Source organism: Nocardia seriolae NBRC 15557 (assembly GCF_007990715.1).
GTDB lineage: Bacteria > Actinomycetota > Actinomycetes > Mycobacteriales > Mycobacteriaceae > Nocardia > Nocardia seriolae.
Genome location: NZ_BJWY01000063.1, coordinates 1 through 40785, shown reverse-complemented (window position 1 = coordinate 40785; position 40785 = coordinate 1). Strand labels below are relative to the sequence as shown.

General features: G+C 68.1%; 38 protein-coding genes and 2 pseudogenes. 16 read left to right on the top strand and 24 right to left on the bottom strand.

Going from position 1 to position 40785, the window contains the following annotated elements:
* Positions 1 to 153 precede the first annotated feature (153 nt).
* A complete protein-coding gene (locus tag NS2_RS19695; RefSeq protein WP_081986041.1) occupies positions 154 to 411 on the top strand; it encodes a hypothetical protein in 258 nt (85 codons plus the stop codon).
* A 412-nt stretch (positions 412 to 823) separates the two neighbouring features.
* Here NS2_RS19695 and NS2_RS19690 read toward each other — a convergent pair whose 3' ends face one another.
* The 8 genes and pseudogenes from NS2_RS19690 to NS2_RS36145 all read right to left on the bottom strand — a co-directional run bounded on the left by NS2_RS19690 (position 824) and on the right by NS2_RS36145 (position 7703).
* Positions 824 to 1474, bottom strand: coding sequence for a sigma 54 modulation/S30EA ribosomal C-terminal domain-containing protein (locus NS2_RS19690; protein ID WP_143837492.1), 651 nt, complete (start codon positions 1472 to 1474; stop codon positions 824 to 826).
* A gap of 485 nt (positions 1475 to 1959) precedes the next feature.
* Positions 1960 to 2868 (bottom strand): universal stress protein, encoded by a 909-nt coding sequence (locus NS2_RS19685; protein WP_033088905.1) that lies wholly within the window; start codon positions 2866 to 2868, stop codon positions 1960 to 1962.
* 232 nt (positions 2869 to 3100) lie between these two features.
* On the bottom strand, positions 3101 to 3523 hold the full coding sequence (locus NS2_RS19680; RefSeq protein WP_033088904.1) for a CBS domain-containing protein: 423 nt from the start codon (positions 3521 to 3523) through the stop codon (positions 3101 to 3103).
* Positions 3524 to 3562: 39 nt separating this feature from the next.
* Positions 3563 to 4261 (bottom strand): annotated as a pseudogene (locus NS2_RS19675) (dienelactone hydrolase family protein); the annotation flags it as partial.
* 80 nt (positions 4262 to 4341) lie between these two features.
* Positions 4342 to 5490 (bottom strand): CBS domain-containing protein, encoded by a 1149-nt coding sequence (locus NS2_RS19670; RefSeq protein WP_158660808.1) that lies wholly within the window; start codon positions 5488 to 5490, stop codon positions 4342 to 4344.
* Positions 5491 to 5620: 130 nt separating this feature from the next.
* Complete coding sequence (locus NS2_RS19665) at positions 5621 to 6121, bottom strand: hypothetical protein (RefSeq protein ID WP_071344098.1); 501 nt, start codon at positions 6119 to 6121, stop codon at positions 5621 to 5623.
* Between the two features lie 178 nt (positions 6122 to 6299).
* The gene (locus NS2_RS19660) at positions 6300 to 6971 is read right to left on the bottom strand and encodes a hypothetical protein (protein ID WP_033088902.1); all 672 of its coding nucleotides are present in this window, start codon (positions 6969 to 6971) and stop codon (positions 6300 to 6302) included.
* A gap of 354 nt (positions 6972 to 7325) precedes the next feature.
* Entirely contained in the window at positions 7326 to 7703 is a 378-nt protein-coding gene (locus NS2_RS36145) for a hypothetical protein (RefSeq protein ID WP_155239490.1), read from the bottom strand.
* 212 nt (positions 7704 to 7915) lie between these two features.
* On the opposite strand from NS2_RS36145, the gene NS2_RS36140 reads away from it, so the two are divergent.
* The 6 genes from NS2_RS36140 (at position 7916) to NS2_RS19630 (ending at position 13985) form a co-directional block, all read left to right on the top strand.
* A complete protein-coding gene (locus tag NS2_RS36140; protein WP_155239489.1) occupies positions 7916 to 8062 on the top strand; it encodes a hypothetical protein in 147 nt (48 codons plus the stop codon).
* Between the two features lie 68 nt (positions 8063 to 8130).
* Positions 8131 to 10749, top strand: coding sequence for a cation-translocating P-type ATPase (locus tag NS2_RS19650; RefSeq protein WP_045438122.1), 2619 nt, complete (start codon positions 8131 to 8133; stop codon positions 10747 to 10749).
* Positions 10750 to 10883: 134 nt separating this feature from the next.
* Positions 10884 to 11597 carry a CBS domain-containing protein gene (locus NS2_RS19645; RefSeq protein WP_033088900.1) on the top strand — a complete coding sequence of 238 codons (714 nt, stop codon included), beginning with the start codon at positions 10884 to 10886 and terminating at the stop codon, positions 11595 to 11597.
* A gap of 41 nt (positions 11598 to 11638) precedes the next feature.
* The gene (locus NS2_RS19640) at positions 11639 to 12217 is read left to right on the top strand and encodes a nitroreductase/quinone reductase family protein (RefSeq protein ID WP_052086634.1); all 579 of its coding nucleotides are present in this window, start codon (positions 11639 to 11641) and stop codon (positions 12215 to 12217) included.
* 113 nt (positions 12218 to 12330) lie between these two features.
* The gene (locus NS2_RS19635; protein ID WP_147207241.1) at positions 12331 to 13242 is read left to right on the top strand and encodes an ABC transporter ATP-binding protein; all 912 of its coding nucleotides are present in this window, start codon (positions 12331 to 12333) and stop codon (positions 13240 to 13242) included.
* Complete coding sequence (locus NS2_RS19630; protein ID WP_033088898.1) at positions 13239 to 13985, top strand: ABC transporter permease; 747 nt, start codon at positions 13239 to 13241, stop codon at positions 13983 to 13985. Before NS2_RS19635 ends, NS2_RS19630 begins: the two co-directional genes overlap by 4 nt.
* 560 nt (positions 13986 to 14545) lie before the next feature.
* On the opposite strand, the gene NS2_RS19625 is transcribed toward NS2_RS19630, so the two are convergent.
* A complete protein-coding gene (locus NS2_RS19625) occupies positions 14546 to 15301 on the bottom strand; it encodes a PNPOx family protein (protein ID WP_147207240.1) in 756 nt (251 codons plus the stop codon).
* A 274-nt stretch (positions 15302 to 15575) separates the two neighbouring features.
* Here NS2_RS19625 and NS2_RS19620 point away from each other — a divergent pair, with 274 nt between their 5' ends.
* Positions 15576 to 16130, top strand: a complete 555-nt coding sequence (locus NS2_RS19620; RefSeq protein WP_033088896.1) for a flavodoxin domain-containing protein — start codon at positions 15576 to 15578, stop codon at positions 16128 to 16130.
* 100 nt (positions 16131 to 16230) lie between these two features.
* A complete protein-coding gene (locus NS2_RS19615; protein WP_096490598.1) occupies positions 16231 to 18246 on the top strand; it encodes an erythromycin esterase family protein in 2016 nt (671 codons plus the stop codon).
* A gap of 101 nt (positions 18247 to 18347) precedes the next feature.
* On the opposite strand, the gene NS2_RS19610 is transcribed toward NS2_RS19615, so the two are convergent.
* Positions 18348 to 19019, bottom strand: coding sequence for a universal stress protein (locus NS2_RS19610; RefSeq protein ID WP_052086632.1), 672 nt, complete (start codon positions 19017 to 19019; stop codon positions 18348 to 18350).
* Positions 19020 to 19536: 517 nt separating this feature from the next.
* Between NS2_RS19610 and NS2_RS19605 the strand changes: the two genes are divergently transcribed.
* Positions 19537 to 19872, top strand: a complete 336-nt coding sequence (locus NS2_RS19605; protein ID WP_143161303.1) for a hypothetical protein — start codon at positions 19537 to 19539, stop codon at positions 19870 to 19872.
* 64 nt (positions 19873 to 19936) lie between these two features.
* Here NS2_RS19605 and NS2_RS19600 read toward each other — a convergent pair whose 3' ends face one another.
* Positions 19937 to 21031 carry an AraC family transcriptional regulator gene (locus NS2_RS19600; protein ID WP_052086631.1) on the bottom strand — a complete coding sequence of 365 codons (1095 nt, stop codon included), beginning with the start codon at positions 21029 to 21031 and terminating at the stop codon, positions 19937 to 19939.
* 382 nt (positions 21032 to 21413) lie between these two features.
* Between NS2_RS19600 and NS2_RS19595 the strand changes: the two genes are divergently transcribed.
* Positions 21414 to 25226, top strand: coding sequence for an NACHT and WD repeat domain-containing protein (locus NS2_RS19595; protein WP_096490599.1), 3813 nt, complete (start codon positions 21414 to 21416; stop codon positions 25224 to 25226).
* Positions 25227 to 25289: 63 nt separating this feature from the next.
* Here the strand turns inward: NS2_RS19595 and NS2_RS37645 are convergent, their stop codons facing one another.
* Together NS2_RS37645 and NS2_RS37640 are read right to left on the bottom strand one after the other, a co-directional pair.
* The gene (locus NS2_RS37645; RefSeq protein ID WP_063865015.1) at positions 25290 to 25577 is read right to left on the bottom strand and encodes a DUF308 domain-containing protein; all 288 of its coding nucleotides are present in this window, start codon (positions 25575 to 25577) and stop codon (positions 25290 to 25292) included.
* A gap of 9 nt (positions 25578 to 25586) precedes the next feature.
* Entirely contained in the window at positions 25587 to 25949 is a 363-nt protein-coding gene (locus tag NS2_RS37640; protein ID WP_063865013.1) for a DUF308 domain-containing protein, read from the bottom strand.
* A 431-nt stretch (positions 25950 to 26380) separates the two neighbouring features.
* Here NS2_RS37640 and NS2_RS19585 point away from each other — a divergent pair, with 431 nt between their 5' ends.
* Together NS2_RS19585 and NS2_RS19580 are read left to right on the top strand one after the other, a co-directional pair.
* A complete protein-coding gene (locus tag NS2_RS19585; RefSeq protein ID WP_052086630.1) occupies positions 26381 to 27805 on the top strand; it encodes a carboxylesterase/lipase family protein in 1425 nt (474 codons plus the stop codon).
* A 109-nt stretch (positions 27806 to 27914) separates the two neighbouring features.
* Positions 27915 to 28679 (top strand): SDR family oxidoreductase, encoded by a 765-nt coding sequence (locus tag NS2_RS19580; protein ID WP_033088892.1) that lies wholly within the window; start codon positions 27915 to 27917, stop codon positions 28677 to 28679.
* Positions 28680 to 28757: 78 nt separating this feature from the next.
* Here the strand turns inward: NS2_RS19580 and NS2_RS19575 are convergent, their stop codons facing one another.
* Positions 28758 to 29738, bottom strand: coding sequence for a hypothetical protein (locus tag NS2_RS19575; protein WP_143837494.1), 981 nt, complete (start codon positions 29736 to 29738; stop codon positions 28758 to 28760).
* Positions 29739 to 29830: 92 nt separating this feature from the next.
* Between NS2_RS19575 and NS2_RS19570 the strand changes: the two genes are divergently transcribed.
* Positions 29831 to 30940 (top strand): lycopene cyclase family protein, encoded by a 1110-nt coding sequence (locus NS2_RS19570; protein WP_036552737.1) that lies wholly within the window; start codon positions 29831 to 29833, stop codon positions 30938 to 30940.
* Positions 30941 to 30981: 41 nt separating this feature from the next.
* Here NS2_RS19570 and NS2_RS19565 read toward each other — a convergent pair whose 3' ends face one another.
* Together NS2_RS19565 and NS2_RS19560 are read right to left on the bottom strand one after the other, a co-directional pair.
* Positions 30982 to 31182, bottom strand: a complete 201-nt coding sequence (locus NS2_RS19565) for a DUF397 domain-containing protein (RefSeq protein WP_033088890.1) — start codon at positions 31180 to 31182, stop codon at positions 30982 to 30984.
* On the bottom strand, positions 31172 to 32077 hold the full coding sequence (locus NS2_RS19560) for a helix-turn-helix domain-containing protein (protein ID WP_033088889.1): 906 nt from the start codon (positions 32075 to 32077) through the stop codon (positions 31172 to 31174). Before NS2_RS19560 ends, NS2_RS19565 begins: the two co-directional genes overlap by 11 nt.
* A gap of 373 nt (positions 32078 to 32450) precedes the next feature.
* Between NS2_RS19560 and NS2_RS19550 the strand changes: the two genes are divergently transcribed.
* Both NS2_RS19550 and NS2_RS19545 read left to right on the top strand, forming a co-directional pair.
* A complete protein-coding gene (locus NS2_RS19550; protein WP_033088887.1) occupies positions 32451 to 32744 on the top strand; it encodes a hypothetical protein in 294 nt (97 codons plus the stop codon).
* Positions 32745 to 32918: 174 nt separating this feature from the next.
* Positions 32919 to 33275 (top strand): hypothetical protein, encoded by a 357-nt coding sequence (locus tag NS2_RS19545; RefSeq protein ID WP_045438114.1) that lies wholly within the window; start codon positions 32919 to 32921, stop codon positions 33273 to 33275.
* 60 nt (positions 33276 to 33335) lie between these two features.
* Here NS2_RS19545 and NS2_RS36815 read toward each other — a convergent pair.
* The 8 genes and pseudogenes from NS2_RS36815 to uraD all read right to left on the bottom strand — a co-directional run bounded on the left by NS2_RS36815 (position 33336) and on the right by uraD (position 40742).
* Positions 33336 to 34663 (bottom strand): annotated as a pseudogene (locus NS2_RS36815) (glycerate kinase).
* Positions 34582 to 35226: an NAD(P)-dependent oxidoreductase gene (locus NS2_RS36810; protein ID WP_211724326.1), complete on the bottom strand. Its 645-nt coding sequence runs from the start codon at positions 35224 to 35226 to the stop codon at positions 34582 to 34584. Before NS2_RS36810 ends, NS2_RS36815 begins: the two are co-directional and overlap by 82 nt.
* On the bottom strand, positions 35223 to 36020 hold the full coding sequence (locus NS2_RS19530) for a hydroxypyruvate isomerase family protein (RefSeq protein ID WP_033088885.1): 798 nt from the start codon (positions 36018 to 36020) through the stop codon (positions 35223 to 35225). Before NS2_RS19530 ends, NS2_RS36810 begins: the two co-directional genes overlap by 4 nt.
* Positions 36017 to 36400 carry an allophanate hydrolase-related protein gene (locus tag NS2_RS19525; protein ID WP_033088884.1) on the bottom strand — a complete coding sequence of 128 codons (384 nt, stop codon included), beginning with the start codon at positions 36398 to 36400 and terminating at the stop codon, positions 36017 to 36019. The genes NS2_RS19530 and NS2_RS19525 overlap by 4 nt, the downstream gene beginning before the upstream one ends.
* A gap of 114 nt (positions 36401 to 36514) precedes the next feature.
* On the bottom strand, positions 36515 to 37126 hold the full coding sequence (locus NS2_RS19520) for an XdhC family protein (protein WP_052086627.1): 612 nt from the start codon (positions 37124 to 37126) through the stop codon (positions 36515 to 36517).
* 4 nt (positions 37127 to 37130) lie between these two features.
* Positions 37131 to 38567 carry an NCS2 family permease gene (locus tag NS2_RS19515; protein ID WP_033088883.1) on the bottom strand — a complete coding sequence of 479 codons (1437 nt, stop codon included), beginning with the start codon at positions 38565 to 38567 and terminating at the stop codon, positions 37131 to 37133.
* 295 nt (positions 38568 to 38862) lie between these two features.
* On the bottom strand, positions 38863 to 40215 hold the full coding sequence (locus NS2_RS19510) for an 8-oxoguanine deaminase (RefSeq protein ID WP_033088882.1): 1353 nt from the start codon (positions 40213 to 40215) through the stop codon (positions 38863 to 38865).
* An 11-nt stretch (positions 40216 to 40226) separates the two neighbouring features.
* Positions 40227 to 40742 carry a 2-oxo-4-hydroxy-4-carboxy-5-ureidoimidazoline decarboxylase gene (uraD, locus tag NS2_RS19505; RefSeq protein ID WP_045438112.1) on the bottom strand — a complete coding sequence of 172 codons (516 nt, stop codon included), beginning with the start codon at positions 40740 to 40742 and terminating at the stop codon, positions 40227 to 40229.
* Positions 40743 to 40785: the final 43 nt, after the last annotated feature.

The following is a 40785-nucleotide window of genomic DNA, read 5'->3' as shown; positions in this document are numbered from 1 at the left end:
AGTACTAGGAGCCCGATTCCAATGATCAAATGGTCCGGCCGCATCATCGCCTTCATCGGCGCCGGCCACCTCATCACCGGATTACTGCTCAGCCAAGCCTATTTCGGCGACTGGCTGTCCCTGCGACTGTGGGGCCACTAGCAGGAGGACGCCATGCCCGCCCGCGCCTTCTGGTCCAACCCCGCCGGTTTCGGCCTCCCCCTCTTCATCATCGGCCTTCTCATCCTGTGGCTGAACCACCGCGCCATCGTTCCCCCGCCGTTCCTGGCATGGACGGTACTCATCTGGAGCGCCATCCTCGCCTTCATCGCCGAGCCCACCCCCGCGCCGGTCCTGCTGGCCGCCGCGGCCATGCTCCTGCGAGGCATCCACCTCGCCGCCCCACAGTCGCAGCCAGGCCGGAACGCATAAGGCCACCACTGCGCGAAAAGCAAACTCTTCGGGATCGTTCAGCGTTTGCCGACGGACTACCCCGGCGATCACCAGCCTCGCCCGGAGGAGGAGCCGATGAATACGTCTACCCCTGCGGTGAATTCAGCTCCGGCGCGCCGCATGTTCGCATGTATTGCCGCAGTGGCCATTGCCGCGGCTGTCACTTCCCCATGTTCGAGCTCGGAAAGCAACCTCGGCAACGGTGCCGTGCTATGGGACATCGCAGAAAAGGCTTGCGAACAAGCGTTTCCGGCGACGTGTACCGAACGCTCGGCATCGTTGGTTTCCTACCGTCAAGGCTTACGCGGGCGGCTTCGTACGGGCATTCAATCACGCGGCCCGCAACCGTGTCCTGTCGGCACACCCCGTGGTTGATCCCCGGGCGAAGCGCTCACCCTCTCGCGGCCGGGACGATCAGGGCGAGCTCGCCGTCGTAACGCCGGTACAGCAATCTGCCGCGGCCGTCGTGGCGATCGGTGAAGAACAGGAACGGCAGGCCGCGCCCGCACAAGCGTGCCACCGCGTCGGTCTCGCTCAGGGTCCGGGTCTGGGCCGGGGTGATCGACAACGCGGGCATGGCGTCGGTGCGCGGCCGATCGGTGAGGTACTGGCGAGCCAGCCGCACTCCGATCGGCCCGATCCAGCAGACCATCGCGTCTTCCCCGGTCTCGCGGTCGGTGAAAACGAAAGCGTCGTAGTCCATTTCATCCATGAGTGCGACCGCCCGCACCGGATCACACGTCACCAGCGCGGCGGTCTCGCGGCGCACGATCGGAGTGTGCGCGCTCTCGTAGGCCAGTGCACCGGCCCGCGGCGGATCGGCCCGCCATCGCGGTGCCGCACCCACGGTGAGGCGATCGAGTCTGCGGTCGAGACGATCGCACGCGAGCCCCCACGCCAGCGAACTCGGGCCGACGATCTGGGTGCGCATCGACATCCGTTCCATCCCCAGGTTCACCTGCACCAGGACCGGACCGCTCGGACTGCGCAAACGACTCAGCCGCACCACCGCATCGGCCTCCAGTCCGCGCCTCCGCAACATGCCGGTCACCGCCCTCGGCACCCGTTCGACAGCCTAGTCGGGAACACCCCCGCGCACCACCACACGCACACCATTTACCCCGGGAATCCTCGCGCAGCCCACCATCCAGCACCTCGAATCATCGGTTCGACCGGGTCGGCCGAGGTCCCCGAATCCCATCACCGCAACACTCGAGCAAAAAGAGGAAGAAGTCCTCTAAATTCCTGAACCGCAGGTCACTGGCCATTCGAATGGCCGACACCCAGCGGCGCATTCGCGAACTCGACGTCCGATGGCGGGTGCGGGATCCCGGCCGACAACATCGGCACGCGGCTACGCTGACACCGGGTCGGTCGCGGCGGCCACCACCACGGCCGCGGAGACCAGCCGGTGCGGATCGTCGTGATGCCGGGATTCCCACGGGCCGACTGCGGTCGATCGGCACCGGCTGAAGGGCGAAAGGCCCACCGGCGCACGGCCTCAGGACGGCGCCGGGGATTCGGGACTCACGACGACCGGACGACCAGCACCGGGCAGTGCGCCGAATGCAACATCGTGGTGCTCACCGAGCCCAGCACCATGCCCGCGAAACCACCGCGGCCGTGGCTGCCGACCACCACCAGTTGCGCGTCCTCGGCGAGTTCGAGCAGTGCTCGCGCCGGGGTGTCGCTGGCCACGACCTGCCTGACGACGACCTCGGGATAGCGTTTCCGGTACTCCGACAAGGCCGCGCCGAGCAGCTTGTCCTCGGTCGCGCGAATGGCTTCCCAGCCCATGACCGGGAGGTCGAAACCGCTGCTGTCGCTCCAGGAGTGCACGGCGATCAGATCGGCCTTCCGCAGCGCGGCTTCCTCGAAGGCCAGCTCGATCGCGGGAACGCTATTGGCGGTGCGGTCCACCCCGACCACAATCGGCTTGCCGTCCGCCGCGGCCTCGGGATCGCCGTGCACCACCACGACCGGACAGTGCGCGTGCCGGGCGAGCGCGATACTGACCGACCCCAGAATCGCGCGGCGGACCGCGCCCAGGCCGCGGCTGCCCACCACGACCAGGCGAGCGTGGCTCGATCGATCGATCAACGCCGGCGCGATCAGCTCGAAGATCAGCTCGGTGGTGATCGGCAGCGTATCCCCCGGCACCGTCAGTCGCGCCATCCGTTCGGCATCGGCCAGCACCTGCGTCGCCTGCTCCCGCACGGCCCGCTGATCCGCCTCCGACAGCTCCGGCACGGGTCCCATCCCGATTGTGAGCGCGTAGGAGACCACGATGTGCAGTGGACAGCCCCGCGCGGCCGCCTCGGTCGCCGCCCACGCCACCGCCTGGTAGGAAATCTCGGATCCATCGGCCCCGACCAGGATCGGCGGATTCACCGAACCGGCTCCCGATTCCGTTGCGGGAACAGCTGTGTCTGACATGACGCCTCCTGAAACGGTTGTTTTCCCGAGCATCCCGTACCGCTGCCGCGCCCCACAGAGACCAAGGTCATCCACTTCGAACACGAATCGGTGCGCAGCGCCGTCCGGGGTGAGCTGTTTCCTCAGCAGATGCGCTCAGGCTTCCGTCGTCGCGCGCGACGACGGTCGATGATTACGCAGGCCGAGGCCCAGCTGTGCGGCGCCCCGTCGAAGGCAATCTCATCGGACGTCGCTATGTCCAAGGCGCGCAGACCCCTTCGACGAATTCCCCGACGGTCTGCTCGGGCATTCGGCGCGCGATGTCGCCCTCGGTGATGATGCCGACCAATCGCCCGTCCTCGAGTACCGGTAGCCGCCGAATCCGGCTACGCCGCATGATGGCGAGGACATCATCGATGTCGCGGTCCGGGCCGACCGTGACGAGACCGCCCTGGGCCAGGGCGCCCGCGGTGACACCGGCCGGATCCTGTTCGGCGGCAATACATCTCACGATGATGTCGCGATCGGTAAGGATGCCGATCGGTCTGTCCTGGGAATCACAAACCGGCAGCGCGCCTACGTCCAGATCGCGCATGCGGCGAGCCGCTTGGGCCAGTGTCTCGGTATCGGTGATGGTTTCGACACCCGCATGCATGACATCGCGTGCCGTGGTCATTGCGCAGTCCTCTCGAAATCGTTCTCGCCCCCGCCCGCGTCAAGAGCCGATGACATCCACATCCCCTCCGGCGAACGGCGGTCGCGGACCGGATCGGTGGGAGGTGGTCTCGGGACGCAACCGGGCGGTGAACCAGTCTCGGGCGAGTTCGGCCGCCATCGTCAGCGTGCCCGGCTCCTCGAACAGGTGGGTCGCGCCCGGCACCACGGAGAGCACCACCTCGCACGACATCAGCTGTGCCGCGAGGCGATTCAACTCGAGCACCACGTGATCGTGTCCGCCGACGATCAGCAACGTGGGCGCGCGCACCAGCGACAGCGCCTGCCGGGCAAGGTCCGGTCGCCCGCCACGCGAGACCACCGCGGCGATCTCGACCCGCGGATCGGTGGCGGCACGCAGAGCGGCCGCCGCTCCGGTGCTGGCCCCGAAGTACCCGATGCTCAGACCCTCCGCCCGGGGCTGCCCGGCGAGCCACACGGTGACGTCTGCGAGCCGCCGCGACAGCAGATCGATGTCGAAGACGTTGCGGCGGTTCGGTTCTTCCTCCGGGGTGAGCAGATCGAACAGGAGTGTGCCCAGCCCGGCGCGCTGCAGCACCTCGGCGACGTAGCGGTTGCGGGGGCTGTGGCGGCTGCTGCCGCTGCCGTGCGCGAACACCACCAGTCCGACCGGATCCTCCGGTACGACCAGCCGCCCGGCCAACTGGGCGTCCTCGGTTCGTACGTGGACCTCGTCGTCGCATTGCAGCGCAACTGCGGGTAACGAGGCGACCCGGGTGGCGGCCGACCGATGGCGGATGTCATCGCGATCGTGAGACCTCATGGCTGAAACTCCTCATTCGGCTGCCTCCAGGGTCGTCCCCTGTCGGAGGAAACAGCAGATCCGGTGGTCGTCGGCGGGAAAGGTTGGTCCCCCGCTCGCATACAGATCTCCCCGACGAGCCGACCCACGGCCGACGCGGGAAGATGCCGGGCGAGATCGGCCTCGGTGATGATGCCGATCAACCGGTTGTTCTCGCTGACGGGCAGGCGCCGAACCCGGTACTCCCGCATGATGTTCAACGCCTCGGCGATGTTCCCCCCGGAGGGGACGGTCCGCAGGTGGGCAGTCATGATCGAACCGACCCGGGTGTGATGGGGGTCCGCTCCGACCGCGAGGCAACCGACGAGGAGGTCGCGGTCGGTGACCATGCCGACGGCGTCACCGAAGGCGTCGACCACCGGGAGCGCACCGATATCCGAATCACGCATGCGCACAGCCGCTTGCGCCACCGACGCGGACTCCGAGATGGTCTCGACACCATCGTGCATGATGCCGCGGGCGGTGTCCGCGGTGATCTCGTTGTGCACGTCGATCACGCCGTCCACCGCACCGGTCAGCGCGGTGATGACGTCGACCGTGCCCTGACCCTCCACGGTGCCCCGCAGGGTCGCGATCCCCTCGCGCACGACGACGGTCGCGTCGGACCGGGTGAGCCACATCCCCTTTTCCAGTACCTCACGACGGATTTCGTCGGCCATCTCGGCATCCGGACGCCCGTACACCGACAGCAGATCCTTGCGGCTGACGATGCCGGCCAGCACCCCGTCGTCCCCGATCACGGGCGCCCGATTCACCCCGTGCCGGGCGAGAGTCGCCGCCGCCATCGCCAATCCGGCATTCGGCGACACCGTCACCGCCGGCGCGGACATCAACTCGGCAGCGGTCCGCGCCGCCTGCCCGGGTCGCACCGCCTTGCGCAGCAGCCGAGTCCACCTCGACGAACGGTTCGCCCGGCCCGCCCGGGCCCGCGACCGCAGCAGGTCGGATTCGCTGACCACACCCACCACGCGCCCGTCGGCGTCCAGCACCGGCGCACCGCTGATCCGATGCGCCGCGAGAATGCGCACGATCTCGGGCAGCGGCGTATCGGCCCGCACCGCGACCACCTCGCGGGTCATGACATCGGCAATGGTCTTGTGCCTCATCGACATTCCCTCCGTATGGACGGACACACATTCGATGCCCGATCGCCCGGGTGGACCAAGCCTGGCACATCGAGGGGCGTCTTCACGGAGGCCAAGACCCTCGACGCCCGAGGACGAAGGTCCTCTCCTGTCAGCGCGCCTCCGAGCGGCGAATCCGCAGGATCAGCCACCCGACGACGAACCCGACCAGCAGTGCGCCTGCGCACGACAGCACGACCTGCTGCCGCGTGACGCCATTGTTGTGAGCCGGTTCCGCATCGGAGGTGCTCGCGCGCACCGAGCCGGGCACCAGCGCGGTCACGATCACATGTGCCGGTTTCGGATCGCCCTCCCGCGCTTCGATCCCGGCGCTCCCGTAGCCGAGCCGCCAGGTGTGACAGCCCTCCAGGACCGACTGCACCCGCCCCGGTCCGAGCCGAATCCACGGCGGGCGCAACTCGATCCGGATCACGTGACCGACCCCGTCGGCAACCGGTGGATCGTCCCAGTCGGTGGGGATCACCAGTTCACCGTTCCCGGCCAACAGCCCCATCATCGGCACCACCGCGCCACCGTCGACGGAGACATCGGCCACGCACGCCACGGCCGACTCCGATTCGTCCCACCGATTGTCCATGTCGAACCCCTGCATTCGTACGACCTACACCCAATCAATCTGGTGCCCTACATAATTCGAGTCGCACACCATCCCGCGCCAGAGTCCTTCGGCAGTCGGCGGCAGCCGATGGACTCCCGGCCTGCCACCCGAATGCGAATGGCCGACCGCACGGTCGCCACGGTCGGGACATCGGATGTCCCCGCGGTCACTGTCACCGCGGGTGGTGGCTGATCGCGCGATCGGCGACCCGCCTGATCATCACGATGCAGGCCGGAACGAGCCAGATCACGAAGGTCGGGTACAGCGCGTAGCTCAGCCACCCGGCCGGTGCGAGCGGACCGCCGGCGGCGATGGTGCCCCACCACAGCAGCAGTTGCGCCGCGGCCGCCACGATCGCGATCCAGCCGAGCCAGACCGGGAAGGCGCGATGACGCAGCGTCACCACGGCGACGGCGGCGAGCATCACCGCCAAAGGCAGCGCCGCGATGGTGAAGACCGCGTTCATCGTGGCGATCAGGGCCGGTTCCGCGCCGTACCGGTCCGCTTGGGCCAGACCGACCTGAAACGCCTGGGCGATCATATTGATTGCGACCCAGGTGATTCCGGCACCGAACGCGACGTTCGCCATGTGGCCGGCGTCGCCTTCGGCTTCGGCCTGGTAAGCGTGCAAGGCGGCGAGAAACCACAGGTAGAGCGCCGCGGCCGCCAGGAACAGCATGCTCTGGGTCAACAGCGCATCGTGATTCTCGGTGTAGTGGTCGATCACGGTGGCCTTGGCGTCATCCGGGCTGACGGGACCGCGCTCGAATATCACCGCCACCGCCCCGACCACGGCTGCGGCCAGACCGCTCGCCGCACCCCACCGCTCCCAGCTCGTCCGCATCCTCGTTCGCCCGATCTCGGTTCCGGCGACGGATCGATCGCGGATCGAATCCGCACCTGCGTCGAACCCGCTTGGGCCACAATGGCAAATGAGCCCCCGGCGAGTCACCTGTAGTAGCAATCATGCAATCCGCACAAGGCAATGGGATAGAGCCGAACGGCACCTGACCACCGTCCGGCTTCCGCGAGTGCGAGCTCCATCGGCATCGTCGAGCACCGCCACCATCCGCTTCCCGCATCCACCGAGAGGGCGATGGGACGAGCCGTCGGGCCTCCTGATCAACGACTTGCGACTCTTCTTCCGGGATCCGATTGTCGCGAGACTGGTCCGAGCCGACCTTCCCGCAATCACCCATCATCTTCGGGAGTATCGATGCTCAATCCAGCCGAACTCAGCCCATCCGAAAGGCAACTCGCCGCCCGCCGGGCCCTCGACGATCTCGGACCCGACCGCGACGACCACACGCTCGTGCGGGTGCGCTGCGGTCGAAGCCACCATGTCGCGGCGGTTTTCGACACCGCTGCCGGCGCCGTATACGAATCCGCGATCGGACCCCACGCGCACGGCCGCCGCGACTACATCGACGAGGCACACCGCGCCGACCGACGCCACATCCAGTATGTCGATCTGCTCGACGGTGACCGCTACACCGACGATCTGCTTCCGGCCCATTGCGAATGCGGCGGTCACGAACTCTCGCGTCGCCAACTGCGCGACGCCATCGACACGCATCAGCGCACGATCCACCTCAGCTGACCGCCCGGCCACTCTGCCGTGCCGACCGCTGCCTGCTCGATGGAACCGAGTTGGATTGCCGCACGACCGGAACCGGAGGCTTATCATCCTCGCGGCTGCGGCCCTCTCCACGAGAGGGGGCGAACGTCCCTCGGATCGGGGCCTTCATCGCCTCTCGCCGGCCTCACTGGCCGAAGACAATGGCCGATATGAGCACAGTCGCAGTGGTTGTCATCGTCATCTCGGGGGTGGCGGGCGCGGCGGGACTGTGCGCGGGCGCATTGCTGATCGCCATCAGATGGACTCGCGCCCACCCCGACCGGCAGGCCCGGCGCGGACGCAGAGCCGGACTGTGATGTACACCGGTGCCTCCCCGGGCCCGGGCGATCACCCGGCGGCGGAGTCCGCTGCCCGCGCCACGGCGATGTCCGGGCGGACCGGCCGCGGACTCACCACCGCGGAGGCGGAACGCAGGCGAAAGGCCGAGGGACCCAACGTCCTTCCGGTGCGACGCCCGGTGCCCGCGTGGCGGCGGCTCGCGGCGGAGATGGTGCACTTCTTCGCGCTGTTGTTCTGGCTCGCGGGAGCGCTGGCGTTCGTGGCCGGGATGCCACAGCTGGGTATCGCGGTATTCGTGGTGGTCGTCCTCAACGCGGCGTTCGCCTTCGCGCAGGAACAGCGCGCCGAGCACGCCGCCGAGCGGTTGCGCACCTTGCTGCCACGCCAGGCCACCGTGCTGCGCGACGGAAACGCCGTATCGGTGCCCGCGGAGCAGCTGGTCGTCGGCGATGTGGTCCTGCTCGACCAGGGCGACCGCGTGTCCGCGGATCTGCGACTGGATCGAGTGCATGCGCTGGCCGTGGACACCTCGGCCCTCACCGGGGAGAGCGTGCCCGAACACCCCGGTCCCGGCGAGAGCGTGTATGCCGGTTGCTTCGTCGTCGAGGGCGAAGCCGAGGCCACCGTCACCGCGATCGCGCAGCGGACCCGGCTGGCCGGCATCGCCGCGCTCACTCAGGCCCAACGCGCTCCGGCGACCCCGCTGCGCCGTGAACTGGACCGGGTCTCACGCATCATCGCCGCCGTGGCAGTCACCGTCGGTGTCGTGTTCTTCGGCGTCGCGCTGCTCGACGGCGCCCCGGCCTCGAACGGATTCCTGTTCGCGATCGGCGTCACCGTGGCCGTGGTGCCGTGCGGTCTGCTGCCGACGGTCACGCTGTCGCTGGCCATGGGCGCGCAACGAATGGCCGAGCGCCAAGCGCTGGTTCGGCATCTGGAAGCGGTGGAGACGCTCGGCTCGACCACCTTCATCTGCACCGACAAGACCGGCACGCTGACCCGCAACGAGATGTCGGTGACCGAGGTGTGGCTGCCCGCCGGCACGGCGACCATCACCGGCGACGGCTACTGCCCCACCGGCACGATCACCTGTGCGCCGCAGGTGAGCCCGGCCGCGGTACGCGAGTTGGCGCAGGCGGCGCGCTGCTGCTCGTCGGGTCGGGCCGTGCGGCGCGACGGCGGCTGGGTCGCCCAGGGCGACCCCATGGAAGCGGCCCTGGACGCCTTCGCCGCGCGCGCCGGCGCAGGTGACCTGGACGCGGCGTCCGAACTCGTCCGCTTCCCCTTCGATGCCCGACGCCGGCGCATGTCGGTCGTTCGCGGTGACACGGTCTTCGTGAAGGGCGCACCGGACGCGATCCTGCCGCTGTGCGGACCGCAACCCGAGGCCGACGAGGCCGTACACCGGCTGGCGGGTCGCGGCCTGCGGGTGCTCGCCGTCGCCACCCGTCCGGTCGGGGCCGCCCTACCGGCGGATGCCGCACAGGCCGAGAGCGATCTGCGGCTGCTCGGGTTCGTCGCGCTGGAGGATCCGCCGCGCCATGGGGCGGCCGCCGCACTGGGCGCCTGCCGCCGCGCCGGTATCCGGGTCGCGATGGTGACCGGTGACCATCCGGAGACCGCACGGGCCATCGCTCGCGAGGTGGGTTTGAGCACGCCGGACACCGCCGTGCTGACCAGCCGCGAACTGCCCGATGACGCAACGGCATTGGGCGAGCTGCTGGATCGCGAGACGGTGGTCGTCGCCCGCGTGACTCCGGAGGACAAGCTCCGGATCGCGCAGGCGCTGCAGGCACGCGGCCACGTCGTCGCGATGACCGGCGACGGCGTCAACGACGCCCCTGCGCTGCGCGAGGCGGCGATCGGTGTCGCCATGGGCAGATCCGGAACCGATGTCGCGCGTGAGGCGGCCGATCTGGTGTTGCTCGACGATGATTTCGGCACCATCGTGGCCGCCGTCGAACAGGGCCGGGCGACCTTCGCCAACATTCGCCGATTCCTGACGTACCACTTGACCGACAACGTCGCCGAGCTCGCCCCGTTCGTCGTCTGGGCCCTGTCCGGCGGCAGCTTCCCGCTGGCCATCGGCGTGCTGCAGGTGCTGGCCCTCGACATCGGCACCGACGTGCTGCCCGCGCTCGCGCTCGGTGCCGAGCCGCCCGCCTCGCACGTCCTCGAACGCCCGCCGGCCCGCGGTCACCTGCTCGACCGCAAACTGTTCGGCCGCGCGTTCGGCATCCTCGGGCCCGTCGAGGCCGTGACGAGCCTGATGGTCTTCGTGGTGGCGTTCCTGGCCGCAGGCTGGCGGCCGGGAAACCCCTTTCCCCACGGAGCCGCACTCACCGCGGCATCGGGCGCCGCGTTCACCGCGATCGTCTTCGGACAGGTCGCCAATGCCCTGGCCTGCCGGAGCACCGTCCGCTTCGCCTGGCGAATGCCGTTGCGAACCAACCGATTGCTGATCTGGGCGATCGCCGCCGAGCTGGTCATGCTCGCCGGATTCCTCTATGTCCCGCCCCTGGCTCACCTGCTCGGCCATACCGGCCCGACCACCGTCGGCGCCCTCACCGCCCTGCTGGCCATCCCCGCTGTCCTGCTGGCCGACACCGCTCTGAAGCGCTTCACAGCCGGTGCCCAACAGCTCGCGGCGGGTCGTCGGCCAGGCCGCTTCCTCGACGGTGCGGTCGGCATTGCGGACCGGTGACATTCGCCTCTCGCCAAGGCCGGCCGCACGCTGGCACAGTTCACGACGAGAGGAGGCCATCGCGGTCGTGGACAGCGAGGGCGGTGGTCGTCGGTCAGTTATGCGATTCCATCCCCACCGATAGGTGACATGCCATGAAACACAAGCGCGTCGCCGATGTCATGACCCGTGATGTGGTCACCGTACGGACGGATACGCCGTTCCGGGCGGTAGCCCGCATCCTCGCCGAGCGGAACATCAGCGGCGTACCCGTACTCGATACGGACGGCCATCTCGTCGGCGTGGTCACCGAGACCGACCTGCTCGGCCGTCAGGCCCGTGCGGGCGGTGCCCCCGGGCCGTCATTGTGGCAACTGTTGCGCCGCAAGGGTTTCGCCCGGAGCACCGCGGCCCGCACCGCTGCTGATCTGATGAGCGCATCCGTGGTGACCGTGGGCATGGGCGACCGGCTGACCTCGGCCGCCGCGACACTGGCCCGGCACGGCGTCAAACGCGCCCCGGTACTCGATGACGACGGCACGCTGCGGGGCATCGTCAGCCGCAAGGATCTGCTGTCGGTCTATCTGCGTGATGATGCCGACCTGGCCGCCGAGATCCGCGAGGAGGTCCTGACCCGCGCCATGTGCGTGCCGGGGCCGGACGTCACGCTCGAGGTTCGTGGCGGAATCATCACCCTGCGCGGAAAAGTGGAGCGGCAGAGCATGATCGACATCATTACCGCGCTCACCGAAGCCGTCGACGGCGTGGTCGATGTGCGCAACGAGCTCGTCGCCGACTTCGACGACACCAAGATCCCGCCACCGCCCCCGGAGAACGTCGGAATCCTGCACCGATTCACCGAGCATTGAGTGCGCCCGAGCATCCGCCCGGGTAGAAAGGCGAACCAACCATGCGCACAAACCACGGCCACCCGATCCGGGAACGCTTCGGTGGAATCGTCGCCCCGGTCGATTACACCTCACCGACCGGCTATCGTCCCGGCCCCGCCCCGTACCGGCGCCTGCAACCGCTCGGCCAGTTGCTCACCCGCTGCGGCCTCAGCCCCGGTTACGCTGTCGTACTGGAGGTTCCAGGCCGCCGCACCGGGAACATCAGGCGCACCAATCTGGTTCGCGTCGACCACGACGGCCGCCATTTCCTGGTATCCCTGGGCGGAGAGTCCGAATGGGTGCGCAATGTCCGTGCGGCGGACGGCCGTGTGGTCCTGGGCCGCCGCGAATGCCGCGCCGCGCGCCTGACCGAGATACCGCCCGCCGAACGCCCTCCCGTGATTCGCGCCTACCTGCACCGAGCCGGCCGCGCCGGCCGCTCGTGGGGTGCCGCCCGCGAAGCCCGGCACTACTTCGGCGTCACCACCGACCCCGCCGATGCCGAACTGCGCGGCATCGCCGAACGCTACCCCGTCTTCCGCGTCGACTACCGCACCCCATCGCGCAGCACGCCGTGCCCTGCTGCCGGACTCCCATAGGACCTCGCCGCACACCTGATGCCCCGCCGCCGTGAGACTTTCGGGATTAGGGCCCGCCGAAGCGGGCATTGTGGCCCTGTGCACACCGCGACGGAATCGTCGATAGTCGGAGCATGTACGCGCTGGTGATCGACGACCTGCACAAGTCTTACGGCTCGGTTCGCGCGGTCGATGGTGTCAGCTGGACCGTCGAGGAGGGCGAGATCTTCGGCCTCCTCGGCCCCAACGGCTCCGGCAAGACCACGACCGTCGAATGCGCGTACGGCCTCCGCGCGGCGGACTCCGGGCGTGTTCGGGTGTTGGGCCATGACCCGCGGTCGGATCCGGACAGCCTGCGCACAGTCGTCGGTGCACAATTGCAGGACTCGGCGTTGCCGGAGCGGATCCGGGTGTGGGAGGCGGTGCGACTGTTCGCCAGCTTGGCGCGGTACCCGGTCGACGTCACCGCGACCTTGGCGCATTGGGGACTGGCCGCCAAGCGAAATGCCAGTTACGCCAGCCTGTCCGGCGGACAGCGACAGCGTCTGCACGTGGCGCTGGCCCTGGTCACCCGGCCCCGCCTGGTCTTCCTCGACGAGATGACCACCGGACTGGATCCCAACGCCCGCCGAGAGGTGTGGGGATTGATCGAACAGGTGCGCCGCGCGGGCGCGACCATCGTTCTGGTCACCCATTTCATGGACGAGGCCGAGCGACTGTGCGACCGTGTCGCGGTCCTGCGCGACGGAAAGGTCGCGGCGCAAGGCACGCCCGCACAGCTGGTCCGCGACTACGGCGGCCCTACCCGGGTAGTCCTCAACGGCCTGCCGCCCGATTCGGTGCCGTCGACTCTGGCGAGCGTCAGGGGCGTGCAGGAGGTGCGAACCACCGCTCATCGGGTGGAGGTGCTCGGCGAGGAGCCGTTCCGGGTCGGACTCGGGCACACGCTCGCCGAGCACGGCCTGGAGAAGGTCGACCTGACCGTCAGCCAGCCCAGCCTCGAGGACGCCTACCTGCGTCTGATGACCACGGGAGCGGCTCGATGAACGCGATTCGGTCGCTGTCGAGGATCGAAGTCAAACTGTTCCTCCGAGAACCGATCTCGGTGGTCTTCACACTCGCCCTGCCGCCGCTGGTGCTCTACGTCCTGGCCGAGGTATTCGGCAATACCCCCGACCCGCACGGCACGTTCCGCGGAGTCGGGCCGATAACCTATTACGTCCCCGCATATCTCGGCCTGGTGGCAGCATCGCTCGGCGTCATCGGAGTGCCGGTACACCTTGCCTCCTACCGCGAAAGGGGTGTCCTGCGCAGGTTTCAGGCAGCCCGGGTGCCGGTCGGCGCGCTGCTCATCTCGCAGCTGGTCGTGCTGCTCGCCGGAATGATCGCCGGGTCGGCGCTGCTGCTCGGGCTCGCCCAGCTGCTCTACCACATCAGATGGCCCGCCGACTGGTTCGGCGTGGTGCTGGCCGCGGGAGTGGGCATCCTCGCCTTCACCGCCATCGGCGTTCTCCTGGGGGTGCTGATGCCGACAGCCCGGGCGGCCCAGGGCATCGGCATCCTGCTGTGGTTCCTCATGCAGATGCTGTGCGGGGCCGGGCCACCGGCCGAAGTGCTCAGTCCGGCGTTGCGGCGGATCGGTTCCGCCCTGCCCCTGCACTACCTCGTCCTCGCCCTGCAGGATCCGTGGCTGGGCAAGGGGATCAACTGGACCGCGATGGCGATCCTTTCGGCCGTCACCCTCCTCGCCGGCGGCTGGGCCGCCGCGTGGCTGCGCCGCCGGACCTGAAGCCGACGCCGTCTCCCCTGTGACCCACACCGATTCCCAATGCCATTCGAGCATTCGCTGAAGCACCCGCCGCGGAAGCGTTTACCAACCCGCGGCATTCTCCGGGTCACGACAGGGAACGAGTCCCGACAATGGACGATAGGGGAATTCGAGCGGGCACGAGGCGCGCCTCGTAGGCGAAGGGCGGACCGAACCGGCGGTCCAGGGTGAAACCGGAGGCTTCGGCGAGCGTGGCGAGCCTCCGAGGTGAGATGTAGTCGGGGTCGACCGCCTTTTCGCCGATGACCACTCGGCCTTCGGCTTTGAGGGTTGCTGCCCCAATCCCGGACCGATTTCGAGGAGGTGTTCGCCGAACCGTGAATCCGCCGCTGCCGCCAGGGCCGCGACCGACGCGAGTTGTGCCCAATCCTGTTTGCGCACAACGGTGATGCTACGCCTTGCATGCCGGGTATGAGTTCCACTATCGGGATGGCGCGGTCGGTGTGCTCGCGGCCGACCAGCTGATCGCGTCCGAACTGGTGTTGCCGGGCCCCGGCACACCCCTGACCGAGGTTCGGGCGCTATCGGGTGACGGGGGCTGATACCGGGGTGAGAAGGATCCCGAGGTCAATGGCTCTCGTTCGTGTGCTGTTCATCGACCTCGGCGCGGATATGCGCTGCCGCAAGCACTCCGCGGCCGTCGCCGTCACCCAATCTCGAATTCGCAGACCCGACAACACAGTTCGCAGCACTCGGGCCTGGAAGGACCCGAGCACGCCGCCTTCGATCGCACCCGCGAGCAGCATTGCGCTCACGATCACGAAGGCGCGGGCGTCGACCGTGAGCGCACCCGCGCCAGCGGGGGCGGCGAAGCCGAGAAACTCGCCCGGTGTCACGTTCGAGAACCATCGCCGCCACAGTTTCGATCCCCGCGTGCGGCTCGCCACCGACACCGGCTCGATCACCACGTACGGATCGGTGCCCGTCCGCGGTGTCCGCGGCCGCGCATTCTCGTAGATCGCCTCGACCTCTTCGTATTCCATCGATCCCGGCTCGACCAGATGCCCGCTACCGGTCAACCAGTCGCCACGGACCCGGATCGATACCGCGTGCGGTGATCGGAAGTTGCGCCACCACGTCTTCGGGGCGGCGTTGCCCACCCGGACGACCACGCTGTCGCCCGTCCGCACATACGACACCGGTAGCGCGATGTGTCGGCCCGAATTCCGACCGTCGTATCGCAGCTCCCCCACCGTGTGGCCCAGCCCGGTGGGCAGGTGCAACGCCAGCAGCACCGCGGATGCACCGAGCCTCGGTGTTTCGCACTTCGTGGTCACCGTGTCCCCCGTCCGGCAGCCGCGCCTATTCGGCTATGACTTGATCGTCCGCCGCGGCCGATCGGGTCCGCAGAAGCGAAAGTCACCGGTGCTATCACCTTTCACCGGGGAGACACCGACTTACGTATCCCGACAAACAGGACATTGGTCCCGTTCTCCCGGATCTCGTCCCCTGCCCCAAGCGGCTCGCCGCCGCACCCGATGACGATGGTCCCCCGAGTCCGGGCACGAGTCCTCTCACCCGATCACGGGCGCAAGGACCAGGATCCGAGGCATGGCCGATCAGGCACTCCGCATCGCCGTCCTCTACGCGACAGCGCAGGGCTCGACCCGCGAAATCGCCGAGTTCATCGCGGCCGACCTGGCCGGGCGCGGCGCCACCGTGGCGGTCGCCGACGTCGAACACGCCCCGGACCTGTCCCGTTTCGACGCCGTCGTCCTCGGCAGCGCCGTGCACAACAGGGCCCTGCTGCCCACGCTCGTGGATTACGTGCGTGCCCACCGCGACGAACTCAACACCCGTACCGTCTGGCTGTTCAGCGTCGGGCTCGGCCCCGCGCTGCGCGGCCCGATCGGCGGTCCCCTCGGCCGCATGGTGCCGAAACAGATAGCCGCGGTGCGGGATTCGATCGCCCCACACGAATACCGGGCATTCGCGGGCCATTACGAGCGCGCCGGGGTCTCGTGGCAGGCTCGCGCCCTCTACCGGCTGATGGGCGGCGGCCGATACGGCGATCTGCGTGACTGGACCGCTGTCAGCCGCTGGACCGACTCCATTGCGCACAGCTTGCGCCTGCCGGGGCCGCGAACCATCCCGGCACATCCCTGACCCGCCTCCGAAAGGCGCACCCGATGAGCCGCCCTACCGATCCGTTCGTCGGCCGCGCTGCCGGAGCGCTCCCGATTCCCCTGTCCCCGAGGAGTTTCCGATGACATCCACGACGCCGTTGTTCCGGGACCAGCCGCGCCAGATCTTCCGTGACCGCCGCGAGGCCGGCCGCGTGCTGGCCCGTCTGCTCGAGCACTACCGCAACGATCCCGACGTGGTGGTGCTCGGACTCGCGCGCGGTGGCGTGCCCGTCGCCTGGGAGGTGGCGGCCGCGCTCGATGCCCCGTTGGACACGCTCATCGTGCGCAAGCTCGGCGCACCCGGCAATCCCGAATTCGCGATCGGCGCACTCGCCGGCGGCGGTCGCGTGGTGCTCAATGACGACCTCGTGCGCACGCTGCGGCTCACCGCAGAGCAGGTGCGCGCCGTCGTCCGTGACGAGGCCCGGGAGCTGACCCGCCGCGAGGCCGCCTACCGATCCGGACGCCCGCCCCACGAGGTGGCCGGTCGCACGGTGATTCTCGTCGATGACGGATTGGCCACCGGCACCAGCATGTTCGCCGCGGTCGAGGCGATCCGCGCCGGGGAGCCGAAGCGGATCGTGGTCGCGGTCCCGGCCGCGCCGGAATCGACGTGCCGCGAATTCGGCGCGCTCGTCGATGAAATGGTCTGTGCCACCATGCCATCGCCGTTCCTGGCGGTCGGCGATTCGTTCTGGAACTTCGCGCAGACCACCGATGACGAAGTGCGGCGGCTGCTCACCACCCCCACCGTCGGTGCGGCACGGCCGGCCGAGGATCCGGCGCGGGTGCTGCGGTCGGCGGCGCTCGCGGCCCCCGGCGGGGTGCCGCCCGAATCCGCGCTGGCGGAGCTGATCGGTGACGCCCGGTTCGTGCTGATCGGCGAGAGCTCACACGGCACCCAGGAGTTCTATGCCGCCCGCGCGGCCATCACCAGCTGGCTCATCAGCGAGCACGGGTTCTGCGCTGTCGCGGCGGAGGCGGATTGGCCCGACGCCTACCGTGTCGACCGCTACGTGCGCGGCCTCGGCGACGACGAATCGCCCACACACGCGCTGTCGGGCTTCGAACGCTTCCCGGCCTGGATGTGGCGCAATACCGTTGTCCGCGAGTTCATCGAATGGCTGTGCCTGCACAACGACGGTCAGCGCCGCCGCGACGAGCCCGGCGCCGGATTCTACGGACTCGACCTGTACTCCATGCACCGCTCGATGCAGCGGGTGATCGACTATCTGGAACAGGCCGATCCCGCTGCGGCACAGCGGGCCAAGCGCCGATACGCCTGCTTCGACCGCACCTCCGACGACGACGGTCAAGCCTATGGCTTCGCGGCCGCGTTCGGCGCCGGGGCATCCTGCCAGGCCGAGGTCGTCCGGCAGCTGGTGGAACTGCAACGCAACACCGCGCTGACCGAAATCCAGGACGGCGAGGCGCATTTCGACGCCCTGCGCAACGCCTCGACGGTCCGCGACGCGGAGGCCTACTACCGGGCGATGTTCGGTGACCGGGTCTCGTCGTGGAACCTGCGCGATGAGCACATGGCCGACACCCTCGACGCGCTGGCCCGCCATCTCGACCGCCCCGGCGCACCGGCGCGCATCGTGGTGTGGGCGCACAACTCTCATCTCGGCGACGCCCGCGCCACCGAAATGGCCGCCGACGGCCAGCTCTCGCTCGGCCAGCTGATCCGGGAGCGTCACGGAAACCAGTGCCGCAGTATCGGTTTCACCACGGCACAGGGTGAGGTCACCGCAGCGAGCCGCTGGGGCGGGGACGCCGAACGCAAACGAGTGCGGCCCCCGCTGCCCAGCAGCATCGAGGAACTCCTGCACGACACCGGCATGCCCGCGCTCTTCCTGCGCACCGACCGTCCGGACAACGTCGGCGAGATCCTGCGTACCCCACGGCTCGAACGTGCCATCGGCGTCATCTACCAGCCCACCACCGAACGCCAGAGCCACTACTTCCATACCCGCGCGGCCGACCGCTACGACGCCATCATCCACATCGACGAAACCACAGCCCTCGAACCGCTGTCGCCGGGCAGCCGGTGGATCGCGGGCACGACCCCGGAAACCTATCCGACCGGCCTGTAGCCCGCACCGAGACGCCCCACGCTCACCATCGCCGTCCGGCCCCTGCCACGCCGCCGGCCGATCCCACGGACACCCGCCGGAAGTCGTGCCTCGTCGGGAATTCAGCGGCAGAGCAGCACCGGGCACGGTGCATGGTGCAGCAGATCCCGGCTCGTCGATCCGAACAGCGCGGCGGTCGCCGCATCGCGTGCCCGGGTACCGACCGCCACCAGTTGAGCGTCGTGGCCCGCCTCGGCCAGCACGGTCGCGGGCACACCGGGCACCGCCATCTCGGTGATCTCGACGCCGGGATGCTTCGCACGGTAGGGACCGCGCGCTTCCGCCAGCACCGCGGACCCGCTCCGCGTTTCGCCGATCTCCCGCCCCACCGGCTGGAGCCGGTGCGGCCCGCAGTGCACGGCCGTCACCGTCGTCCCGAACGCCGCGGCCAGTTCGAATCCCAGATCCATTGCCGCAGTGCTGAACTCGGTGCCGTCCACGCCCACCACGACCGGTTTGCGACGCGGGATCGGCCGGCCCTCGACACCGCGCCAGACCACGAGCGGCCAGTGTGCGTGCCGGGCGACCTCCATGGTTGTCGGACCCACCAGGCGGTTGTCCCAGACCGTCCGCGCACCGATCACCAGGATGCGCGCCTGTGCGCTGAGCGCGATGAGCGCGGGGGCGGCTGCCTGTGGGGTGATTTCAGTGGTGACAGCCAGTTCCGGTGCGCAACTGCGAGTCAGCGCGACAGCCTGCGCCGCACCGCGCTCGGCGATCTCGTGCCAGCGCACCAGCCTGCCGCCCGAGGACGGCCGCCGGGTGTCGGAATTCGGATCGAATCATTGAGGGGGCGCTCATTGCGTCTGCCGCCGCGGCGAATCCGCCGCTGATCCGATCGGCGGATCGGCGGGCGTCGTCGAGTTGAGCGAGCGCGGTCGGGAGGATGTTCCGGTCGGCGGCGGGACCGAGCGCGGTGAGGCTGTCGCCGAGTTGCCGCAGTACCGGTTGCAGGTCGCTCACGGTCTGCGCACCGGTTCTGCAATCGGCGGAATCGGTGCTGACCGTCGTGATCGAATGCGCCCTCACGTCGCTGATCGAGCCACCGTACGCGGTGAGCAACGCGACTGTTGCGCCAGCGGACAGCGCTATGCCGAGAAGAGCAGATTTTCTCATCAGCAGAGCGTTCGCCAGCATTGATAAATGAGTCAATAGGGACGGATCCCATATCGAATAAGACGTCCGGAAACCGCACCATTTTGGTCGGATATACCATCGCGGTTGCAAGCGTCGACGGAATACAGTGGCCCAATGACAATCCTCAAACAAGCAGTGAGTGATTTATCGCAGCGTCGGTCCGCTCGATCCGTGTCACGACCGAATCATTTGCATCGATATCTTCGGCGGGCGTCCGAAGGCGCGCGATCGATTCCGAACGATCGCCACCTTCGCGCCATGAGTCGGCGATTGGCGCGCCGATCGCTGCGCATCGGCATGCTGGCGATGATCCTGGATATTCTCCGGCTATGGATCATCATCGGTCCGACCGTGAAGCGGACGCGAGAACGGATCGATTCGATATCCCGCGATACTTCTCGGCGTGTGGCGGATATCAAGGAGAAGGCCGGAATGATGGGTCGCAATTGAATCCCGTGGACAGAAATCGCTGTGCACGCCACACTCCCGAGTGGCGTGCACGGCGACGTACGCGTCACGATGCGATACGGCCATCCTCGACCGGTAGCCGCCCGGTGATTCCGGTATCGGCGGTGGACGACCCGAGCGCGCCGCGGGCCCGTGTCCGGCTCGGCGGCTCGCCGTTCCAGCGCACATACGCACGCCGGAACTCGCGCGCGTCGCGGTAGCCGGTCTCCGCGGCGATCTGCACAATCGTCATCCCGGTTTCCCGGACCAGGAACAGCGCACGGCGCTGCCGGACCCGATCGCGGATATCGATGTACTTCGCGCCCGCCGACCGCAGCCGCCTGCGCAGCGTGCGCTCGGTGATGAACAACCGTTCGGCGACCTCCGACATCGACATCGAGCGGCGCAGGTTCTCGCCGAGAATCGACTCGACCGACGCAACGACGTCATTGCCGGCCGCACCGCCCCCAGCCATTCGCCTGCACGCCTCTACGGCCACCGTCAGGCCGGCCCGGTTGTAGGTGGGAATCGGCCGCGTGAACAACTCGGTGCGGAAGTCCAATTCGCTGACCCCGCTACCGAATTCGACCGGACATCGGAAGTATCGCCGATAGTCGGCGGCGTACGCGGGCTCCGGATAGCTCAGCCTGACCCCGACGGGTTCGACCCCATCGCCGACCAGTGATCGTCCGAAGGACAGCGCCGCCGCGATCGCCTGCTCGGTGAGGAAGCGCACCAGCTCCGGATCGGGCACGCGCTCGAACACCCGAAGCGTGCTCAGCTCGCCGCGACGGCTGAATCCGAAATCCGTCAAGGTGCCCGCCAACCCGGACATTTCGCTCGCAAGTGCCATGGCATCGCCGGCGGTCCGGCTGCTGCGCATCGCGAAGCCGAGCATGCCGTAGGTGACGGTCGAATCGCGCGATCCGACCTCGAGCCCGAGCGCCCCTTCCGGCATCGCACGTACGGCGCGGCGGATGATCGTCGTCGCCTGTCGATACGAGACCCGCGCCGCCGGGGAGTCGAGCCGTCCGGGCAATACGCCTGTCCCCAGGAACCACTGTTCGGGGTCCACTCCGCGCTCCTCGGCAACCGCGCACAGGCGGATGAGGACGGTCGGCGCGATATTCGCCGCGCTGAACTCGGGATCGAAAATTTCCATACCGGACGACTCCTCAGGTATTGCCGTCGATCGTGGTGTATTTCGAACTGGTCGCCGGGCTCGGATGTCCGGCCGACCCTCCGATGACCCGCGACGCGAGTCGGTTCGATGCCTCGAATACTCCCGTGAGACTCGCCGCGCCATCAAGCGACAAGTTGGCAATCCTCCAGTTCACACCGGTGAATCGCCTGGTCGGATAATCCGGACCGGATTGCATTGACGTTATGTTTACGGCGGGAGCCATGGACATGGCTGCCGTGTTGCGGTACACGCCGGATGCCAGAGGTTCGCTACACAACCGCACCGGCTGTAACCTTCACTCGGAGAGTGCTGCGCGAGTGTCTGTCCGAGCCGTGTCGTCGGATCCTCCAGGAGTTTGCCGGTGGTAGCGGGTGCGCGTGAACGCTTCGCTCAACGGCTGACCGCGCTGTTCCAGCTCGCGGGCACGCCGGTAGTCAAATCCGTGGTGCGACGGGCGAATATCGTCGGTACACCCGGTACCAGCCGGGTAACCGTGCAGCGGATCAGCGACTGGCGGCGCGGCGTCGGCCTGCCCGCGACCTTCGAGTCCGTGCTGCCGGTCCTCACCGTCCTCATCGGCGACGCGAAGGCGCGGCCACCATCCCGGAATGCCGACCGAACCCTGCTCGACCTCGGTAGCTGGCAAATCGCTTGGCAACAGGCCAAGGACGACCACGGCGATACGGTCCGGCCGGTGCGGGAGCCGGATCATCCGCCGTACCGAGGGCTGTCCCCGTACCGCGCCGAGGACGCGGACCTGTATTTCGGCCGCGACAACGCCCGCGCGGCGGTCGTCGGCGCGATGGCGCTGGTGGAGGCGATTGCCGACATGGCACGCCTGGTGCTGGTGGTCGGCGTCTCGGGTGCGGGCAAGTCCTCGCTGCTCGCCGCGGGCTTGCAGGCGAATCCCGACACGCGCACGCCGGTACCGATGAGCCCCGGCGCGCGGCCCGGCGAAACCCTGCGTGCCGCACTCGACCGGGCACCCGACGGCACCGACGTGTTATTGCTGATCGACCAGGGCGAGGAACTGTTCACCCTGTGCGAGGGCAGCGCCGCGCGCCGAGACTTCGTCGAGGAGTTGGCGCGCGTCACCGCACCCGGGGCCGCGCGGCGGGTCACCGCGGTCATGGCCATCCGCTCCGACTTCTTCAACGACGTCATCCAGTACCCGCTGCTGGCCCAGGCGATGAGGAATGCGTCGGTCATCATCGGCGCGATGTGCGAAGCCGAACTGCGCGAGGCGATCACCAGCCCGGCCCTGGCCTGCGGTCTGAAGGTGGAGCCCGCACTCGTGGACATCGTCCTGCACGACCTGGACGCCGCGACCTCCGACGACGGCAAGGCCGCACTGCTACCGCTGCTGTCGCACGTGCTCGAATCGACCTGGTCGCACCGCCGGGGTCGGACGCTGACGCTGGCGGCCTACCGGGAGGCAGGTGAGACGGCGGGTTCGGTCGCGGCCACCGCCGAACGGGCCTGGGCCGCACTCACCGCCGACGAACAGCGGTTCGCGCGGTCGATCCTGATGACGCTCACCGTTGTCGGCCCGCGTTCGATCACGCGGAATCGGGTGCCCCACAAGGTCATGGTCGGTGACTCCACCGACCCCGAGTTGACCGAACGGGTACTCGGCCGCCTGGTCGACGCGCGGCTGGTGATCATGCAGGACGACGAGATCGAACTGCTGCACGAGGCGGTGCCGCGAGTGTGGCCGCGAATGGCCGAATGGGTCTCGGAGGAAAAGGAATTCGGCCCGGCCCGGCATCGCATCGAAGAGGACGCGCGCACCTGGTTCACCGAGGGAAAGCCGAATTCGCTGCTGTATGCCGACAAGCGCCTGGAGACCGCCGGTGTGGTGACCGGCGGTGGCGGCTCGATCAATCGGATCGCCCAGGAGTTCATCGCGGCGTCGATCCGTCGCCAACGTGAAATGTCCTCGCGCCGAAGGATTCTTCTGTCCGCCGCAGCCCTGCTGTGCGTCGTCGCCCTGATCACGGCCACGCTGGCGTTCGTGCAGCGTGGCGCGGTCCTACGCGAGCGCGCCGACGCCGAAGTCAATGCCCTGATCAACGAGTCGAAGCGGATAGAGAACTTCAACCCCGACGCGTCGATACGAATGGCGTTGGCGGCCTACCGAATCCGGCCCGGCAACGCCGAAACCCAGGCCCGCCTGATGGCCACCCAGGCCTATCCGGTGATCACCACCTCGACCGACCGGCACGCCGGCCGGATCAACGGTCTCGCCTACGATCCGGACCGGCGGATGCTGTTCAGCGCGGGCGACGACGCGGTGATCCGGGTGTGGTCCATCACCGACGACCACGTCCCCGTCGCCCTCGGCCCCGGATTGCGCGGCCACCGGTGCGCGGTGAACTCGGTCGCCCTTGCGGCGGGCGGCGGCCTGCTCGCCAGCGCAAGCGACGACGGGACCATCCGGACGTGGGATATCAGTGATCCGAAAATTCCCCGGGCCCTTGGCGTCTCGACGCTCACCGCACCGGCCACGTCGATCGCGTTCACCAGCGACGGCCGCACGCTCGTCGCGGCAGGAGAGGACGGCGCGCTGACGCTGGTCGACCTCACCGACCCCGCCGTGCCGCAGACACGCGATCACATCCCCGCACACACCGGCGTGATCAACGCGCTGGCGATGAGTATCGACGGGACCCTGGTCGCCAGCGGCGGGGACGACCGCACCATCCGTTTCTGGAGCATCACCGAACCGGGTCGGCTGAGTCCGATCGGCGAACCACTGTTCGCGGCGGCCGGTGCCGTGGAAGCCTTGGCGTTCGGCCCGGACGATCGCCTCATCGCGGGAACCGAGAGCGGAACGGTGCGCATGTGGTCGCTGACGGATCGGGCCGCGCCGCGCGAACTCGGTTCACCGCAAACCGTGCACGGTGCCGCCGTCGACGCGTTGCTGTTCGGGCCGGATGGCCAGATGGCCTCCGGCAGCGCCGACGGCACGGTCTGTCTGTGGCAGCAGACGGCCTCCGGCTACCAGCCGTTCGGGCGTCCGGTCGGCGGCAACCTCGGCCCCATCTCGAGCCTGGAACTCACCACGGATACTCACCTGGTCACCGCGGGCGGGGACGGGCGGGTCCGGATCTGGACTCGCCCGGCCGCCGATATTCCGGTGGCCACCGATGGGCCGTTCACCTCGGTAGAGCTCGACGCCGCGGGGTCGCGACTGGTCACCGCGAGCACCAACGGCCGTTTCCAGGTGTGGACGGTCGCCCGGGACGCGGTCACGCCGACCAGCGATACCCAGGCCGCGCCGCCGAATCATGGTGTCCTGGTGCAGATTCGGCCGGACGGCATAGCGCTCGCCGCATCCGACTCCTCCGGCGGCGGGCTGCAACTATGGAATCTGGCCGACCCCGCTCGTCCGACTCCATTCGGTACCCCGCTGACCACCCGCACCGAGCACTTCACCGCCACCGGATTCACCCCGGACGGCCGGGTGCTCGTCACCGGCGACGATGACGTCTCGATTCGGCTGTGGGATGTCGGCGACCCCGCTGCGCCGCATCCGCTCGGCACCGCCGCGTCCGAGGCCACCCGCCCCTTCCAATCGATCGCGATCTCACCCGATGGCAACCGGGTCGCCACGGGCTCCGGCGATGCCGCGATCTACCTGTGGAACATCGCCGATCGCCACCACCCGGTGCTCGAGCGGCGACTCACCGGCCACCAGGCCGCGGTCTCGACCCTCGTCTTCGCCGCCGACGGGCGGCACCTGTTCAGCGGCGGCGACGACGAAACCATCCGCGCGTGGAATATCGACGACCCGACCCACGGAGGTCCGGACACCGAGAAGGTCGTTCACACCCCATCGGTAACCGCTCTGGCGGTGGACCGCTCCGGCCGTCGATTGGTCTCCGCGGGTGTGGACCAAACCGTTCGGCTCTGGGATGTCAGCAACGCGACCGACCCGATCCCCCTCGGCCGGACGATCGCCGTCGCACTCGGTTCGCGCTGGTTCGCCCGCTTCGACGGCACCGACGACGAGCGCGTGATCGGCGTCTCGGACCTCGCGTCCGAACGCTGGACCACCGATCCGGCGGAGGTGGCCGATCTGCTCTGCCGTACCGCCCTGGCCCGAGCCGACCGCTGGAACTCGGCCGACCAGGCATTGCTCGATACCCGTATCGAGCTGTGCCCCCACTGATTCCGATCCGAATCGGTGCGGCCGGGGCGCGGTATCGCCGCGATCGGCGATACCGCGGCCGGATTACGCTCCCTTCGCAAGATCTCCTCTGCTGCTGCGGAATTCGGATGCGGATGCGTGCAGACCGGTCATCTTGTCGCGGACCTCGGCGGTGCTGCGACGGACCCGGAACGCGGTGATCATCTCGAGGAGGCCGATCACGATGAGCGCGCAGCCGGCGGTCAGGGCCAGCACGGCGATGGAATCGAACGGCGCCCAGACCAGCACGCCGCCACCGATGGCGACAACGATGCCGAAGAAGATCTGCCAGCCTCGGCTCGGCATATCCGGGTCGGAAATCGCCGCGATCATCACGGTGAGTCAGCGGAACAGCCAGCTGATTCCGATCCATATCGCCAGCAACAGAATCGACTCGAGTGTGCTGTTGAAACAGAAGTATCCGAGCACCAGCGACAGAATGCCGCTGATGAACGCGAGGATGCGCAGACCGGCGTCGGCATGGAGCCCGAACGCCGAGATCAGCTGAAGCAACCCGCTGGCCACCAGATAGATGCCGAATGCGACACCGGCGACGACGAGCGTCGGCCCCGGCCAGGCCAGAACGACGACCCCGAGCAGCACCGATAGGACGCCGGTGACAAGGATGGACTGCCATGCGCTGCGGGCCAGCTTGTTCAGCTTGTTCAGCGGCCCATCGACAATGCTCTCTTGAATGGTTGTCATCGAAACCCTCCTCGATAGAGTGGACACTGAGCGACGATAAAGCAGAACGTATTCTCTCTCCATACGAAAGAAATTCGATATAACGTCAGCCGCATGCTCGATGGGTGAATCGTCCGGAAATACCACGATCTGTCCGCGGATGCCCGGCACCGACGACCTCTCGGCGACCTCGGCGCACCACAGTCGAGCGTGTCCGCATTTACCCCGATTCTGGACAGTGAGCCCCTCCCCATTCTCCAAATTCCTGTGGTCGAATGAAATTCTGCCTCCGCATGGAAGCAGAATTTGAAAGTCTCGGATCGACCAACGGCGGCCGGTCCGAAATCTCCGGCAACGATGGGGTTGTCTGCGCAGGCGGTGTCGCCGGTGTGCTGCCCGGCGACACCGTCGCAATTTGTCGCCCCCGTACTCCTTGACGTGGAGGGTTCATCATGAGCGAATTCAAGGTCGAATGTCCGGCTGGCAATATCCGAGGCGTCCTTGTGAACGGCGTGGCGCGGTACCTCGGAATCCCGTATGCGCATCCCCCGGTGGGCGAGCGTCGATTCGCCCTGCCGGAGCCGGTCGACCGCCTGCCCGGCGAGTTCGCCGCCACCGAGTTCGGCCCGACCCCGCCCGCCTCCATGGAGCTGTCCGAGCCGTACACCTACCCGGTGATCGAGGGCGACAACTGGCTGACCCTGAACGTCTGGACCCCGCCGCAGGCCCAACCCGGTGCCGGACTCCCGGTGTACGTGTGGTTCTACGGCGGCTCGTTCGCCATGGGCAGCACGGCCCAGTCGCTGTTCGACGGCACGTCCTTCGCGCGCGACGGAGCCGTGTTCGTCTCGGCCAATTACCGTGTGGGCCTGGAGGGTTTCACGCACCTGCCGGATGCCCCCGACAATCGCGGCCTGCACGATCAGCTCGCCGCGTTGCGCTGGGTGCAGGCGAATATCGCCGCGTTCGGCGGCGATCCGCGTCGCGTGACCATCGGCGGTGAATCGGCCGGTTCGATGAGCGTGTCCGCGCTGGCCACCACCGAATTCGCCGGGGAGCTGTTCCACCAGGTGATCTGCGAGTCGGGTATCGGTGTCGCGGCCACTCCGGAGGTGGCGGCGAAGATCGCCGCGCCGCTGGCCATGGCCCTCGGCCTCGACCTCACGGCGAAGGCGCTGCGCGAGATGAACCCCCGCAAGTCCGGCGCGGCGGTCGCCGAGCTGATGCGCACGCTCAGCCCGCAGAACATGCTCACCCTGTTCCCGCCCGTGATCGACGGCGAGCTGCTCAGGGACAACCCGGTGAGCCGGCTCGCCCGGGGCCCGGTGCCGGTTCGCATGATCATCGGCAACAACCGGAAGGAGTCCGACTTCTGGCGAGTCTTCGGCGATTTCGTGCCGAAGGACGCGGCGCTCAAGGCTCTCGAGGTGGTATTCCGGCCGTTCGCCGCGACCACGATACCGGCGGCGACCTACCACTCCGAGTACGACGGCAGCTTGACCCCGGCCGAGATCTTCCTGGAGCTGCTGTCGGACGCGGCGTTCGCCGCCCCGACCTACGCCGCGCAGACCGGCCAGCGGGAGAACTGCTACGGCTACTACTTCACCTGGCCGTCGAGCATCCACACCCGCAGCCCGATGCACACGCTCGACCTGGGCTTCGCCTTCGACAACCTCGCCGACCCCGGGTTCACGCTCTACGCGGGCGATGATGCGCCACAGGCGCTGGCCGACGAAATGCACGGCCTGTGGATGCAATTCATCAAAACCGGTGTCCCCTCCGACGACTGGCATCCCTTCCGCGGTGACGACGACCTGCGCGTGTTCGGCCCACCGGCATCGCGCAACACAACCGTGCTGAAGGCGTGGACCTACTGAATCCGACGGAGCGCCACCCGGCTGACCGCAGAGCCGGTCCCGAGAAACGGAATGCCCCCAACCACCGCAAGTTCGCTCATGCGACAGGACTGAAGTAGCGTGCCGTCACATGAGTGATGACTTGTTGGGCAAGAGCGCGCTGGTCACCGGGGCCAGCCGGGGTATCGGGTTCGCGGTGGCGGCGGAGCTGCTCGGGCGCGGGGCCGATGTGGTGATTTCGGCGCGGAAGCCGGAGGCGCTGGAGGAGGCGGCCGAGCGGCTGCGGGGGCTCGGGCATCCGGGCAAGGTCGTCGCGGTGGCGGGGAATTCCGGGGACGCCGAGGCTCGGGCGTTGCAGGTTTCGACGGCCGTGGAGCAGTTCGGGTCGTTGGATGTACTCGTCAACAACACCGGGATCAATCCGGTGTACGGGGCGCTGATGGAGGCCGATCTGGAGGCCGTGCGCAAGATCTTCGACGTGAATGTCGTTGCGGCGCTGGGGTATGTGCAGGAGGCGTACAAGGCGTGGATGGGTGAGCACGGGGGCTCGGTGGTCAATGTGGCCAGCGTCGCCGGGCTGCGGTCCACGGGTGTGATCGCCGCGTACGGGGCTTCGAAGGCGGCGCTCATCCGGCTCACCGAGGAGCTGGCCTGGCAGTTGGGGCCGAAGATCCGGGTGAACGCGGTGGCGCCGGGCGTGATCAAGACCAAGTTCGCGGATGCGCTGTACTCGGCGGACGAGGAGGCGGCGGCGGGGGTGTATCCGATGAAGCGGCTGGGGTCGCCGGAGGACGTGGCCGCGCTGATCGGGTTCCTGGCCTCGAACGAGTCGGCTTGGATCACCGGCACGACCGTGCGGGTCGACGGCGGTCTGCTGGCCACCGGCGGTATCTGACGCCGGACGAAACCTCGTGCCCGGCACCGCGATTCGGTGCCGGGCACGGTCGCATCCGAATGCTCGGAGCGGACCGGCTCAGCGGAAGCCGAGCGCGGCGACGGTGTCCTTGGAGCGCCACGACAGGTATTTGTCGACGGTCGCCTCGTCCACCGAGGAGGTGGCGGTGGCGACGGTGTAGACGACGAACTTGCCCAGCGTCGCGGCCTTCCACTTGCCGGTTTCGAAGTCGGCGATGTAGGTGCCGTCGCTCAGCTTGACGTCCTTGTTGTCGAACTGCCCGTAGGCCGCGTCGGCCTGGCCGGAGTCGGACATGGTCATCACGATCTGGGTCAGCATGAGCTCACCGCCCTCGGCCTTCCACGCCATCTCCGAGGCGACCTGGCAACCCAATCCGGTCAGCGTGCCCGCCTTGTCGATCTGGGCGCAGGTGTCGAAGTCGCGGCCGGTGACGTACTTGGCGTGCAGTTCGACGTCGCCGAACTTGAAGTCCCAGTCCTTGCCGTATTCGGTGTAGTGGAAGCGGCTGCCGCCCGCGGCGGGCTTGGTGGTGGTCGGCGCGGTGCGGGTGGTGGCGGGGGCGGACGTGGCCTCCGTCGTGGTGGTCGTCGTGGTCGCGTCGGCCTGGGAGGACTTGTCGTCCTTGGACACCAGCACGATCGCGCCCACCGCGATGGCCAGCATCACGACCAGACCCGCCACCACACCGATGATCAACCCGGTATTCGACTTCGGCGGCTGCGAAAAGCCTTGCTGCTGCGGATATCCCGGATCCTGCGGCAGCCCGGGCTGCTGCCCCTGCCCGGTGTGCTGCGCATAGCCCGGCTGCTGCCCGTACCCGGTGTCCTGCGGATAGCCCTGCTGCGCGGGCCAATTCGTCTGCGTCGGCTGCCACCCCTGGCCCTCGACCGGCAGCGACCCGGTCCACCCCGGCTGCTGCACCTGATACTCACTGCCCGTGGCAGGCGCGGGATGATCCCACCATGCCGGATCCGGTTCCTGCGGTTGCTGTCTGTGGACAGTCGGATCGCCACCGGATCCCCCGGGTGGATACGTCATCTACTCACCTTTCACGGCCCGCCCGGACCCTCCCCGGCCCGGCACACATTCCCGAAGCGTATGCGGGCCGTCCGCCATGATCCAATCACGGAGTGACCGACGATCTGCTCATCTGCGGCGCGGGCCCCGCAGGCCGCGCCCTCGCCCACCGCGCCCTCGCGCACGGGCTCGAGGTCACCCTCGTCGACCCGCACCCCGACCGCCAGTGGACGGCAACCTACGCCGCCTGGGCCGACGAACTCCCGACCTGGCTCGACCCGCAGGTCCTCGCGGCCACGATCGACAAACCACTCGTCTGGACCCACCGCCGCATCGAACTGTATCGCCGCTACGTGGTCTTCGATACCGCCACCCTGCGGGATTCGCTGGACCTCACCGGTGCCCGGATCCTCGAAGACCGCGTCCTCGATATCACTCCTCCGGCCCGCCACACCGCCGCGGGCCTGGACCTACCCTCGGTCCGACTTGCCTCGGGCCCAACCCTGCCCGCCGCCCGCGTCATCGACGCCCGCGGCCTCGCCCGCTCCCCCAAGCTCGCCGAACAGACCGCGTTCGGCGTGATCATCGACCGCACCCGCCACCCCGAGACCTATTTCATGGACTGGCGCGACGACAACGGAGCCGCCCCCACCGCACCCCGCTCATTCCTCTACGCGGTCCCCCTCGACGACACCCGAGTCCTCCTGGAAGAAACCTGCCTCGCAGGCCGCCCCGCCCTCGACCTGTCAACGCTCCAACAGCGCCTGACACACCGATTACGTTCCCGCGGAATCACTCTCACCGGCGCAGAACCCATCGAACGAGTCCGCTTCCCCCTCCACGGCGGCAAACCAACCCCCACCGCCTTCGGCGCAGCCGGAGCCCTAACCCACCCCGCAACCGGCTACAGCATCGCCACATCCCTCGCCCTCGCAGACAAGCTCATAGCCGGAGACCAGATCTGGCCGAATTCCGCACGGTCCGTACGCCTCCTACGCCACACCGGCCTCCAAGCCCTACTCGCCCTACCCCCCACCGACATCCCCACCTTCTTCGACGCCTTCTTCACCCTCCCCCCACCCACCCAACACGCCTACCTATCCAACCGCGAAGACCTCCCCGCCACCACCGCAGCCATGACCTCCCTCTTCAAATCCCTCCCCTGGCCCATCCGCCGCACCCTCGCCCGCCCAATCATCGAGTGGCACAAAATCGGACGATAACCCGGACGAATCACCCACTTCCGTGCCACTCGATGGATCCATCACGGGTCCAGGCGGAGCGCACGGACGGCCGTGGTGAAGGTGGTCCACTCGGAGGGGGTGAAGTGGAGGGCGGGGCCGGTGGGGTTTTTCGAGTCGCGGATGGCTACGCCGGTGGCGAGGAAGGCGACCTCTACGCACTGGCCGCCGGATTCGCTGTAACTGCTCTTGAACCAGCGGGCGTTTGAATGGTCAACGGTCACGCTCGTACTCCTTCGCTACACGCCGCAGTAGGTCTCGGGTTTCGTTCTCGCCGAGGGCAGTTGCCCGGATTGCAGCCGCCAAATCATCGTAGCGCCGGACTTCGGCGGACTTCTCGAGGTAGACGTCGCTGGACGGGCCGCCTTCGAGGAAGATGATCGGTGGCTCTGTCAGGCGATTCGGCGCATCGCTGCCGAAATCGAGAATGACGAATTGGCCGTGCAGGATTCCCCAGGTCATTCCGGCCTCGTACGGGCTCACGCGAACCGTCACGTTCGGTAGTTTGCTGACCTCGGCGAGATTTCGGAGCTGGACGGACATGACTTTCCGATCGCCGATGACTCGGTGCAGTGCCGACTCGTGCAGGAGCACCTCGAGTGTCAACGGGTCGGCCCGCCGGGTGACCATGACCTGCCGCTTCATTCGCAGTTCCACCCGCCGCTCGATATCGTCGACCGAACTGTTCACGTAGAACGCACTGATCAGCGCACGGGCGTAATCGCAAGTTTGAAGCAGGCCGGGTACCTGCTCGTGGTACACGATCAGGTGGCGCGCAGAGGCTTCCAGTCCGACGTACATGTTGAATTCGTCGCTGAACAACCCACCGAACGCGTGATACCAGCTTCTGATCTTGGCCTGCTCCGCCAACTCGACGGCCTGTGCGATATCCGCCGCGTCCACACCGTACGTCTCGCACAGCGCCCGCACGTCCTGTTTCCGAATCCGTTGGTTCCGACCGGCTTCCAGCCGTTGTAGCGCCGACTTCGACAGGTCCACGAGCCGGGCCGCGGCGTCGATGGTCAGGCCGTTCTTCTCTCGTTCCTCGCGCAGGAATCGGCCGAGTTGCCGTCTCGGCAGCGTTGACGCGGGGATCTCTTCATCATCCTTGCTGGTCATCGTTCCAGTTCCTCTGTGTGTGAACTCGAATCAAACAGCGTCGATAGATGGGTCCGTTGTACCGCGCATGTGGGTCCGGTCGTGGGGATTTGAACCAATTCGCCTTTGGGATCCCACTTTCGGGCGTTTCGCGGGGCGTCCAGTGGTCTCCTGTTCTCGTCAGCATTCCCCGAATGACGGGAGGTTCCAACGATGTTCGGGCTTCCAGCGACCGGGCACTCTGCCCTGGCGGTGATGACCGAGGCCGAGGCGTTACGGGCCTTGCGGGAGCATGCGGATTGTCCGATTACCGTGTGCGCGGCCAAATTGCAGGCGAAGACGTATCTGGTGCGGATCGGGAAGCGTGCTCCCCGGCCGCCCTGGAGGATCTGAGATGGACGACATGCAGGAGGTCGAGGTTCGGGTGCTGCGGGACGTGATCGAGACGGTCGAGAATCGGTTGCGTTGTCACGAGGCGGCGGGCGGGTATGTGCTCGCGCCGCGGGCGGAGGTGTACGCGGAGTTGATCTTCGCCGTGATCACCAGCGCGCGGTCCGCCGGTCACTACGGGGCGGGGAGCCTGGTGCGGGCTCCGATCCTGGACGTGATTCTCGGTGGGGTCGAGACGGGGCCGTGGGAGGCCGCAGTTTACGCGATGATCATGGACGGTGCGTTGATCTCGGGGTGACCTTGGCTGGATCGGCCCGAATTCGCCGAATCGCTGTGCCGAGCCGGTCGCTGATGGTGTGCTGATGGTTCGCGATGCCGAATCACGGGAGGCTTCAACGATGTTCGACCTTCAAGTGTCCAGCCATAGCGCGATCGAGTTGCCTGCCGGGACATTCCGTTTCGATACGAACCTATGCCGGGGCGGGGGCTGGTGAAGGTGGACGACCTACCGATTGTCGAGATCCGAGCCCTGCGTGATGTGATCGATGTGGTCGAGGACCGGCTGCGCCGCTTCGAGGCCGCGCACGGAGTGGTCCTGTCCCCCCGGTCCGAGGTGTACGCCGCTGTCATCTACGCCGTGATCGCCAGCGCGCGGGCATCCGGCGACTACGGCGCGGGCAGCCTGGCGCGCGCACCGCTGCTGGACGAGATCCTCACCGCAACCGACGCGCAGCCGTGGGAGCGAGCGATTTACGCCGTAGCGACCGGAACCCCGATGAGCGCGACCGGAACCTCGTCGACGACGACCGGAACCGCGCTGACGCGGTGAAGCGCGGGGGCCGCCGACCCCTCATCGGTCAGCGGCCCCCGTCTTCGGGAAGTGGGGTGGTCAGCCCCAGCGGGTGGTCAGGGTGGCGGCATCCGGCGCCACGAAGCGATGCGGAGGGTCCGGCCGGATCGAGCGTTCCAGATGGTCCGCGGCTATGCCGTGCGCCAGCCGCTCGAGCAAGGGTCCGGCCTGGGCCATGCAGACGCTCGGGTCGGGTTCGAGGTCGGTGAGAGCGTAGGCGTCGTCGATGCCGAAGCGGCGCAGCATGTCCCGGTCGATGCCGCGGCGGCCGGAGACCGCGATCACGGGTACCTCGGCCCGCCATGCTTCACGGGCGACGCCGATCGGGGTCTTACCGTTGAGGGTCTGTTCGTCGAGCGAGCCTTCGCCGGTGATGACCAGGCGTGCGCCGCTCAGCGCCTGCGCGAAATCCAGTTGCTCCAGGATGATTTCGATCCCGGGCCGCAGGGTCGCGCCCAGGAAGGCCAGGGCCGCGAAGCCCACGCCACCGGCCGCGCCCGCACCGCGCTGGTCGGCCGCATCGATGCCGAGATCGCGCCGGGCGATCTCGGAGAATCGGGCCAGTCCGGCCTCGAGTGCCTCGATCTCGCGCGGCCCGGCCCCCATTTGCGGCCCGAAAATCTGTGCGGCACCGCGCTGTCCGAGCAATGGATTGTCGACATCGGAGGCCACCACCACCGGCACCCGAAGCAGTTCCCGGATATCGATGCGCGCCAGCCGCCGCAGTGCCGCCCCGCCCGGAGGCAGCGAACGACCGTAGCCATCCAGCATTTCGGCACCGAGTGCGCTGAGTATCCCCGCTCCCCCATCGGTACACGCGCTGCCGCCCAACCCGAGCACCACCCGCCGCGCCCCCGCATGACCGCCGTGCGGATCAGCGCACCGGTCCCCGCGCTGGTCGCGGTCATCGCCGTCGCGGGTGTCGCCCGCCCGGGCAACCGCTTCAGCCCGGAAGCCTCGGCCAGCTCGACCACGGCCGTCCCACCCCGCATGGCGAACGAGGCGACCACCGGATTCCCCACCGGCCCGGTCACATTGGTCTGCAACCCGGAGTACCCGGACGCGACCAGCGCGGCCACCGTCCCCTCCCCGCCATCGGCGACGGGCACCGTCACCACCGGCACATCCGGCCGCGCCGCCCGCAATCCGGCCGCCAGATGCGCGGCGACCTCGGGCGCGCTCAGCGCCCCCCGGAACTTGTCCGGGGCCACGATGCCCATGTCCTTGTGGTGCAGGTCGATGCGGAAGCCGGGGCGGAAGTCGCGGGCCAGTATGGTTTTCCGCTTCAAGTCGAGGATCTTGCTGCCCGCGAGGCCACCGGCGAGGACATCCAGGCCCTTGGCGGCGTCCGCGCCCAGGCTCTCCATGAGCACGATCGCCTCGGCGAGGAAGCGTAGGTGCCGCCGACGACCAGCTGGTTGGCGGCCTTCACGACCTGGCCCGCACCATTCGGGCCGACCAGTTCGTAGGTTTTTCCGACGGCGGCGAAAACCGGCTTCGCCGCCTCGAAGTCGGCCTCGGAACCACCCACCATGATCGACAGCGTGGCGTTCACAGCCCCCGGCTCGCCGACGCTGACCGGCGCGTCCAGGACCCGCAGGCCCCGCTTCGCGCCCTCCGCGGCGGTCCATTCGGCCGTCTTCGGGGTGATGCTGGAGAAATCGATATAGAGCGCACCGGGTTTCGCGTGCTCGAGGATCTCGGTGAACACCGCCTCTACCTGCTCGTCCTGCGGCAGCATGGTGATCACGATGTCGCGCCCGGCGACGGCCTCGGCCACGCTCCCGGCGGCGGATCCACCGGCAGCCTTCAGCTTCTCCAGCGCGCCGGGTGACCGGTTGTAGCCGGTGACCTCGTGCCCGGCGGCCACCAGGTGCCCGGCCATCGGGCCGCCCATGATGCCGAGGCCGATGAATCCGATGGTGCTCACGCGATCCAACTCCAATCGTGTTCGGGGTCCTTGTATTCCAGGCCGATCCAGCCGTCGTAACCGACGGCGTCGAGTGCGGCGAACAGGCTTTCGAAATCGAGCGTGCCGGTACCGGGACGGCTGCGCTCGGGCGCATCGGCGATCTGCACATGGCCGATGTAAGGTGCAAAGTTCTCGATGGCCCGGTACAGGTCCACACCCATGCGGGCGAGATGGTAGAGGTCGCAGAGGAATCGGAGATTGGGTGCGCCGACCTCGTCGATGATCGCCGCCGCGCAGGCGGCCGACACGATCGGATAGTCCGGCGATTCAATGGAATTGAGCGCCTCGAGCACGACCTGCGCGTCGATGCGCGCGGCGGCGTCGGCGGCCAGCCGCAGGTTCTCCAGCGCCAGCTCGTCCTGCCGCACCGGATCCACGCCGGGAATCCGATTGCCGTACAACGCATTCAACGAGCGGCATCCCAGCCGCTCGGCGATTCCGACGGTGACGTCGATATTGTCCCGGAACTCGGTCTCCCGCCCGGGAACCGACACCAGCCCGCGCCCGGCGGGCACCAGATCGATGAAATTCAACCCGATGAGCTGCACCCCGGCATCGGAGACCGCCGAGACGAACGCGTCGACCACCTTGTCCCCGGGCACCGGGTTCTCGCCGAAGGGCCACCAGAATTCGACCGCCTCGAACCCCGCCGCCTTCGCCGCCGCCGGACGTTCCAGCAGCGGTAGGTCGGTGAGCAGGATCGAGCAGTGCACGTCGAACTTCCGAAGCGCTCCCTCGGCGGTGTACCTCATCGTGCGATTTCCTCCCGATAGCTCTGCCAGCTGCCGAAATCGGTGATGTCGACGAGCTCCGGGTCGGACAGGACGGGACGGCGCAACACCATGGACAACACCGAGCGGTTGTCCTCCAAGGCAATCACACCCAGTTCCAGCTTCGGCGACTTGGCCGGGAGCAGCCGGTCGCGCAGCACGTCCATGGGCACGTCGAACAGCTCGCCGGAGATGGGCACGCCGCTGTAGGCCACCGGGTGCAGGCCGGGGAAACGGTCGTCGACCGAATAGAACCGGTACTGCGCCGCGGTCTTGGCCTCCCCGGCGAAGGACGCGCCCTCGAGGAGGTAATTCAGGGGTCCGCCGCGCATGGCACCCCCGTTCAGGAAGATCAAAGGCATTGCACTCGTTCCTTTTTCGGTCGATGAATGAAACTCATGAAGCGGATCGGTCCGCCGCGCGCCCCGGGTGGCCACCCGGATGCCGCGCGGCGGACCGCACGGATTCCCGCGCGCTCACAACCCCACCGGCAGGCGATACACCGCGTCGAGCAGCGCATCGAGTTTGGAGTCGCGAGTGCGCACATGGGATTCCACGAACACGGTGACCTGCGCGTCGCCGCAACCGATGGTTCGCACCCCGGTCACGGCGTCCGCGAGCATGGTCTGGGCTTGCGCCACCACGTTCTCGTCGAGTTCGGCCCCGGCGGTCCACCAGGCGCCCAGCGCCATGGCGGCGCCGCTGTCGAGGTCGCGGACCAGAGCCACGGCCTCCCCCTCAGCTCGCAGGACCAGGTCCACCGCATCGCGATCGAGCCCGGTCACCGACTGGACGAACACCTGAATCGTTCCGCCACAGTCCGATTCGGCCGTGAAGGCGTCGGAATCGCTGTGACCGAAGGTTTCCCGCACGGCGCGTCCCGTGCGCAGCGACTCGCGGCACAACTCTCGCACGGCACCGTCCACCGTGACACCGGAAACGGTTCCGATGAAGGTGCCGTCGGCGGACACGGCCAGGGCCGAGCCGATCGGACGGGGCGCCGAGCCGGAGACTTCGATGACGGAGGCGAGGGCGTAATCCGTTCCCGCCCCGTGCCATTCGAGCAGCTGTGCCGCGATGTCGCGCATGGTCCTAGTTCCCCAGGGCCATTTCGATGCCGTTGATGCCGAAGTAGGCGACGAACACCACGCTCACCATGGCCACCAGCCAGTGGATCTCGCGGAACTTGCCGCGGGCCAGCTTGATCACGGTGTAGGCGATCAGACCCGCGCCGACACCGTTGGTGATCGAGTAGGTGAACGGCATCAGCACGATGGTGATGAAGGCGGGCACCGCGACCTCGAGGTCGTTCCAGTCGATCTTGCGGGCCTGGGTCATCATGAGCGCGCCGACCAGCACCAGGGCGGGGTCGGCGGCCTGGATCGGCACCACGGCCGCGATCGGGGTGAAGAACACCGCCGCGCAGAACAATCCGCCGGTGATCACGCTGGCCAGACCGGTACGGGCGCCCTCACCGACACCCGTCGCGGACTCGACGTACACCGTGGAACCCGCGCCGCCGGTCACGCCGCCGATGATCTGGGCGACACCGTCGGTGGTCAGGATCTTGCCCATGCCGGGCACCTGGCCCTTGTCGTCGACCAGGCCCGCCTCGTCACAGACGCCGAAAACGGTTCCCATGGCGTCGAAGAAGCCGGTCAGCACCAGGGTGAACAGCACCACGGTGGCGGTCATGGCGCCGGCGGTGGCGAAGCCGCCGAACAGGTCGATGTGGCCGACCAGACCGAAGTCCGGGGAAGCGAACAGCGACTTGGGCTTCTCGGGCACGACGGTGCCCCACGCCTTGGGATCGATCTTGGCCATGGCGTTCACGATGATCGCCAGCACGGTGGAGATGGCGATGCTGATCAGGATCGCGCCCGGCACCTTGCGGATGAACAGCGCCAGCATGAGCAGCAGGCCGACCGCGAAAATCACGGTGGGCCAACCCTCGAGGTGCCCGTCCACGCCCAGGGTCACCGGTGGGCCGCCGGCCGCGCCGTGCCCGACCACACCGGAGGCGACCAGGCCGATCATGGCGATGAACATGCCGATGCCGACGCCGATGGCGTTCTTCATGGCCATCGGAATGGCATTGATGATCATGGTCCGCAGACCGGTGGCGGCCAGGATGACGATCACCACGCCCATCAGCACCACCAGACCCAGGGCCTGCGGCCAGGTCATGTGCGGCGCCGCCTGGTAGGCGACCACGGGTACCAGTCCCAGACCGGCGGCCAATGCGAGGGGCACATTGCCGACCAGGCCCATGAGGACGGTGGTCAGACCGGCCGAGAAGGCGGTCGCGGTGGTGAGCTGCGCGATGCTGAGCTTGTCCCCGTGCGCGTCGGCGACGCCGCCGAGAATGAGCGGGACCAGCAATATGACATACGCCATAGCGACGAATGTCGTGATGCCGCCACGAATTTCGCGGGATATGGTGGTCTTGCGCTCGCTGAGGCGGAAGAACTTCTCGAGCGCCGACCCCCGCGTCTCCGCGGTCGTGATCGGTGATTGAGTCTGGGTCATGGCTGCCCTCCTATGGGCGTAGCCGACCAGCGGCACGGTTGCTGGGGGATTTCCCGAGCCGCGGATTCGGTGATGCTTGTTGTGGGGTCTTTACCGCCGGATGCGGACTTGCCCCTGTTAATCAACTGTTCCGGATGACGTTGTCCGGACTCACGGGAACCTGGTTGGGTTCTCGTTGCCGCCCCGCTTGCGGCAGGCATCGCGAATCGCTGCGGCGATCGCAGGAGTCGAGGAGAGCATGGGTGGTTCTCCGATAACTGCGGGTCTGACGAGAAGGCTTGGGGTTACCTGGTTTTCATCGGGTCTCCTGTCGCATGACGCGCTTGCGAGCGTCGACACCGGCCTGGCCGACCGCGTCGTGCGGCATGGTCTTCAGTTCGTCGTTGTCCACGACGGTGTCGCCACCGACGAGCAGACGCGCCAGCGGGGGCTGCGGGCCGAACACCAGCGCGCAGACCGGGTCCTCGAGCGCGGCGCGGAAGCCGTCCACCCGCCAGACCGCGATATCGGCGAGCTTGCCGACCTCGAGCGATCCGATCTCGTTGTGGCGGCCCAGGTTCCGGGCACCGCCCAGGGTGGCGACCTCGAGCGCCTGACGCGCGGTCAGGGCGCGGGGGCCGTGCACGGCGCGCTGGAACAGCAGCGCCTGGCGCATCTCACCGGCCATCGAGGTCAATTCCGACGACGCCGCGCCATCGACGCCCAGCCCGACCGGTGCGCCGGCGGCGAGCAGGTCGGTGACCCGCGCGATGCCCGCGCCCAGACGCGCATTGGAGGTCGGGCAGTGCGCCGAACCGGTCCCGGTCCTGGCGAAGGCCGCAATGTCCTTGTCGTGCAGGTGAACTGCGTGCGCGAACCACACGTCGTCGCCGAGCCAGCCCAGCTTCTCCATGTATTCGACAGGCGTGCAACCCATCTGCTCGATGCAGTGCTCTTCCTCGTCGAGGGTCTCGGCGAGGTGGGTGTGCAGGCGGACACCGTATCGACGGGCCAGCGCGGCGGATTCGACCATCAGGCCCTCCGACACCGAGAACGGTGAGCAGGGGGCGACGGCCACGCGCAGCATGGAGTCGAACGACGGGTCGTGGTAGGCGCGGATGATTTCCTCGGTGCTGGAGAGGATTTCATCGCGGTTCTCCACGACCTCGTCCGGCGGCAGGCCGCCTTCGGACTGCCCGCGGTCCATGGAACCGCGGCACGGGTGGAAGCGGATGCCGATCTCCCGCGCGGCGCGCACCTCGGCCTCGAACACGTCACCGCGACCCTTGGGGAAGATGTAGTGGTGATCGGTGGAGGTGGTGGTCCCGGTCAGCGCCAGCCAACCCAGACCCGCGGTGGCCGCGCCGTGCGCGATCTCGGCGTCCATGGTGGCCCACAGCCGATACAGCCCGGTCAGCCACTCGAACAGGGTAGCGTCCTGGAACAGCCCCTGGGTGGCCCATTGGTAGAGGTGGTGGTGGGTATTCACCAGGCCCGGGGTCACCAGGCAGCCGGTGCCGGAGAGGCGTTCAGCACCCACCACCGTCGGCGCCGGTCCCGCGCCGAGAGCTTCGATCCGACCGTCCTCCCGGACGATCAGATAACCGTTGGGGATCTCGTCACCGGCAACCGGTGCGATGTAAGCGTTTTCGATTACGAGCTTGCTCACGTGAAATCCTCTTACTGACAGTCCAGGAGTTTCCGGACGCGCAGGCCGGTGATGTCGGCCAGTTCACGCCGGACGACCAGTTGTTCGTCGGGGACCGAGTTGCCGAGGCGGATCCGGAGCTCGGACAGCATCTCGGCGGCGCTGCGACCCGCGGCGCGGATCAGGAAGACATGGCCGAACTGTTCTTCGTAGGCCACGTTACCGGCCGCCAGATCGGCCTTGGCCCGGGCGTCGGCGTCGGCTGCGCCGGACTGCTCCTCGGCCGACCACTGGGCCTCCTGCTCGGACTGATGCTTGGCGGCGGTGCGCTCACCGATGCGCGGGTGCGCCGAGAGCGCCTCCTCGATGTCGGCCCACGCCAGCTCGGTGACCCCGGTCACCGCGGCGGAAGTCAGATGCGATTCGTCGGCATAGGGCCGGTTCGCGACCATCTTCCTGGCCCAGGACCGGGACGCATTGCAGGTCAGCAGCTGCGCCTCGGCCTCTTCCAGGGACAGCGAACCGAGCCATTCCAGGCGACTCGACATCCGACCTCCAACCGTCATTGGCGTGTTTCCACCACCTAGTACT

Coding starts and splice junctions, on each gene's coding strand:
- NS2_RS19695 (WP_081986041.1), top strand. CDS start 154: ATGCCCGCCCGCGCCTTCTGGTCCAACCCCGCCGGTTTCGGCCTCCCC.
- NS2_RS19690 (WP_143837492.1), bottom strand. CDS start 1,474: ATGTTGCGGAGGCGCGGACTGGAGGCCGATGCGGTGGTGCGGCTGAGT.
- NS2_RS19685 (WP_033088905.1), bottom strand. CDS start 2,868: ATGTCAGACACAGCTGTTCCCGCAACGGAATCGGGAGCCGGTTCGGTG.
- NS2_RS19680 (WP_033088904.1), bottom strand. CDS start 3,523: ATGACCACGGCACGCGATGTCATGCATGCGGGTGTCGAAACCATCACC.
- NS2_RS19670 (WP_158660808.1), bottom strand. CDS start 5,490: ATGAGGCACAAGACCATTGCCGATGTCATGACCCGCGAGGTGGTCGCG.
- NS2_RS19665 (WP_071344098.1), bottom strand. CDS start 6,121: ATGCAGGGGTTCGACATGGACAATCGGTGGGACGAATCGGAGTCGGCC.
- NS2_RS19660 (WP_033088902.1), bottom strand. CDS start 6,971: ATGCGGACGAGCTGGGAGCGGTGGGGTGCGGCGAGCGGTCTGGCCGCA.
- NS2_RS36145 (WP_155239490.1), bottom strand. CDS start 7,703: ATGCGTGTCGATGGCGTCGCGCAGTTGGCGACGCGAGAGTTCGTGACC.
- NS2_RS36140 (WP_155239489.1), top strand. CDS start 7,916: ATGAGCACAGTCGCAGTGGTTGTCATCGTCATCTCGGGGGTGGCGGGC.
- NS2_RS19650 (WP_045438122.1), top strand. CDS start 8,131: ATGTCCGGGCGGACCGGCCGCGGACTCACCACCGCGGAGGCGGAACGC.
- NS2_RS19645 (WP_033088900.1), top strand. CDS start 10,884: ATGAAACACAAGCGCGTCGCCGATGTCATGACCCGTGATGTGGTCACC.
- NS2_RS19640 (WP_052086634.1), top strand. CDS start 11,639: ATGCGCACAAACCACGGCCACCCGATCCGGGAACGCTTCGGTGGAATC.
- NS2_RS19635 (WP_147207241.1), top strand. CDS start 12,331: ATGTACGCGCTGGTGATCGACGACCTGCACAAGTCTTACGGCTCGGTT.
- NS2_RS19630 (WP_033088898.1), top strand. CDS start 13,239: ATGAACGCGATTCGGTCGCTGTCGAGGATCGAAGTCAAACTGTTCCTC.
- NS2_RS19620 (WP_033088896.1), top strand. CDS start 15,576: ATGGCCGATCAGGCACTCCGCATCGCCGTCCTCTACGCGACAGCGCAG.
- NS2_RS19615 (WP_096490598.1), top strand. CDS start 16,231: ATGACATCCACGACGCCGTTGTTCCGGGACCAGCCGCGCCAGATCTTC.
- NS2_RS19605 (WP_143161303.1), top strand. CDS start 19,537: ATGACAATCCTCAAACAAGCAGTGAGTGATTTATCGCAGCGTCGGTCC.
- NS2_RS19600 (WP_052086631.1), bottom strand. CDS start 21,031: ATGGAAATTTTCGATCCCGAGTTCAGCGCGGCGAATATCGCGCCGACC.
- NS2_RS37645 (WP_063865015.1), bottom strand. CDS start 25,577: ATGATCGCGGCGATTTCCGACCCGGATATGCCGAGCCGAGGCTGGCAG.
- NS2_RS37640 (WP_063865013.1), bottom strand. CDS start 25,949: ATGACAACCATTCAAGAGAGCATTGTCGATGGGCCGCTGAACAAGCTG.
- NS2_RS19585 (WP_052086630.1), top strand. CDS start 26,381: ATGAGCGAATTCAAGGTCGAATGTCCGGCTGGCAATATCCGAGGCGTC.
- NS2_RS19580 (WP_033088892.1), top strand. CDS start 27,915: ATGAGTGATGACTTGTTGGGCAAGAGCGCGCTGGTCACCGGGGCCAGC.
- NS2_RS19575 (WP_143837494.1), bottom strand. CDS start 29,738: ATGACGTATCCACCCGGGGGATCCGGTGGCGATCCGACTGTCCACAGA.
- NS2_RS19560 (WP_033088889.1), bottom strand. CDS start 32,077: ATGACCAGCAAGGATGATGAAGAGATCCCCGCGTCAACGCTGCCGAGA.
- NS2_RS19550 (WP_033088887.1), top strand. CDS start 32,451: ATGGACGACATGCAGGAGGTCGAGGTTCGGGTGCTGCGGGACGTGATC.
- NS2_RS19545 (WP_045438114.1), top strand. CDS start 32,919: ATGCCGGGGCGGGGGCTGGTGAAGGTGGACGACCTACCGATTGTCGAG.
- NS2_RS19530 (WP_033088885.1), bottom strand. CDS start 36,020: ATGAGGTACACCGCCGAGGGAGCGCTTCGGAAGTTCGACGTGCACTGC.
- NS2_RS19525 (WP_033088884.1), bottom strand. CDS start 36,400: ATGCCTTTGATCTTCCTGAACGGGGGTGCCATGCGCGGCGGACCCCTG.
- NS2_RS19520 (WP_052086627.1), bottom strand. CDS start 37,126: ATGCGCGACATCGCGGCACAGCTGCTCGAATGGCACGGGGCGGGAACG.
- NS2_RS19515 (WP_033088883.1), bottom strand. CDS start 38,567: ATGACCCAGACTCAATCACCGATCACGACCGCGGAGACGCGGGGGTCG.
- uraD (WP_045438112.1), bottom strand. CDS start 40,742: ATGTCGAGTCGCCTGGAATGGCTCGGTTCGCTGTCCCTGGAAGAGGCC.